The sequence below is a fragment of the Pseudomonas sp. Pse35 genome (assembly GCF_024519715.1).
GTDB lineage: Bacteria > Pseudomonadota > Gammaproteobacteria > Pseudomonadales > Pseudomonadaceae > Aquipseudomonas > Aquipseudomonas paracarnis.
On the sequence record NZ_JALJRP010000008.1, the window covers coordinates 1 to 54,683 of the forward strand.

At 54.9% G+C, this 54,683-nt stretch carries 66 protein-coding genes and 1 pseudogene (1 of these 67 running past the window's edge); 14 read left to right on the forward strand and 53 right to left on the reverse strand.

Annotated elements, in window-relative coordinates; all coding sequences use genetic code 11:
• Positions 1-309: 309 nt before the first annotated feature.
• Both OC445_RS09340 and OC445_RS09345 read right to left on the reverse strand, forming a co-directional pair.
• Positions 310-918, reverse strand: coding sequence for a LysE family translocator (locus OC445_RS09340; RefSeq protein WP_200583370.1), 609 nt, complete (start codon positions 916-918; stop codon positions 310-312).
• A gap of 122 nt (positions 919-1,040) precedes the next feature.
• On the reverse strand, positions 1,041-1,490 hold the full coding sequence (locus OC445_RS09345; RefSeq protein WP_034127533.1) for a winged helix-turn-helix transcriptional regulator: 450 nt from the start codon (positions 1,488-1,490) through the stop codon (positions 1,041-1,043).
• Positions 1,491-1,586: 96 nt separating this feature from the next.
• Here OC445_RS09345 and OC445_RS09350 point away from each other — a divergent pair, with 96 nt between their 5' ends.
• A complete protein-coding gene (locus OC445_RS09350; RefSeq protein ID WP_034127534.1) occupies positions 1,587-2,528 on the forward strand; it encodes an aromatic alcohol reductase in 942 nt (313 codons plus the stop codon).
• A 436-nt stretch (positions 2,529-2,964) separates the two neighbouring features.
• On the opposite strand, the gene OC445_RS09355 is transcribed toward OC445_RS09350, so the two are convergent.
• The 5 genes from OC445_RS09355 to OC445_RS09375 all read right to left on the reverse strand — a co-directional run bounded on the left by OC445_RS09355 (position 2,965) and on the right by OC445_RS09375 (position 7,862).
• Positions 2,965-3,684, reverse strand: a complete 720-nt coding sequence (locus OC445_RS09355; RefSeq protein WP_262020072.1) for an META and DUF4377 domain-containing protein — start codon at positions 3,682-3,684, stop codon at positions 2,965-2,967.
• Between the two features lie 677 nt (positions 3,685-4,361).
• Positions 4,362-6,215: an ATP-dependent nuclease gene (locus OC445_RS09360; RefSeq protein WP_262020073.1), complete on the reverse strand. Its 1,854-nt coding sequence runs from the start codon at positions 6,213-6,215 to the stop codon at positions 4,362-4,364.
• Positions 6,216-6,451: 236 nt separating this feature from the next.
• Positions 6,452-6,640 carry a hypothetical protein gene (locus OC445_RS09365; RefSeq protein WP_156149826.1) on the reverse strand — a complete coding sequence of 63 codons (189 nt, stop codon included), beginning with the start codon at positions 6,638-6,640 and terminating at the stop codon, positions 6,452-6,454.
• A gap of 15 nt (positions 6,641-6,655) precedes the next feature.
• A complete protein-coding gene (locus OC445_RS09370) occupies positions 6,656-7,480 on the reverse strand; it encodes an HNH endonuclease signature motif containing protein (RefSeq protein WP_262020074.1) in 825 nt (274 codons plus the stop codon).
• Entirely contained in the window at positions 7,473-7,862 is a 390-nt protein-coding gene (locus tag OC445_RS09375) for a (deoxy)nucleoside triphosphate pyrophosphohydrolase (RefSeq protein ID WP_262020075.1), read from the reverse strand. The genes OC445_RS09370 and OC445_RS09375 overlap by 8 nt, the downstream gene beginning before the upstream one ends.
• 199 nt (positions 7,863-8,061) lie before the next feature.
• Here OC445_RS09375 and OC445_RS09380 point away from each other — a divergent pair, with 199 nt between their 5' ends.
• Positions 8,062-8,271 (forward strand): hypothetical protein, encoded by a 210-nt coding sequence (locus tag OC445_RS09380; protein ID WP_042572353.1) that lies wholly within the window; start codon positions 8,062-8,064, stop codon positions 8,269-8,271.
• A gap of 29 nt (positions 8,272-8,300) precedes the next feature.
• On the opposite strand, the gene OC445_RS09385 is transcribed toward OC445_RS09380, so the two are convergent.
• The 41 genes and pseudogenes from OC445_RS09385 to OC445_RS09585 all read right to left on the reverse strand — a co-directional run bounded on the left by OC445_RS09385 (position 8,301) and on the right by OC445_RS09585 (position 44,086).
• Positions 8,301-9,326, reverse strand: a complete 1,026-nt coding sequence (locus OC445_RS09385; protein WP_262020076.1) for an HNH endonuclease — start codon at positions 9,324-9,326, stop codon at positions 8,301-8,303.
• The gene (locus tag OC445_RS09390; protein WP_262020077.1) at positions 9,326-9,697 is read right to left on the reverse strand and encodes a nucleotide pyrophosphohydrolase; all 372 of its coding nucleotides are present in this window, start codon (positions 9,695-9,697) and stop codon (positions 9,326-9,328) included. The genes OC445_RS09385 and OC445_RS09390 overlap by 1 nt, the downstream gene beginning before the upstream one ends.
• 39 nt (positions 9,698-9,736) lie before the next feature.
• On the reverse strand, positions 9,737-10,414 hold the full coding sequence (locus OC445_RS09395; protein WP_262020078.1) for a hypothetical protein: 678 nt from the start codon (positions 10,412-10,414) through the stop codon (positions 9,737-9,739).
• Positions 10,415-10,492: 78 nt separating this feature from the next.
• Positions 10,493-13,492, reverse strand: a complete 3,000-nt coding sequence (locus OC445_RS09400; RefSeq protein WP_262020079.1) for a hypothetical protein — start codon at positions 13,490-13,492, stop codon at positions 10,493-10,495.
• A 10-nt stretch (positions 13,493-13,502) separates the two neighbouring features.
• Entirely contained in the window at positions 13,503-15,050 is a 1,548-nt protein-coding gene (locus tag OC445_RS09405) for a hypothetical protein (RefSeq protein WP_262020080.1), read from the reverse strand.
• A gap of 807 nt (positions 15,051-15,857) precedes the next feature.
• Positions 15,858-16,106, reverse strand: coding sequence for a hypothetical protein (locus OC445_RS09410; RefSeq protein ID WP_262020081.1), 249 nt, complete (start codon positions 16,104-16,106; stop codon positions 15,858-15,860).
• Between the two features lie 3 nt (positions 16,107-16,109).
• The gene (locus OC445_RS09415; protein WP_262020082.1) at positions 16,110-16,526 is read right to left on the reverse strand and encodes a hypothetical protein; all 417 of its coding nucleotides are present in this window, start codon (positions 16,524-16,526) and stop codon (positions 16,110-16,112) included.
• A 2-nt stretch (positions 16,527-16,528) separates the two neighbouring features.
• On the reverse strand, positions 16,529-17,245 hold the full coding sequence (locus tag OC445_RS09420; RefSeq protein WP_262020083.1) for a hypothetical protein: 717 nt from the start codon (positions 17,243-17,245) through the stop codon (positions 16,529-16,531).
• Entirely contained in the window at positions 17,242-17,706 is a 465-nt protein-coding gene (locus OC445_RS09425) for a hypothetical protein (RefSeq protein WP_262020084.1), read from the reverse strand. Before OC445_RS09425 ends, OC445_RS09420 begins: the two co-directional genes overlap by 4 nt.
• Before the next feature lie 10 nt (positions 17,707-17,716).
• A complete protein-coding gene (locus OC445_RS09430) occupies positions 17,717-19,528 on the reverse strand; it encodes an SGNH/GDSL hydrolase family protein (RefSeq protein ID WP_262020085.1) in 1,812 nt (603 codons plus the stop codon).
• Positions 19,529-19,545: 17 nt separating this feature from the next.
• Positions 19,546-20,382 carry a hypothetical protein gene (locus tag OC445_RS09435; protein ID WP_262020086.1) on the reverse strand — a complete coding sequence of 279 codons (837 nt, stop codon included), beginning with the start codon at positions 20,380-20,382 and terminating at the stop codon, positions 19,546-19,548.
• On the reverse strand, positions 20,379-20,654 hold the full coding sequence (locus OC445_RS09440) for a hypothetical protein (RefSeq protein ID WP_262020087.1): 276 nt from the start codon (positions 20,652-20,654) through the stop codon (positions 20,379-20,381). The genes OC445_RS09435 and OC445_RS09440 overlap by 4 nt, the downstream gene beginning before the upstream one ends.
• On the reverse strand, positions 20,651-22,414 hold the full coding sequence (locus tag OC445_RS09445; protein WP_262020088.1) for a gp58-like family protein: 1,764 nt from the start codon (positions 22,412-22,414) through the stop codon (positions 20,651-20,653). The genes OC445_RS09440 and OC445_RS09445 overlap by 4 nt, the downstream gene beginning before the upstream one ends.
• The gene (locus OC445_RS09450; protein ID WP_262020089.1) at positions 22,414-24,030 is read right to left on the reverse strand and encodes a hypothetical protein; all 1,617 of its coding nucleotides are present in this window, start codon (positions 24,028-24,030) and stop codon (positions 22,414-22,416) included. Before OC445_RS09450 ends, OC445_RS09445 begins: the two co-directional genes overlap by 1 nt.
• A complete protein-coding gene (locus tag OC445_RS09455) occupies positions 24,027-24,572 on the reverse strand; it encodes a hypothetical protein (protein ID WP_262020090.1) in 546 nt (181 codons plus the stop codon). The genes OC445_RS09450 and OC445_RS09455 overlap by 4 nt, the downstream gene beginning before the upstream one ends.
• Positions 24,569-25,267: a DUF6682 family protein gene (locus tag OC445_RS09460; RefSeq protein WP_262020091.1), complete on the reverse strand. Its 699-nt coding sequence runs from the start codon at positions 25,265-25,267 to the stop codon at positions 24,569-24,571. The genes OC445_RS09455 and OC445_RS09460 overlap by 4 nt, the downstream gene beginning before the upstream one ends.
• Before the next feature lie 3 nt (positions 25,268-25,270).
• Positions 25,271-25,768 carry a hypothetical protein gene (locus tag OC445_RS09465; RefSeq protein ID WP_262020092.1) on the reverse strand — a complete coding sequence of 166 codons (498 nt, stop codon included), beginning with the start codon at positions 25,766-25,768 and terminating at the stop codon, positions 25,271-25,273.
• A gap of 60 nt (positions 25,769-25,828) precedes the next feature.
• Positions 25,829-26,767 (reverse strand): hypothetical protein, encoded by a 939-nt coding sequence (locus OC445_RS09470; protein WP_262020093.1) that lies wholly within the window; start codon positions 26,765-26,767, stop codon positions 25,829-25,831.
• 47 nt (positions 26,768-26,814) lie between these two features.
• Positions 26,815-27,786: a hypothetical protein gene (locus OC445_RS09475; RefSeq protein WP_262020094.1), complete on the reverse strand. Its 972-nt coding sequence runs from the start codon at positions 27,784-27,786 to the stop codon at positions 26,815-26,817.
• A gap of 192 nt (positions 27,787-27,978) precedes the next feature.
• Positions 27,979-30,324 (reverse strand): hypothetical protein, encoded by a 2,346-nt coding sequence (locus OC445_RS09480; RefSeq protein WP_262020095.1) that lies wholly within the window; start codon positions 30,322-30,324, stop codon positions 27,979-27,981.
• Positions 30,317-30,670: a hypothetical protein gene (locus tag OC445_RS09485; protein ID WP_262020096.1), complete on the reverse strand. Its 354-nt coding sequence runs from the start codon at positions 30,668-30,670 to the stop codon at positions 30,317-30,319. The genes OC445_RS09480 and OC445_RS09485 overlap by 8 nt, the downstream gene beginning before the upstream one ends.
• A complete protein-coding gene (locus tag OC445_RS09490; RefSeq protein WP_262020097.1) occupies positions 30,667-31,803 on the reverse strand; it encodes a hypothetical protein in 1,137 nt (378 codons plus the stop codon). The genes OC445_RS09485 and OC445_RS09490 overlap by 4 nt, the downstream gene beginning before the upstream one ends.
• Before the next feature lie 42 nt (positions 31,804-31,845).
• The gene (locus OC445_RS09495; protein ID WP_262020098.1) at positions 31,846-32,349 is read right to left on the reverse strand and encodes a hypothetical protein; all 504 of its coding nucleotides are present in this window, start codon (positions 32,347-32,349) and stop codon (positions 31,846-31,848) included.
• Positions 32,339-32,902: a hypothetical protein gene (locus tag OC445_RS09500; RefSeq protein ID WP_262020099.1), complete on the reverse strand. Its 564-nt coding sequence runs from the start codon at positions 32,900-32,902 to the stop codon at positions 32,339-32,341. The genes OC445_RS09495 and OC445_RS09500 overlap by 11 nt, the downstream gene beginning before the upstream one ends.
• Before the next feature lie 41 nt (positions 32,903-32,943).
• Positions 32,944-33,399, reverse strand: coding sequence for a lysis protein (locus tag OC445_RS09505; RefSeq protein ID WP_262020100.1), 456 nt, complete (start codon positions 33,397-33,399; stop codon positions 32,944-32,946).
• Complete coding sequence (locus OC445_RS09510) at positions 33,396-33,914, reverse strand: glycoside hydrolase family protein (RefSeq protein WP_262020101.1); 519 nt, start codon at positions 33,912-33,914, stop codon at positions 33,396-33,398. Before OC445_RS09510 ends, OC445_RS09505 begins: the two co-directional genes overlap by 4 nt.
• A complete protein-coding gene (locus tag OC445_RS09515; RefSeq protein WP_262020102.1) occupies positions 33,911-34,222 on the reverse strand; it encodes a holin in 312 nt (103 codons plus the stop codon). The genes OC445_RS09510 and OC445_RS09515 overlap by 4 nt, the downstream gene beginning before the upstream one ends.
• A 143-nt stretch (positions 34,223-34,365) precedes the next feature.
• Positions 34,366-34,581, reverse strand: coding sequence for a hypothetical protein (locus tag OC445_RS09520; protein ID WP_262020103.1), 216 nt, complete (start codon positions 34,579-34,581; stop codon positions 34,366-34,368).
• 245 nt (positions 34,582-34,826) lie between these two features.
• Positions 34,827-35,363 (reverse strand): hypothetical protein, encoded by a 537-nt coding sequence (locus OC445_RS09525; protein WP_122814632.1) that lies wholly within the window; start codon positions 35,361-35,363, stop codon positions 34,827-34,829.
• Positions 35,364-35,893: 530 nt separating this feature from the next.
• Positions 35,894-36,709: an META and DUF4377 domain-containing protein gene (locus OC445_RS09530; protein ID WP_262020104.1), complete on the reverse strand. Its 816-nt coding sequence runs from the start codon at positions 36,707-36,709 to the stop codon at positions 35,894-35,896.
• Positions 36,710-37,080: 371 nt separating this feature from the next.
• Positions 37,081-37,812, reverse strand: a complete 732-nt coding sequence (locus tag OC445_RS09535; RefSeq protein ID WP_262020105.1) for a hypothetical protein — start codon at positions 37,810-37,812, stop codon at positions 37,081-37,083.
• A gap of 180 nt (positions 37,813-37,992) precedes the next feature.
• On the reverse strand, positions 37,993-38,643 hold the full coding sequence (locus OC445_RS09540) for a hypothetical protein (RefSeq protein ID WP_262020106.1): 651 nt from the start codon (positions 38,641-38,643) through the stop codon (positions 37,993-37,995).
• A 198-nt stretch (positions 38,644-38,841) separates the two neighbouring features.
• Positions 38,842-39,777, reverse strand: coding sequence for a hypothetical protein (locus OC445_RS09545; protein ID WP_262020107.1), 936 nt, complete (start codon positions 39,775-39,777; stop codon positions 38,842-38,844).
• 260 nt (positions 39,778-40,037) lie between these two features.
• A complete protein-coding gene (locus tag OC445_RS09550; protein ID WP_262020108.1) occupies positions 40,038-40,427 on the reverse strand; it encodes an antiterminator Q family protein in 390 nt (129 codons plus the stop codon).
• Positions 40,424-41,026 carry a recombination protein NinG gene (locus tag OC445_RS09555; RefSeq protein ID WP_262020109.1) on the reverse strand — a complete coding sequence of 201 codons (603 nt, stop codon included), beginning with the start codon at positions 41,024-41,026 and terminating at the stop codon, positions 40,424-40,426. Before OC445_RS09555 ends, OC445_RS09550 begins: the two co-directional genes overlap by 4 nt.
• Positions 41,023-41,610, reverse strand: a complete 588-nt coding sequence (locus tag OC445_RS09560; RefSeq protein ID WP_090290932.1) for a DUF1367 family protein — start codon at positions 41,608-41,610, stop codon at positions 41,023-41,025. The genes OC445_RS09555 and OC445_RS09560 overlap by 4 nt, the downstream gene beginning before the upstream one ends.
• Positions 41,611-41,740: 130 nt before the next feature.
• Complete coding sequence (locus tag OC445_RS09565; protein ID WP_262020110.1) at positions 41,741-42,535, reverse strand: hypothetical protein; 795 nt, start codon at positions 42,533-42,535, stop codon at positions 41,741-41,743.
• Positions 42,522-43,436: a helix-turn-helix domain-containing protein gene (locus OC445_RS09570; protein ID WP_262020111.1), complete on the reverse strand. Its 915-nt coding sequence runs from the start codon at positions 43,434-43,436 to the stop codon at positions 42,522-42,524. Before OC445_RS09570 ends, OC445_RS09565 begins: the two co-directional genes overlap by 14 nt.
• A 47-nt stretch (positions 43,437-43,483) precedes the next feature.
• Positions 43,484-43,585, reverse strand: a pseudogene (locus tag OC445_RS09575) (phage replication protein); the annotation flags it as partial.
• A gap of 1 nt (position 43,586) precedes the next feature.
• A complete protein-coding gene (locus OC445_RS09580; protein WP_042572323.1) occupies positions 43,587-43,895 on the reverse strand; it encodes a CII family transcriptional regulator in 309 nt (102 codons plus the stop codon).
• A 2-nt stretch (positions 43,896-43,897) separates the two neighbouring features.
• Entirely contained in the window at positions 43,898-44,086 is a 189-nt protein-coding gene (locus tag OC445_RS09585; protein ID WP_262020112.1) for a Cro/CI family transcriptional regulator, read from the reverse strand.
• 89 nt (positions 44,087-44,175) lie between these two features.
• Here OC445_RS09585 and OC445_RS09590 point away from each other — a divergent pair, with 89 nt between their 5' ends.
• From OC445_RS09590 to OC445_RS09630, 9 genes are all read left to right on the forward strand, one after another.
• Entirely contained in the window at positions 44,176-44,892 is a 717-nt protein-coding gene (locus OC445_RS09590; RefSeq protein WP_042572321.1) for an XRE family transcriptional regulator, read from the forward strand.
• A gap of 448 nt (positions 44,893-45,340) precedes the next feature.
• Entirely contained in the window at positions 45,341-45,580 is a 240-nt protein-coding gene (locus OC445_RS09595) for a hypothetical protein (RefSeq protein ID WP_262020113.1), read from the forward strand.
• 138 nt (positions 45,581-45,718) lie between these two features.
• Positions 45,719-46,141: a hypothetical protein gene (locus tag OC445_RS09600; RefSeq protein ID WP_262020114.1), complete on the forward strand. Its 423-nt coding sequence runs from the start codon at positions 45,719-45,721 to the stop codon at positions 46,139-46,141.
• On the forward strand, positions 46,138-46,329 hold the full coding sequence (locus OC445_RS09605; protein ID WP_262020115.1) for a hypothetical protein: 192 nt from the start codon (positions 46,138-46,140) through the stop codon (positions 46,327-46,329). Before OC445_RS09600 ends, OC445_RS09605 begins: the two co-directional genes overlap by 4 nt.
• On the forward strand, positions 46,326-46,517 hold the full coding sequence (locus OC445_RS09610; protein ID WP_262020116.1) for a hypothetical protein: 192 nt from the start codon (positions 46,326-46,328) through the stop codon (positions 46,515-46,517). The genes OC445_RS09605 and OC445_RS09610 overlap by 4 nt, the downstream gene beginning before the upstream one ends.
• Before the next feature lie 129 nt (positions 46,518-46,646).
• A complete protein-coding gene (locus OC445_RS09615) occupies positions 46,647-47,384 on the forward strand; it encodes a hypothetical protein (protein WP_122814617.1) in 738 nt (245 codons plus the stop codon).
• Positions 47,381-47,944 carry a siphovirus Gp157 family protein gene (locus OC445_RS09620; protein ID WP_262020117.1) on the forward strand — a complete coding sequence of 188 codons (564 nt, stop codon included), beginning with the start codon at positions 47,381-47,383 and terminating at the stop codon, positions 47,942-47,944. Before OC445_RS09615 ends, OC445_RS09620 begins: the two co-directional genes overlap by 4 nt.
• 7 nt (positions 47,945-47,951) lie before the next feature.
• Positions 47,952-48,194 (forward strand): hypothetical protein, encoded by a 243-nt coding sequence (locus OC445_RS09625; RefSeq protein WP_262020118.1) that lies wholly within the window; start codon positions 47,952-47,954, stop codon positions 48,192-48,194.
• Positions 48,191-48,493, forward strand: a complete 303-nt coding sequence (locus tag OC445_RS09630) for a hypothetical protein (RefSeq protein ID WP_410055951.1) — start codon at positions 48,191-48,193, stop codon at positions 48,491-48,493. The genes OC445_RS09625 and OC445_RS09630 overlap by 4 nt, the downstream gene beginning before the upstream one ends.
• A 215-nt stretch (positions 48,494-48,708) precedes the next feature.
• On the opposite strand, the gene OC445_RS09635 is transcribed toward OC445_RS09630, so the two are convergent.
• Together OC445_RS09635 and OC445_RS09645 are read right to left on the reverse strand one after the other, a co-directional pair.
• Positions 48,709-49,761, reverse strand: a complete 1,053-nt coding sequence (locus OC445_RS09635) for a hypothetical protein (protein WP_262020119.1) — start codon at positions 49,759-49,761, stop codon at positions 48,709-48,711.
• A gap of 523 nt (positions 49,762-50,284) precedes the next feature.
• Positions 50,285-50,500: a hypothetical protein gene (locus tag OC445_RS09645; protein WP_262020145.1), complete on the reverse strand. Its 216-nt coding sequence runs from the start codon at positions 50,498-50,500 to the stop codon at positions 50,285-50,287.
• Between the two features lie 102 nt (positions 50,501-50,602).
• Here OC445_RS09645 and OC445_RS09650 point away from each other — a divergent pair, with 102 nt between their 5' ends.
• Positions 50,603-50,965 (forward strand): hypothetical protein, encoded by a 363-nt coding sequence (locus OC445_RS09650; protein WP_262020120.1) that lies wholly within the window; start codon positions 50,603-50,605, stop codon positions 50,963-50,965.
• 50 nt (positions 50,966-51,015) lie between these two features.
• Here the strand turns inward: OC445_RS09650 and OC445_RS09655 are convergent, their stop codons facing one another.
• Together OC445_RS09655 and OC445_RS09660 are read right to left on the reverse strand one after the other, a co-directional pair.
• Entirely contained in the window at positions 51,016-51,228 is a 213-nt protein-coding gene (locus OC445_RS09655) for a hypothetical protein (RefSeq protein WP_262020121.1), read from the reverse strand.
• Positions 51,229-51,605: 377 nt separating this feature from the next.
• Positions 51,606-52,205 (reverse strand): hypothetical protein, encoded by a 600-nt coding sequence (locus OC445_RS09660; protein WP_262020122.1) that lies wholly within the window; start codon positions 52,203-52,205, stop codon positions 51,606-51,608.
• Positions 52,206-52,322: 117 nt separating this feature from the next.
• Here OC445_RS09660 and OC445_RS09665 point away from each other — a divergent pair, with 117 nt between their 5' ends.
• Both OC445_RS09665 and OC445_RS09670 read left to right on the forward strand, forming a co-directional pair.
• Positions 52,323-52,559, forward strand: a complete 237-nt coding sequence (locus OC445_RS09665) for a DUF4224 domain-containing protein (RefSeq protein ID WP_262020123.1) — start codon at positions 52,323-52,325, stop codon at positions 52,557-52,559.
• Between the two features lie 3 nt (positions 52,560-52,562).
• On the forward strand, positions 52,563-53,627 hold the full coding sequence (locus OC445_RS09670; protein ID WP_262020124.1) for a tyrosine-type recombinase/integrase: 1,065 nt from the start codon (positions 52,563-52,565) through the stop codon (positions 53,625-53,627).
• 137 nt (positions 53,628-53,764) lie between these two features.
• Here OC445_RS09670 and OC445_RS09675 read toward each other — a convergent pair whose 3' ends face one another.
• Positions 53,765-54,683, reverse strand: the 3' end of a protein-coding gene (locus OC445_RS09675; RefSeq protein ID WP_262020125.1) for an SIR2 family protein. It continues 2,786 nt past the right edge of the window; only the last 919 of its 3,705 coding nucleotides appear in the window; the start codon falls outside the window, past its right edge; its stop codon occupies positions 53,765-53,767.

Below are 54,683 nucleotides of genomic sequence, written 5' to 3' on the forward strand. Positions count from 1 at the left end.
TCCCTGTCGAATTCCGGCCAGCGTGGTTTGACGGGGCGCCTAAGATCAAAAGCAGATCAAGAGCGACTCGCTTCGCATCGTGGTTACCGTCGGCTGCTACGGGTGCTTTGCAAAGCTGTGTAGATACCTATGGTCATCGCAGGCAAGCCAGCTCCCACATTGGATCGCGGCGCGTCAGTTATATCTGTGTCGGCTGCCAGGCCGTCGCGGGAGCAAGCTCCCTCGCCACAGATTTAACGTCGTGCCGAAGTTATGTAGATACCTATGCTGCGATGACGGCCTGACAATCAACGCGTTACCTACGCCACCTCAGCCCACAAACAGCATCGGATACAGCGACAGCACCAACAGCCCGGCCATGGACCAGTTGAACAACCGCAACCAGCGCGGCTTACGCAGCAAGTTGCGCAAGCCGCTGCCACACCCCACCCATACACACACGCTCGGCAAATTGACCACCGCAAACACCAGGGCGATCACCAGCACATTGGTGACATAACCCTCGGCCGGCGTGTAGGTAGTGATCGCCCCCAGCGCCATGATCCACGCCTTGGGGTTGACCCACTGGAAGGCCGCCGCACCGAGGAAGGTCATCGGCTTGCCATGTTCATCCGGGTTATCAGACATGCCGCCGGCATTGGCAATCTTCCACGCCAGATACAACAAATACGCGGCGCCGACATAACGCAACAGCGTGTAGGCCCACGGGAACAGCTTGAACACCTCGCCCAAGCCAAGCCCCACACAAATCACCAACAGCATGAAGCCGATGCTGATCCCCAGCGCATGGGGCATCGAACGGCGAAAGCCGAAATTCACGCCTGAGGCCAGCAACATGGTGTTGTTGGGCCCAGGGGTGATCGAAGAGACAAAAGCGAACAGCACGAAAGCTGATAACAGGCTGGTAGACATGATCATGGCGCGGCATCCAAGCGGGGGTGATGTGCCTGCGACAGTAGGGGGTTATGGCGCGCTGCGCCCCGTACAGCTAGGGATGGATCGAGGCATACACTTGCAAAGCCTTCATCGAGAAGTAGCGCTTACCGAGGCGCATCGGGAACCGGTGTGGGAACCTGCCATGCCGGTTTTTTGCCTTCCTGACTGTCGAAAATACGCCGAGCCTTGCGAAAGTCCTCCACGTTTTCCACCACCCAGGTCCAGATAGGCGACATGCGAATCAAAAGCTCCCTGCCCAGCGGCGTCAGCTCGTACTCGACGCGGGGAGGAATTTCACCGAACTCGCGCCGAACCAACAAACCATCGCGCTCCATGGCACGAAGCGTCTTGGTCAACATGCGCTGAGTCACACCCGTCATCTGTCGTTTTATCTCGGCATGACGCATTGCACCGTACACACCCAGGGCATGCAGGATGCCCAATGCCCAGCGGCTACCGGCATGAGCAAGGACTTCACGCCTGACGCCATCGTCCTCCTCCCTGAGCGACTGGCAGATAACTTCTGCCTGGCTGAGCGTTTCCTGATCGGTCATTTCTACCCCTGGTATCACACGTGTGCCTTCTTATGAGCGCTGCCGAATCGTGCCAGCATGGGCTCATCTTATCGCCAACAGGTCTGCGGAGAAATCATGCCTGAAATGACCCCACTTCCCCCTCAATCGATCCTCGTTCTAGGTGCCGGCGAACTCGGCCTGCCGGTTTTGCGCAACCTGGCGCGGGAGGCCAAACGCGCGCCCGGTTCCACCATCAGCGTATTACTCAGGGAATCGACCATCAACACTCAAGCGCCCGAGAAAAAGGCAGACATCGATGAGCTGCGCAGCCTGGGCATCCAGATGGTCGCCGCAGATCTGGTGAACGACTCAATCGATCAACTTGCCAAGGTCTTCGCACGCTTCGATACCGTGATCGGCTGCGCGGGCATGATCGCGGGCCGAGAAACCCCGATGAAGCTGGCAACCGCCGCACTCAAATCCGGCGTGAAGCGCTACTTCCCCTGGCAGTTTGGCGTGGATTTCGAAGTGATTGGCCGGGGCAGCCCCCAGGATCTGTTCGATGCCCAACTGGATGTGCGTGAGTTGCTGCGCGCCCAGGACAACACTGAATGGGTCATCATCTCGACAGGCATGTTCACCAGCTTCCTGTTCGAGCCGGTGTTCGAGGTCGTCGACTTCGACAACAACACAGTGAACGCCCTGGGCAGCCTCGAGAACAGCGTGACGCTCACGACACCGGACGACATCGGTACGCTGACAGCGCAAATCGTGTTCTTCGAACCGCGCATGCGCAATCAGATTGTCTATCTCGCCGGCGACACCGTCACGTATGGGCAGGTTGCGAGCATGCTGGAACGCGTTCTGGATCGCCCGTTCAAACGCAACGTGTGGACGGTTGACTATCTCATGCAGGCACTGGAAAAAGACCCCACGCACCACATCAAGAAGTACCGTGCTGTATTCGCACAAGGCAAAGGTGTGGCCTGGCCTAAGGCGGCCACGTTCAACGAGCAACAATCGATTCCTGTCACCACTGCTGAGCAGTGGGCTCGGGAAAACCTTGCAGTCCATTGAAAACCGGATGCTGAAGCCAGCCGTAAAGGCTGGCACGGGTGAAGGGACAGTCAGCGGCTCTGAGCTTCACGCTGCTGGCCAGAAACATGTTGTTTTTTTACATGCCTACGCGACTTTAGCTCGTATTGATGGTGAATAAACCAGGCGATCAACAATAACCCAGTGACGCCAAAAACCAAGACCAACAGCTCTAGTGCAGTACCTTCATGTGAAAACATTTTTCGTTCCTCGTCCTGAAGCCGTATGACCTAAAAAACAGTCACACCGAAATTGTTTGTAATAATTCAAACATTTTCAGGGTAGTCGGCAAATCCGCACGTGACAACCCCTGATCGACCCAGGACCCTTGATCTAGACGTGTCACTCGTCGAAAACACGCATAAATCACAGGCAATAAAAAACCCCGTAGACGCTGATCTACGGGGTTTGTGTTCGCTTACTTGCTGCCAGAAGCGTCCTGCTCGACCACCATATCCAACACGTAGACCGTCGAAGGCGCATCCGCTGGCGGATTCTTCCATTCGTACTGTTTGACCCGCAGCACAGTGCGCACGCCGTCATGATGCACAAAGCCTTCGATAGGCTGGTACAGCGGATGCCAGGTGTCTTGGGTCGCCAGTTGCAGGCCCGCGTCGTCATAGCGACGCTCGCGCACTTGCAGGCACTGATAATCTGGGATTAAAGGATGGCTGCACTTGACCGTCTTGGCCGCCACTTCCAGAAACTTCACCTCACCCTCGCTACCGTAGCGGGTCTGCGGGGTGGCCTCGCCTTGCAGCTTGAGCACCGTGCCATCCGCTGTCTTCAGTTGCAGCATCGGCGCCACGTTATCGCCGGTGATCACAGCGCGCAGATCACCCTTGAACAGCCGCCCTACCTGGGCATCAAGGTCCATCAGGCTCTTGTCACAGGCCATCAGCGTAGAGGCCAGTGGCTGAACCTTCAGAACTCCGTCCTGATAGTGAAAGCCGCCGAACTGACGATTGCAGCCACCGCTGATGCTCAGGTTCTTGTCACCGAAGGCAACGCGCAACTTGCGCTCGATGCCTTTGTTCATCGCCACAAGAGGCTTGCCCGACGCGTCCGTTGCCGAGACCAGGTTCCAGTCGTAAGCGGATAAGGTTGGCTGGGCTACAGCTGCTGAAGTAGTAGGCATTGAAGGTGATTCTTCATGGCTTTTGGAAGGGGCGGCACAGCCTTGGATGAGTGCAGCACACACGGCTACAAGAAGAATTTTTTGTTTCATGGGTCACTCTGTCAGCTTTGATGAGTGCGGACGTTATCCTGCGCTGGCAGGATAAGCGCGCGGCTAAACCGGCATGAGGAGGTCGCTTGAGGCTCTACTGAGCGTAGACCCAATGCGCGCTTGGCGGACCTCTTCCTTGGCCGATAGCAATCGGACATCATTTGCTTCGATCAGTTTCACGGAATCAGGGCGGTGGCGGTATTGCTGCATTTTTGGCATAAAAAAACCCCGTAGACGTTAATCTACGGGGTTTCCAAGAGTGGAGGCCGAGGTCGGAATCGAACCGGCGTAGGCGGATTTGCAATCCACGGTTTTTTCCTTATTTAACATATAGTTGACTAAACCTCAGTTCCGCACCGCGATGAACCTCAGAAGCCTGTAAGCCAGGCAGAGCAAGGGGTTCGATTTGGGTTGCGGAACTGATTTTCGCACCTGACCGCTTTCGGCCAGGAGCTGCCATTCATAACCGACAACCATCGGCCATTTTCCACACAGAGCGACTACTTTGCCAGCAGAAATTAGTTCTACTGGCTTTCTGCTTTACGCAGGCAACCCAGTGATAATACGTTGCAAGTATGGATGTGAGTTTAGCGCAATACAGCCTCTACAGTTTTGAGCACATCATCTCCGCGACTTATATATATAGGAAAGCCATCAACCTTAAGAATTTTACTGATCAATCGAATAACCAAGCTATCACCTTCAATGGATATATCGAAAACTCCAGATCTTTCTCTCAGTATGGTTTTTGAAAGCATTTTAATTTCTTGCGTGCTCGTACCAGAATTTAGTTTCGCCATGGCAGGGGCAGCTATCGAAAGTAATAAATCTCTTAATGACTCTGCCTCACTGATTTTGTCCGCGAGCGATGAAAATTTTATGCATCTAACCATTTCGGGGAAACTTGCGGAAATGTCTTCGCTGTCGAGACTATCTAGAAAAGAAATCTCATCAACAGCAGCGCTAGGCTTTCCTTCAGAGGTCAGCCGGTCTGAGTGCTTGTAATAAGACTCCACAGCACCCTTTCGCAAAATAAAGCAGCCTGCAACTTCTAGCAAGTTCAGTACAACTTCTATTCGTTGTCTTATTGCAACCCAATAAGTTCCAAACTTAAGAGCGCTCAATGTGCTTTCCTCGAGTTCGAACAAAGAGCAGAAGCACGCTCGTTTTTTTGCTTGGCTCTCAGCTAAGTCTTTCTTATTAATCCAGTAAGGATGCAACATTGCGTAAGCAGAAATGTCGTCCCAGTTGTTGATTGCTAGCTTGCAAAAGTCGTCGTACACGGTACTAGCTAACTGCTTGGCCGATTGAGCGCCCGATCCGATAGCTTTTCGGTCAGCGTCCTCACAATCGTTTAGAAAATAATTTGTAAGTTCTAGTCCGTCAGCAAATGCATCTGCATCTGCTAAAACAACTGGAGTTTTCCCTAAAAGCCTCATGAATTTCGAAACTACAGGCATCTGACCAGTGCCAATTACTGGTAAGATCTGAGAGCCAGCAGCCTCCAGGTGAAGTTCCAGCTTTTGAGAAAGAAAGCTGCAAAGGAGCATATCTGATGCCCCCTCAACAAGCAGTGGCCTACGACAGAATAGTGACAACTTATGTTCTTGGCCTAGGCGAGCAACTAAAGTTTGTAGTTTCTGATTTTTTAGCTCTCCGGCAGCAGGATCGACCTGAATGGGCGGCACATCTAAGTCATGGCAGAATACTAGTGATAACAGGTCATCACACTTCAATACTTTCAACATTTCAGTTGAGTGAGTGGCAATTAAAATGATCTTTTTAAATCCGCCTTCCGAAGGATGGCCAGATGCAGATATTATTTCATTTAGTAGAAAGGCTTGAAGTTGTGGGTGTAGTGAAACTTCAGGCTCATCCAGCAGCAGTGCTCCAACATCATCATCGTACAAAGCTGCCAAAATCCCAACCAGATGCAGTAGCCCGGATGCTTCTCTTCCAGATGAATATGGTAGATCTTCACTGTCTAGCCTTGCGAAAACTACTTTTAAAGTTCCGCCGTCCCATTCTATTATTAAGTCTCGCCTGAAAAGCTTACGAAGTCGCTCCTGTACTTTTATGTAAATATCTGCTCTCTCGGACAGAGTTTGAAAATCACCATTCAAGGTCTCCGTGTTATGTCGACGAATCACATCTGACTTAGAGCCGAAATTAGCGTCGTTGTAGGATGGACGACCGCCATGGTAGCCATTGAAGTCCGATCTAAACTGTTCAAGAGTTCCGATCCTTCCGGCGGAAAGAAATCTGACTTTTTTACCGTCGACATGTGGGGGTAAAGAGTTTTTCACGGCTCTTAGTAGATGTGTTTTTCCGCTACCGTTAGGGCCTATCAGCACAGTTAAACCGCTGCGCAGAGTAATGGATCGATCGTAGTTTCCATTGTGGCTTTCAACATTTACGTTTAGTTCGATAGGGAATTTCATTACTCGCCTTTGCTTTCAGTTGCCAAGAGTGGAAGACAGACGCCTATTTCATGGGGTGATGAGCCATGTTTCTTACTTTACCCGAAATTGACTTTAAAGCGCCGCTAAAAACGGTGTATTACGTAATGATATGGAGGACTGCTTTTGGCCGAGAGCAGCCACTCATGACGACCTATTGGTGGGTAAGAGGGTTCTGACCACTGCATAACGATGCTGGCTGTCTGTTATAAGACTGATCAACGTTTTTTCAAATGCAGTACAAACCCACGCAGATGAGTTAAGGCAGCCATTTCAGGATCTAGGCCACGCAGCGTGGTTCCCCTCTGGCTACCATCAGGTAGATAAACGATCAGCTCATCTCCGTGAACCGAGTATGTGCAGGTGTACATTGTCCCCTCATGCTCAAAACTGATTTCCTCGTCCACACACAGCTCCTTCAATTAGTGGGCGTTTACCCGTGCAACCAACAGCTTTTTGTCAGCCTGGTCGTCAAGCACATGCATTTTTCTATGGCAGTTGGGGCAGAGAGCAACCGTGTTTTCCACGGTGTCCGCTCCACCATGTACAAGCCACTCGATATGGTGTGTCTCGAGATATGGCGTTCCGTCCTTCCTGTTGAAAGGGGACGGTTCCTGGCACAAATCACATCGCCCCTTGGATCTACGCTTAGCATGCTCTGCCACCCATGGTGAGCGCTGGTGCTGCATGACTCTGGCGCTGCGCTTCCCAACATTGGTCCGTCCTTGACGCCGGGCTAACGCTTCTACCTCAGCATCACTCAATTTCCGAGCCTGTTTTTCCTTAACTCGATTGAGTTGCTGCAACGTGACATCAGAAATTGCCGGGGGAGTGCCCGCTTTCAAACGCAAGGGGAAAACCCAAACAAAGCGGTCCTGCCCTTCTACATCCGGCTGTCTCTCTTGGTACGGCTCATCAGCCAGCACTACCTCACCTATGTAGGTATAGGTCTTGGCTGTAAAGACTTCGAATAGGTGGACGGCCACCCCATTTATGCGCGACTCGTTCAGTGTTCTGTTTTGGTTGAACGCAAGAGACTGATCACCAACCTGACCCATGCCGGTGTAATGCAACACATCGTCCACCCAGCGATCGTCATAAATTGACGCTACGTGATTCGAAACAATGACAAGTGTGTTGGTCCGATTCGATCGACGCATCCCACCTTGAGGACTACATAAAAAATGAAGAATCAGATCGTCGTTTTTAAGGTTTGCGCCGGGGGCTGGGGGAGTGAAATTAGCCATATTTCCGGATGATCTCCTGGGCAATAGGGATGTCGGCAGGAGCTAAGTTGTATCGAAGGAGTTCTTGAGGTCGCACCCACTCGAATCGGTCATGGACCTGCAATGCAAACTGGGTGGATTGTAGCTCGACCGAAATGGCGATCAGTTCGATCTCTCCGCCGGGGTAGGCGTAAGTCGTGGTGGTGAGTATTTCGCCGGCGTCAGACTCAACGCCAAGCTCCTCACGTAACTCACGGGTTATGCACTCTTGGGGAGATTCTTCGTGTTCAAGTTTGCCGCCTGGAAACTCCCACAGGCCCGCGAGACTCTGCCCCGGCGCCCTACGAGTGATGAGAATTTTCCCATCGAGATGAACGACTGCAGCGGCCACCGGTTTTTTCATGTCGCGATTCCTTATCGCCGTGGCCAAAAGCACCATAGATACAAATGGCCATCATCATAGCCGATTTCTTCAGCCGCTTTGAATCTAGACCAAGGTCGATCAATCTAAATGCAATTAGTAGGAGCACTAGCACGTGACAGCCTAACTGCAGACTCTCGGTTCCCAAGTGCTACGCTCGTAACTCCACAGAGGAACATCGATGCCAAACTCAGACCTGCTCCCGACCCTGCTTTCAAAGCTGTACGAAAACCAACTTGCCCTCGAGGCGTCGATTATGGAGCTATCGAACTGGGTAGAACAGCGCGGCTCAGCTGATGTTGCAGAGAACATACGCGGCGCACTCCATACCATCGACGAGAACGAAGAATTCATCAAACTGACTCTGGCCGTACTCATGGCACCCGACTAGCCGCCGCGGTTACGGGACCTCTCGCATCCTCATGCCGTGACTGTCTGTGAAACCAACACCGGCGCGCCGGCACTGAACTTTTGCTTCAGCGCCTTCGTGTTCGGCGCCTTCTTAGATCCCCTAGGCAAGCTAATTTTCTTACCGTCGTGGATCCCATACGTCGAATCCTTGAGGTCGCCAGAAAGGTGAATTACCCCTTTCTCGTCAATCTTCAGCTTGCCCAGGTCGTAGAGGGTGTGAATGTCGGCCCTCAACAGTATTCCGTTCGTGACATGATTCGTTTTGTCGCCGGCGTAAGACTTGATATGCGCCGCCTCAAGGACAGCTTCAACCGTACAGCCTGTCACAGCACAACGCCCTTCATAGGCTTCCAAAAGCTCACTTCGGAACTTCGGCTGCCCTCTTCGCCTGACGATTGCCGCAAAGACCTTCTTACGCTCATCGATCACGCTATCGGGGTCAAAGGTGCCCTCTGATTCCGCATCTTGCTCAGCGACCAGTATCTCAATTGGGACTACCGGCCGCGGTATGCTTACCCCAAACACCCTTGCGACAAAGCTGTTGAGATCCCCGTAGTCATCATCAATCCGATCAAGGCGATCGCTCTTAATCTGAGTGAACCCTCGGTACCCGTTGTGCAGGTAATTGATTACAGGTTCAGATGCCACATGCATGTGGACGGGCTTAGGTTCACTGAGGATATACATGTACTCCCAGGTTTTCCCTTCTGCATCCAGTCCCCAGATACTCTCTGCAAGAGCCCGGTTATGCAGCTTGAACAAGACAGACGATACGTACTGGTAGTGGTTGTCATAGGCAGTCAGGACGATGTCCCCTTCGCTCATCTCCTCCCACGTCGGTATGTTCTTCTCGCCAGGAACGGCGCCCCACGCAAAGAACCCGTTACCCTCAGGTAACAAAGACTTTACGTACGCAGCTTCTTCAGGAGGAAGGGCAGCGTCCAGCTTAATAAACGAGACAGGGCTCGAGATTGAGTCGCTGATATGAGCTCGTGCAATAGCCATCCCAGCGGTAAATACAAACAGCTGATTCATTAGTACTCCGTGTACTTCTTGGATTGTCCTTTAACCAGCTCAGCTGGATATTTTTCTGCGTTTTGCTTCAGCTTTTCCTCGGCAGCGCTGATCAGGTCGATCCCCGTTACAGAGCAAAAGCGCAACAGATAGATGAAGATATCGGCTACCTCATGCTCAACAGCCGTCTTCTTTTCGGGGCTTAAGTCTGTGAAAGCCTCGTGAGGATCAAGCCATTGGAAGATCTCCATCAGCTCCGATGCTTCAACTGTCAAAGCCATCGACAGGTTTTTAGGCGTGTGAAACTTTTCCCAGTCTCTTGCCTTGGAGAAAGCATCCACTTTCTGCTTTAGCAGATGAAGCTTGTCTGTTTGATTAGCCAGTCCGCTCATGTCAATTCCGCTGAAAATCCATATTGCGAGAATCTAACATCATTCGGCCATATCGTGATGACCATGGTGCAGTTCTTGATGGAGGTTCGGGTCGGGCTGTTGTTGAACATGACGCCAACGCATAATTTTTCGATCCGTGGCCAGATCATATTCAGCGGCACTTAGCTTGTGTTGCGGAAAATCCTGTATTCCCTCCCATGCAGCAGGATCAACCCGTAGTACGTCACGGTGCATTGCATAGCGTAACTGATCAGCCATCATGGCTTGCACGGCGGCTGGCAGATCGTCAGGTGACGATTCGGGTGCAAACCCGATCAACTGCATGATTGCATCGAGCACGGCGGCCTTTGCCGTGAGGGGTGCCTGTAGGTCTTGCAAAGTCCGGCAGTTACCGACAGCTTGATCAACCATCGCCCGCAACGACAAGCAGTCAACCTGAGTACCTTTGAGGCGTTCGCGGTCATCGCTTAGGAGCCTGACCAGTGTGTCGTAAATATGAATCGAGGCCTTGCTGGGCTTTTTGGCAAACGTCGAGCCACAGGCCGGGCATGCGCCGCTCTGCCGCTGGTTTTCGGGCCCGAACCAGCCACAACCGCATGAACAGAGCTGCTGCCCGGCTCGCGGTAAAGGGTTGAGATTGTGGATCGGCTCAAGCTCGCCGGCTTGCAGCCGATCGGGATCTCGAAATAGAGGTTCGTCTGGAATCTGTGCAGGCATCTAATGTACCTAAGGGGTGGGGCCTCGCGGCCGGATGTAGAAAGTGACGGTCTCAGTATGTGCACACCGTCGTTTTATCTAACTCATAAGCTCTTCACGCTCCCGGGTCAACCTGGCCAGTTCTCGCGCTTTGCGCTCGGAGCTCAACCCACTCAATCGAACAGCAGCAATCTTGGCATTGAGCGCTTTCACCGTGGTTTGAGAACTGCCAGCGGCCAGAGGCTTGGCGGTGTCCCCCGTATTGAGCCACTCCTTGAACTCCGGCATTTTCATCTCCGTCACACTGCCGACGCTCCAGCCCTTATCAAAGTTCGACTTATACGCCTTCACTGCTGCAGCCTGGCTGGTATAGCCGAGCATGACCTTGTGCTCATCAAACTTGCCAGTGTCCTGGTCCTTTTGATCCACCACGAAAACACGCTGACTGTAGGGCTCGGGCCCCACATACACATCAAGCTGATCGCCGTCCGCGCCGGTGGTCCGCTTGATGTACCCGTAGTGGTCAGACATCGAGTGCGACCACTCCTTACCGGACTTGTCGACACCTTTACGGTCAGACCCACGAGGGTTCTCGATGGAAATATCCAGCCCTTGCAGCTTGATATGCCCTTTGCGGTAGTTGCCAGCGTCCTTTTGAGCCTGGGTCGGCTCAGGCAGGTCATTGTCAGGCGAGGTCGCTGCACTATGGGCGGCCAGATCCAGTGCCTCTGCCGGCGGCAGGCTCGCCCGGTCAGCCCTCGATGAGGGTAAGAGTTCGTTTCGACCAGGTACCTCTTCTGGCGCCGCCGGGGGTTTAGCTTCACCGGACGGCGCGCCTTTCGTTTCAATAAGCCGAGATCCTCCGTCAGGCTGGGGGCGCGCGACTGATTGAGGGGCGTCCTGAGCCTCATCATCCTGGCTGACCTGTAACCTGGGCGATGCTGCATGGTTTAACAGTGCGGGCTCAACCTGTGGGGCAGCCCCACCCAAGCTACTGGTCACAGTCCCTGGTGCAGCCAATTGCGCAGGCGCTGAAGATGGTGCACCGGGCAGCACGTCCCGAGCTTTAGCCGCGGCGTCGGGATTGATCAGGCGTTCGGCAAGCGCATCGTCCGAGCGGGCATGGAGCCGGTCACGGGCGCCTTTATAACCACCTGCCACCCCCTTGCCCGCAAGAGCAAGAAAACGCCCTGCCAGTAGATCGGCCATGGCCGTGCCGACCTTTTCAACAGAACCGCTTTCATCATCAGCTTCGGCTGTGCGTCGCGCAGTGGAGCTGTTGCCCGTCGCACGCTGACGGAGACCAGATGAGGCCACTTCCTGGTCAAGAAAGCTATTCCACTGGGTCCTGGCGGCATCGCTGGGCATCATGGCCCCGATCTTCTCTCGCAGGTTTTTGGAGTTCAGATCCCGTACCACATCCGCGTAGGAACTGGTCTTATCACCCATTTTGCCAATGACCGACGAGACAGCTCCCGTGGCAAAACCCTCGCGATCATCTTTCGAGAGACGCCCGAAAATATCAGCAAACTCTTCAGGGCTCATTTTTTGGCTGAAAACGAGGTTTCTGCCCTTCTCAATCGCATCTATGTAACTCGAATCATCAGACCAAACCTTACGGGCTTTGGCATAGGTTGGGCTGTACTCATCCATGATCCCCAACAGCTTATTTTTGATGGTGATGATGTCAGCGGCTTTGCCATTCTCACCTGAACGTAGAAACGCGCCGATCTGGTCGTCGAGATTCTTCTTCATGATATCCAGATCGCCCGTGCTGGGCACATCCCTCACGGTGAAGGTCCCATCATCAGCCAAATCAACAAACTTTCCGTAAAACGGACGCCCCTGGTTCCCGGCGCGAGTCTGAGCTTCGCGATAAGCTTTCTGCATTGCTGGACGGCTCATCAGGTCCTCCAGTTCATGCGTCCAGGGCACAGGTTCTGTATAGGCCTGCTCGTACAAAGGCTTGGCGGCTTTTGCCCGGGCTTCAACCGTTTCGTTGATCGATCGGTAAGCGCTCCGCGGTTGTTGCGGCGCGGCCGCTTGGGACAAATCATCTGCAGCTTTTCCGACAGTTTCGCCTTCGCGTACGCCGGCTGCCGGCGGTTGCCACGCTGTCAACTCCTGGCTCTCTGACGATGGGGCGGCTTTGCGCTCGCGACCTGCACCGGTCAATGAGTAAAGCTGCTCGGATACACGATCGGGCTGAGCTGCTTGGCGCTCGTTCAATGCCGGAATCACCTTTGTACGACCCGCGCCTGGCGTGTTGGCTACACGCTCCAGCAGCCCCGCAACGTTTTCCCCTCCGGCATCAACCGGCAGCGCCGCAGGGTTGCTTTCCCGCATCGACTGAACGCGCCGTTGCCACTCATCCAAACTGATACCGTCACGTTCCAGAGCGCGTTGTAACTGACGATTGGCGGAGGTTTCGGATGAGGTAAGCGCACGTTTAACCGCTCCAGCTCCGACAGCAACCACAGGCAGTACACCACCAACGGCACCGCCCAGCGCAGCCCCCTCTACTGCACTCGGCAACCGATCTATAAGATCACCCTGCCCCGATCCGAGACGATACATGCCTCCATAGGCGGCACCGGTGGCTGCTGAGCGCCCAATAACTTGAGCGGTAGTTGGCGCAGCTGCAGCGGTAGCGGTTCTCGCCAGGCCAGGTAGAGCAGACGTTCCGCCGGCTGCAATCATGGGCACGATCCCCCCGACCAAGCCACCGCCGATGTTGGCAACGGGGTGCTGGTCACGAGACGCTGCGTCAAGCGCACGCTCGCCCGCCACGTTCTGGTCGTAACGCTCCCGCCAGGTCTTGCCGGGGTTTCCGCTCCCGGTCAGCGGCTCAAGAGTCGCCGCGAGACCACCAGAAATCTCATCTGCAAATCCGAATGTCAGCGCATCATTGATCCCTCGCAGTCCTGCGCGGAAAGCGCCAACTTCTGGGAGCGAAGCTTTCTTTTGGGATTCGGGGGCTGGGGCGCTCATCTTCGCCATTTGCGCAAAGACTTCTTGGGCCTGCTCCGGCGTCGCCCCCTCGGGCATCTCAAAACGAGCAACGCGACCATCAGGCATTTCAAACTTGGCAATAGGCATAACTTGCTCCCTATTCGAAGCCGAGGAATTTAGCGCCATGCGGCAGTTCTGAGGTGGTCGACTTCGACGTGCTTGCCTGCTGACGAGTCGCGTTCTTCTCGCCAGGCACTTGCATCCCGCGCTGTTGATCTACCTGAGGAATCACCGTCCCAATATCCAGGGGCTCGGCCCGGGCATTGTGGCGTCGTTGCTGAATCATGTTGGTCTTCAGCTGCATGGCTCGCTCGTTGAGCGCCATGATTTCGGTGAGCCGCTGCTGAACTAGAGCGGGATCGTTCAGATTGGTGACAAGCTCATTCCAAGCACGCTGAGCATCGCCATCGGTTTGCACACCTGCGTTGAGACGAAGGCTGGCGTTCCTGAGCTGCTCAAGCGTCGCGTTCAAAGAACCATAGTTTCTAGACTCTTCGTTGCTCATTCCTGCCATATTTCGAACAGCGGATACCTTGTTATTGAGAGGCCCAAGGTTGAGCTTGCCGGTGGAAATTTGCTCTCCGATACGAGCGAGCTGATCATTCATGGTTGAAGCAGCGGCAATTGCCTCTAGGTCCCGGTCCTCGGCTTTTTGAACGGGCGCGGCGAGTGGTTTGCTCGCTGGGTCCGCAGGAGCAAGCCCCAATTGCCGGCCGTACTTCAGCGCCGCCTGCTTCATCTCTGGGGTGTTGAATGCGCCGCTCAGAAGCTTATAACCAGAGACCCGATCAGCGAGCTTTTCGATGGGAACTTCTAAGATGTCGTCATCGGCATCGTTCGCGGTACCACGATTTTTTGTCATCGGCGCGTTGTACTTTTTTCCATCCTCTCCAGTGACTTCAAGCTCAAAAACTACGGTACCTGGAGTACGCCCTGGCACCACTTGAACGACCCGCTTTTGACCGCCGCTTCCCTTCTGAATTTCAGGGCCAAAAACACGATTCACCGCAGCCAATGCTTCTGGGGAATTTGAGTTCAGATCGCCCGTAAATACGCGGCCTGCGGTGTCGACATCATCCTGCATCTGAGGAGAAAGAACATGCCGAGGGTCCATCCAAGGATTACGTTTGAACACCTCCAGGTCACCTTCATCTAGATCGCCACCGGCCGCGATCTTGGCATAGGCCGACTTTGCGACCAGCGTGTCCTGCTGTTGCTGGTGGGCTTTATCCTGCTGATCTATTTGGTGATTGACCTGCTTTTGCTGCAACTCGAATCGTTGATCCTCTCGCTGCATGCGCGCAGCAGCCTGCCGCTGCCCAGCCAATTGCAAAACGTAAGTGGCCTGGAACTGGCGATCCTGGCGGGCAGCATTATCGGCGTCACGTTGGCGTAGGTAAGAGCGCTGGTCCTGTGCGTCAGCGTAATTACGCTGATCCGTTTCCCGGCGATACGCTAAGTCGTCCTTCCGCAGGCCCATCTCTTGCTGTTGGATCTCGCGGCCATATTGACGGTCCTCGGCCTGCTGGGCGAGCTGAGCCTGCTGGAGTGCTCGCTGGTCCTTCTGTGCGAGGAGATTGCTTACCAGGCCAAAGCCCTGGGTGAAGCCATCCATTCCGCCACGGGTATCTAATCCGCCTGCCATTTGTTGTCTCCCGACAATAAAATGATTCAGGCCGTATTCTGATAAACGGCCCGATCAAAGTGTACTAAGAAATTGCTTAAAAAGAGCCGCAGCTGACTCGGCGTCCTGTTTTCGTTCCGCATCGACCAAAAGCAACTGTCGCTGTTTTCCAGTCGCAGCATCCCTCAACTTAAGCCAGTCATGGAATCGTGGGTCATCATTTATATATGCGTAATTCGGAACTTTCACTGCGAGTGCGCTATAGAAGTCTGACGAAGTTGATTTTGTAGAGCTCTCCGGTGCGACTCGAGCCTGGACATTTGCCCCCTTGGAATCAGACCACCCGAGATTTAGCATACACCCTCGGTAGATGTCGGCCCGCGCTTGAGAGGCTGCCCAGGCATTTCCAACTTGCACTCCTTGAGCGAAACCATTTCCAAAGTTGTCATTCGACAATGGTGTTACATAACTTGTCGCCCGGTAACTTGTGCTCGTTCCTCTATACGGGTCATATATCTGTCCGTATGTCTGAACAGTGTATGGAGTGGGTGAGGCTTGATACTGGCGAATCTCGGGCATCCCTACAGCTCCGAAAGATGCAGACTTGCAATAGCCATTATCAATATCGAACTGTCGATTCGCGGTATCTTCCGGGATATAGGGGTTGTGCCAAGTGGTGCAACTTGCAAGCAAGGGGCCAGTTAATGCGGCGAGCAAACCAACTTTCAACTTCCTATACATCACTGAATTCCCTTCGTGTGATTGCGACGGCGACGCCGCCCCAAGTGATAGCACTTTGAGTTTACTCGGCAACGCTCTGACGTCCAATCACATAAACGAACCCGCGATGTAGCCAACCCCCGCTCCGATGGCTGTACCAACAGGGCCAAAAGCCGAGCCCACCATGGCACCCGTGGTAGCCATCCCTACCTGGCTGGATTGTGTGTTTGCCTTGGCCTGCTGATTCATCTGGTCCTCAGCCAGCTTGGCCTGTTGCTGTTGCTGGGAAAGTTGCGAGAGGCCCTGCATCGCCTCTCCCTGCATTTCCTGTTTCAGTCCGATCAGTCCATATCCCATGATTTAACTCCCCGGTTTTAACCCGCTGAGACCCATTCCGCCGGCCATGATTTGCTCTTGCAGGTCACGCGCCGAAACACGGGCGTTGTTGCTCGCGTCGACGGTTGCTGAAGCTCGACCCAGCTGCATTTTTCTGTCCTGCGCCGCCTGCTGGGCAGGCGACAGCATCAGGCCCATGCCTTGCTGCTGCATCTGCAGGCCCTGGGCTGCGCTGTCGAAGGATTTGTTGACCGACTCCGAGGCAGTCGCAGCCTGCTCACCGGCAAAAGACTCGCTGGTTGCGATGTTGGCCAGCTTGTCGACATAGGGTTGGAATCGGGCTTTCCAGTCATCCCATTGGGAACGGCTCAACTGTCCCAGCACCGTGGAAGCACCCTGTTTTCCGGCGAACGCCGCGTTCGGATCGACGTAGTAGGGCATTCTTATTCACCTCCGAAGTTTGCTTTGTACTTGAATCCCTGCAGGCTATTCGGCGACATTCCGTAGCCACTGTTAAAGCTGGAAAAGCCAGAGTTTGTTGCACCTGTCGAGGCCGCAGCCGCTTTCTTCGCCTCGGCCATATTGTCGAGGCCATAAACTGCGCCCCGCGCGGCCGCCCCCATCGCCGCACCCGCGAGCTGTAGGTTGGCCGACTTACGGTTAAAGTTAGTGAAGGAGGCCACTTGAGCATCTTGAGCCGCCTGGTTGGCGACGGTGTTGAGCCCCGCCTGGGCCTGTGACGACTGCCCCTGGCCAATGGCTGCCACGCTGCTGAGGCCAGCGATTTTCTGCCCTTTCTGTTCGAACTGCGCGCGAGCCATGGTATCGCCGCCCGCCGCCCCCACGCTTGCGGCCAGATCGGCCTGGGCACCGACGGAGCGGCCGCTGTTTGGATTCAGGCCATACTGTTGCGCCATGCCCTGATCCACCTGTTTCAGGCCGGACGCCAAGGCTTGTTGGGTGCCTGCGTTCGATTTACCGCGCACATAGGCCATGCTGCTGGCCGAATCCATGTCATCAACGCGATTCATGTATGCGTTTTCAACCGGCGCCAGCCTTTCCTGGGCGTAGTTCCACTTTTCCGCCGCCACTTGAGCGGCGTACTTCTGCTCAGGCGTATCCTGTACCGAGTTATCCGCTTTACTTCCGCCGCCGCTCATCGTGCGACTCCTTTGATCAATTCCTGGTTGTAGGCAGAAAATGTCTCGTCATGGAAAAACCGACGAATGCCGGCGGAAACTTCTGCCATCCAGGCGCTTCCGCCGATGAGGTACGCGCATTGCACCACCAGGCCGGTGAGCTGATCGCGCAGGACAAAGGCCAGGCTTCGGCCGTGGTGGTCGCCGTCGCGCTCAAGGGTGACGCTATCGCGCCAGTCTTGGAGCGCCCCGGCCATGAGCGGGCGCACGAAGTGCTCGAAGTGCCGATAGAATGGATTGATCGGCAATTCGATCAACGCCAGCCAGAACGCCTGGTACACGTCATTGGTGGTGAGCGGCTTATCACCGTCCACGATGTCATCCAGGGTCTGCGAAATAGCGAAAAGCGTCTCGCAGAATGCGATGGCATCGAAATTACCCTGGAGCACCCTGGCGAGCATTTGCTCTTGTGTTTCACTCATTGATAAGCCCTCACGCGAAAATTCGTGCCAGATCCACCTGACGCAATTTGATGGTTGCATCCTGGCCGGTGCCGGATTTGAAGATGATGGAAAGTCTCACTTTCAGGCTTGTAGGTGCCTGGGCCAGCGTCAGGGGCTGGGTAACCAGCGTCCCATCGATACTGCCAATGGGTAGTGCGTGATTCAGTTCCTGGTTCTGCCCAATCTGGGCGATGGTGGTGCCATTGGAAGTCGCGGCCACAATTTGCAGGGCCACCTGCAAGACGCTGGTGTTAACGCTCACAAACTCCCAACCCGCCACCGCACGCAGTCTCTGGCCCACGGCGACCTTTGACACGTCCACCGACTGCTCCATGGTCAGGGTCGGCGTCGTTCCACTCGGCATTCCGGTGATTCGCAGCACCTGCTTGAACCCGAAATCTGCTGACTCCTTGGAGGCTGCAACAGTTAAGCCTGTGAGGTTTGAGCCGAGCAACGTGCAGGACGTAGCCAGTTGGCCCGTGGCATTACTCCCCGCGCCTAGCGTGCCGTTGGTACCGGTCAGCAGCGAGTTGGGAATCAGGCTGCCACCAGGTACCGCTGTCGAGTCATAGGCCACGCTGGAGGTCGGAAGTAATGCCGGGAAGGTAAACAGCCTTTTCAGGGCTTCCCCCACCTTGCGGCCGATGATCCGAGCGCCCATCGGAGTCGGGTGCAAGCCGTCGCCGGTCATGCCTTCCTTGGGCCAAAAGCTCGTGCCCGACGCTGGGTCGACCATCTCATCCCACGGATTAACCACGATCACACCCAAACTGGGCGCGACGTTCAGGTACCAGTTGTGCACAGCGAAGTGGTTCGCTGTCTGCTGGGCTGGTAATCCGACGTTGGCACCGATCACCGGCGTTTCCGCAATAGCGATAACCAATTTGCCCCGCTTGATCAGCGCTGCATACAGATACTCCAGATTACGAATAGTCTGCTCAAGGCTCATACCCTGAAGGCGATCGTTGCCTGTACCGAAATGCACCATCACGTCGAAGGCGGTGCTGTTGGCCATTACATCAGCTTGCAGTCGGGCGAGCATTTGCGACGTGGTGTTTCCATCGACCCCTTTGTTGAGGGCCATCGGAAACGCTGCAAGGCCACCCGTTTCGGAAACAGCCCAGTCGGCAAATCCTACATTGCCCTTGGTGCACTGAAACGCGCGGCTGTCCCCCAGCACCAGCACATCGGTGAGCAAAGGCCGGTAAAGCATCGCCTGGGCCTTTTGCACTGCACCATCAGCCTTGGTGCCCTGCTCAGCCGTGGCGGCACCGATATCCCCTGCAGTTACCGTCAACTTGCCTTGTGCGTCGGGCAAGGCGTCATTCAACTGCTTGACCGTGCCAGCTCCACCGCCGCCGCCCTGCCCGGCCATCGCGACCAGCTTGGCGGGGCACTCGGCCAACGTCACCGTGCCATAACGATCCGTGAGCGGGTATTTGCCATCCTTGTTCGGGCCGCCAGTGGCAGTGCCGGTGGTCCAATCCGCGAACTCAGCCAGGCTGACCTGACGGTCTTTCAAGAACTCTTCGATTTTCTCTAGCAGATCTCGGATGCCCTGGCTGGTGACGAAACGGAGCAACACATAGGGTGCGTTTGCTATAGCCCCGGCAGGTGCCGCGTCCAGCGTCACCCGAGTGTCGGTCTCCACAGTGACCAGCTCAAAGCACTGGCCGCTCGGCACCAACAGCACATCGCCGCGGACAGCGTTCGATAACCATGACGTGCCGGTTCCAGTCGCAATGAGTTCGCCCGCAGCAATAGAGACCGTGCCAGCGCGGTAGATATGGGTCGTAGCCATGATGGTTCCTGGAAGGTTTAAGCCGGGCCCGGTCCAGCAGGAAGGACGATGCCTTCTTCGACCGGCCTTCGGGTTTCAATGAACAGAAATGGCATGTGGATTAGCGTGCCAGAACGACCTGTCAGGATGAGCCGCTGCATGGGTTCGCCAATCACGCCTGGAACAATCAGCCGGCTGCCCGCTACCTCACCGTTGTAGCGCATGAAGTAGCCTGTCCCGATGGAGCTAACCAGCATCCATTCATTCCGTGCGCCGAAGGTATCGGAGCCATACCAAGCTTCCAGGTACTGATCACTGAGCACCTGGTCGCGGTGGCTGTAGTTCCACGCGCCGCTGGATCGCTTGTAACTCAGGGCGTTGTTACCAGAATCAAACACAACCGATGTTGAACCTGGCGCCCAGACTCGGACACCGTGGGTTTCACCGCTGATATAACCACCGGAGAAAACGACCAAAAACTCACACATGTAGGCCCGGAGCAGCGGGTACAGCTCCGCATGGTTCTGTGGGTTGCCGGGAAGATTGGTGATGGTGAAAGCGACCACCACCCCAGTCCACGCCCCTGGTGCGCCCTTTGCTGCGATATAGCCGATAACCGTGTTCACCTGGGAGGCGACATTCCGAGGTCTTGCGAATACAAGGGGCGGTGTCGGGCTGGTGGACATTCCGTAAAAGGTGTATTCGAAAAAGATGGCTACGGGCGGGATGCCATCCTTGTCTTTGTAGAGGCGAACGTCTGTCCAACCACCGTTATCGATATGCCCTGCGCTTTCACCGGCCGCAATGAAAATCGGATTGTTTTCATCGACAGCAAGGTTCCCCCAGTCATTGGTGACCCTGAAGCCGATGCTCATGAAGAAATTCCCAGTATCAGGAAGCACGACACAGGAGCAGCCGACCACGTCAACGTATTGCCGTTGATCACCACCAGGGGAACCGGTGACAGTCCTACGTTTTCTGCGGGCATCAGGCTTATATCTAGCTTGAGACCGTCATAGGAGGACATGTCAAGGCTGCCCCCTACGTTGTTTTGCGTTCGAATCGACTCCATTTTGCGAATGGTTCGGACTGTACTGTCGAACGTGACACGCTGGCTGGCATCACGGCAGCGAATAATCGACGTCATACCATCATCTCCCCGATTTCAATGCGCAGACCGCCGGCGGCGTCGTACCAGTGCTGGTACTGGTCCGTCATGACCATGCGCGTCCCGCCGACCAAACCATTCATGAAAATCCCGGCTTGGGGATCAATCACGAATCGTGGCAGCCCGCCCGCCCCAATTTGCGAACTGACTAGCTGCCCATACACCTGGCCAAAACCGATCGTGATGTTGGCCACGTCGATGGCTTCTGCGCGCAGCTGGCCACCCACAGTGGTAACCGGCGTAAACCCATCGTTTGCCGTCAGCTTGCCGATACTGATAGGGCCGATTTGCGCTTGCTGAATTGAAGCTTCTTTCACCAGCAGCGTGTTGATGTAGACCTTTTCGCCTTCCAACATGAAGGGATTCACGTAGTTCGGCCCTTGGGCACCGGGAGTGGCAACCCAGAAGCGGTTTGCCAGGATCGCGAAGTCCGCCACGGTGCCGTTGTTGTACGCGCCGACACCACTGATCAAACCGTTAACATCAAGCCGCAGGGTGTACTGAGCCGCCAATCCTTCCAGCGTGGTGGTGTGCGTGCTGAGGGTTTGTTGAATGGCTGCCGATTGCTCATTGAGGTTGCTTTGCAGCGTCGTGATAGAACGCGTAGTGGCTTCAAACTCGGTGGCAATGGTCTGCTGATCGCTAAGGTATTGGGCTGCCGTGGTGTCCATTCGCGACACCAAGCCCTCCATGTTTCGGGCTTGGCTTTCAAGGGCGCTCGCGAAAGTCTCGCTGTACTGCGTCAACACAGACTCAGCTTTCTCCAAGCGCGATGACATTCCATTCAAAGCCTGGGTAGCGGCCTCCTGCAGATTAATTCGTGCCGTACGCTCGGTGACGATATCGACCGAATGCTCACCAATGCTGGCCTGCATCAGGTCAATCTGGTGCGCGATGGCCTGCTGGTCGGAGGTGATGACCTCCTGCAACTGACTGATGGCCGCTTTGATGTCGCTGCCGGTCTGAACCCGCAGATCGGATATCTGCCGCCGGATGTGCACGTTCTCGTCGTCGCGCAGATAACGCTCGGCCGAGGTCATAAGCTTCGCCGCCTGGGCGGCCGCATCCAGCATCGCAATCTGCTGATTGAGGCCATCCAGGTCGATAGCTTTCGCCAAGGCCTTTGCCAACTCGCTCTGGTTCATCTCCTTGGTGATCAGGTCCAGCAGATAATCAATGCTGAGCATCGACTCAACGTGCGTACCGGCCGGGCTGTTGGGCGGCCCTTCGACACCCGAAGCGGATACCCAGGTGATCCAGTAGTAATAACTGATGCCCTTTTTCGGGTCGTTGGGGTCGACCACATCACCACGAATTGGATCACTGTAGATCATCCCCGTGGCGCGGCTGATCAGCACCGCGTGGCCAAAGTTGTCCGTTTCGCTGCGATAAATATTGGTCAGCGAGTGGTTGCGGTAGAGCTTGTAGGGGTTGTCCCAGGTCAGCGTGTTCATCCCAAACACCCCTACCGCCTGGAAGCCTACCGGCGCCGGCGGCACTGCCCGATCTGGAACGCCGGGAGACGGCACCAGTCCACCGGTACCGCCCGGTTTCCAGCCTGGGCGCAGAGTGAATGCCCCGCTCTCCAGCAATTCGCGATAGGTCAGCTTCTTGTCGAGTGGGTTCCCGCGGTTTCCCTCGCCCGTCTCGATGATCTCAGTCAGTGCACTGAAAAATGGGCGCAACTCCGCCGAAACCTTGCTGCTGGGAGCGGGAAGGCTTGAGCGTTTGGCAGTCATTAGGTCAACTCAGAGGGTGTATTCGCAATTTGGATGGAGAAAACTTCCGCAGTACCGGAGGCCTCGACTTGCCATTCACGGGCGTCAGCGTAACCAGCAGGTAGCCGGAACATGCCGGCACCGTTGACGGGTTCATCGAGTACCAGTGCCTGGTCCGCAAACACGCGGAACCGCACCGGATAAGTATCGGCCACCACCTTGCCGCAACTGAAGTTCGCCGAGCCCGGCGGGAATTCAAAGATCTTCGAACGCCACCGGTAAGTCATCGACGGGCCGCCGCGCCACTTGGAAATCGTACTGCCCTGGATCAGGTACAGCGACGACGCGGCAATGTCGTAATAGGAGTTCGCCGCGTGCACGTCGATGAACTCAATCCCCTCTCCCGGCGCCAAGGCAAAGCAGCCTCCATCGTAAAACCCCAGATAACGCCCTTCGTACCGACAGGCATGAATCGACGCAGGGTTGAGCGCCTGCCACTGCTCTGGCGTCAGGATGCCCTCAGTGATCAGCTGCGGCTCACCGCCAGAGACCGCCACCAGGCCCTCGGTAGAGGCATACACGACGTACTCCCCCATATCCACGACTGAGCCGCGGGACACACACACTCGATCAGCATCGGGGTCAGAGGCTGACATAGCCGCCGGCGTCGTGCCGGTGACCAACCGCGGACGCCCGGTGGTGGCCACCACCAGCCCGGCCGTGGTGACACCAAGGCCGACAATCTTGTCAGGAAACGAGATCTGATAGTCCACTGGCCAGGCATGTGGGTAATACGGCTCGCAAAAGCACAGCGTGTTGTCGAAGAAACCAGCAAAAATACCGTTCGGCATCTCCACCAACCCCACCATGGTGGGGTCCGGCATATCCCAGGTAAGGGACGGGCAAGCAATACCCAGTCCGTCGCTGTTCGTCTCGTCCAGCCAGCTGGTCTGGGCCACTGGAAAGTCGGCCAAGTAGAGGAACTCCCCGCCGCTCTCAGATCGGTACAGCCGCTTGGTGACAATGTTGTAGGGGCCAGTTGGCGCCGCAGGCAACTGGACATTGATCTTACCCACCAACTGATCTTCAGCACCGTCCCATCGCGTGATGATGTTCGACGCGGGGCTAGGCGGCCCTTCTTCGCCGTATGCCGAAACGTACGTCACAATGTACGTGGCGTTGACCTGAGTGGCAGGCGGTGTGCCGCTATTGCCCGCCTCTGTCACCAGCGGTGCGCTGACTGGGGCCGGGATGCCCAACCGATAGAAACCAGAAGGGTATGGTCCGGCGCCCTGGGTCGCAACGCCGATGGGCGCCATCTTGGGGAACCCGTCACCGGTCCAGTAGACCCGCGACCAGGCATCTTTCGCCAACGGGCTTTTGGCGGCATTGACCTGCTTGCCATCGCCCCAGGCAAACCAAAATCCCTGGCCGTCATTACCGAACGGATACCGGTAGATTGACGACGGGGTGATCACACCACCGATACCAGTAACCGGCAAAGGTGCATATTCGGCCCGGAGCGAACCTTTGCGTAGGTTCACATTGCGAGCGGCCTGGGCATTGGTGGGTTGCAACAGGCGCGGGGTGAGCGCCGGTAGCTCGCCACGGAAAGACGTAATCGCAATGGATGTCATGCAAACCTCGGTGTCTTCATCCTGATGCTGCCGTACTGGTGGCCGGCGAGCGCCTCAGATCGAGCATTTGTACAGAGCGCATAAAACCCGGTCTGATCTATCAAGGCACGCTGCATGTCTGACCACGGTTTTTCAGGCATCTTGCGCAGCCAATACTGGGCGCCAAGCATCAGCGCCTCACAATAGCGGTCCAGCAGCCAATCCGGCGGCGCCGCAGCGCTGGAGCCAAAAGTCGGTCGCACAACTACGTCTGCGGTGAGCCTCGAAGGTCCATCGGTGACAATGACTGTGTCCGGCGAAGGCTGGAACACCTGGCAGTAAGCAGGCTGTCCATCCTGGTACAGCGCCTGGATACGGATAGGTTCTAGGCCCGGCCCGGCGGCTATCTGCTGCTCACCATCGACCAATTGGATTCTGACCTTCCAGGCCGGCACCTCGGTGCACAGCTCGCGAAGCGCCCAGGCCACACCGTCACGAATCGAGGCGATAACCGCCCCAGGGACGTTCGGCAGGATCTGGTCAACCAACTGGTTCACGTTCATTGCTGTATTACCTGTTGCTGGGACGGAGCCGCGACCGGCAGAGGGCCAAGCATGCGATCCGTCTGCACCTTCATACCCAGCGCGGCCTGGAACATCTGAAAATGCATAGTCGCCCGGTTGAGGTTGGCCGCATGCTCGGCATCTTTCGCATAAGCCCTGGAGAGGAGGTAATCCAGCAGCACCGGTGCGAACGAATCGTCCAGGCGGATTTTCTCGCTGGCATCATCTTTGGCCATCACTTGTTCGTGCGGGCTGGGCACCGACGAATAAATAATCTCCAGCTTGCTGGTGGCCAGCGCCGGCGGGTAGACGTAAAACTGACGCGGCGCCGCTTCATCGAAGATGTACTGCTCGATCTCTTCCACGGGCTGCTCCGCGTGCCACCGGCGCCGGGTAGAGTCGATGGCGCCCCTGGTCGTGAGAATCACACTCAGGCCACCGCCGTCGGCGGTGATGTTGCGCACCACCTCCAGCAGCCGTAAACCACCCTCTGGGATCGATTGCCGAGTGCCTGGAGCGCAAGTAATTTCAGCCGTGACGGAGCTGGCATTGGGTTTGATGTTGCAAACTGCTGCGTACCCTTCGTTCAGCCAATCCAAAAGCTCAGTGTTTGCCCACCGCGTGCCGTTTGAGGTGACTTCCTGCAGGATCTTCTTAGCGCGGGTCAGGATGTTGCCAACAGTCGTCACCGGCATGACTTACACCTCGATCATGTGCGAGAGCTTGGCAAGCTCGACGGTCCATACGAATTCGGCGCCGGTGTTGGCGTTGCGAAGCAGGCGATTCACCGGGCGACCTTGCACCGCGGCCGGGGCATGCTCTTCATCAAGGTCCGGAGGTGCGAGGTCGGAGGCAATAGCCTCGCTTGTAACGTCCGCGGTAACGCCATGCAGAACTTGGTCGCCGGGCAGCGAGTTATCGATAAGAGCGTGCCCTTCTTCAGCGCCGAGTGCGGACGTAATGTCCTGCTCGCCAGCCTGCGTACCAATGTTGCCGGGCAAACCGGTGATTTCTGCTACACCACCGGCAACATCCCGTTCTTCATCGGTCAGCGCCTGCTGCAACCCCGCCAGCGTTTCCGAGCGCAATGTGTCTTCGCTTTTACGCTGGTCGGCCTTAACACCCAGCTCATCCAGGATCTGGATCAGCCCAGTTTTATCAGCTGTTTTGGCCTTCTCAATCAGTTCGCGAATCATGGAGTTTCTCCGTAGGAACAGAAAGCGGCCCGAAGGCCGCCCATTAGGTGGAGGGCCAAGTCAGCGGCTGCAGTACAGATTGCCGACGGCCTTGGGATCAATGACCTTGGAACCGAACACGTTCAAACCACGAACGAGCTTGCCGAAGTCATTCGGGTTTGGGAGGGTTTCCATCTGGGTCATCTGGCTTGCAAAGGTGATGGCCTTCTTGTGACCGAACATCACGTTGCTGGCCTTCTTGGCAGCGGTGAGGTCATCCACTGCGGTGGTGTTGTTGCTGATATACACCGTGAAGCGGTCGAGCATGCCGACCTTGCCGTTGCGGAAGACCGAAGTGGCATCGCCCATAATGCTGGCATCACGCAGATCCGATTTTTTCAGCATGCCGTTCATCCACGCCGGCAACACCACCCAGCGCCCTTGCTCGGGGATGTTCTGTTCATCCAGGACGGTGCCGCAATCCACCAACACATCCAGGATGTTTTCCTTGGTGATTTTTACCGGCGCGCCGGCCTTTCCCAAGTTGATATCGCCCGACAGCGCACCCGCGGTATCGCCACGGTTAGTGGCGGCCGCATCGGCATAGTGACGATTGAGTAACTGGGTATCGATCGCCACCTTCATCTGCTCGCCACCGTCAGTGCTGAACTCATCCATCAGCTTGATATCGGCCTGGTAAGCATCAACGTCGTTCACTTCGAACGCGAAGTACTTAGCTTGGTCGATTTGCAGTTGGACCTTCTCGCTGGTGGGTTTTTCGTAGGTCACCCCGCCGCCGATCTTGTAGTCCTTGATGACAATCGACGGGACGGTGCGGATGTTGATCGTGTCGCCTTGGTTTTTGATTTCGCCCTCGTAGTCGGTGTTGGCGATCTCACCGAAAACGGTTGCTGCGTAAAGCTTCTGAACCAGCTTGCCCGACCAGAGTGCCGGGATAAAACCCGATGCACTGGTCGAGCTGTAGTCAGGCTGCCCTTGGGCACGTGTTGGACCTGCCATCGTGATACTCCTGTCTCATGACGCCTCGCGGCGTTACAGAGCGCGTGCTATCGCGTGATGCGACCGTTCGCTACCGCGTCTGAAATGTCTTGTTCAATCGCAGCCGCTTCGGCTTTGGTGTACCGCTTACCGAGCGCCACGTCCTTGTAAAACTGATTGATTTCTTCGTTGCTCCACCACTTCCCTTCAGCCGGAGGCTGAGCATTGGTGCGGGTAGAACGCGGTTGAATCTCTTCCTCGGGGATTACATTGGCGGGCTTCGCTGGTACCGGTACGGGCACCGGAGCAGATGCTCCGGCATCCGAAGCGGGTTGCGAGTCTTTGAAGGCCTGGAACAGCGCAGCGGCGCGGTAAGCGTCGTTGGCTGTCTGGGCCTCGATCAGAAGTTGCTGCCGCTCTTTGCCGCTGAATGCGTCCATGTGGCTCAACCACTCATGGAAAGCCGGCAAAGCGTTGACCTCAATCGCATCAGGTACACGCTGGATAAGCTGACGGAAGAACTCTTCCTGCGCCTGCACAGCCTTTTCCTGATCCGTCTGCTGGGTTTTCTGCTTCAGCCCCTCAAGTTCACTTTTGATCGTTTCCAGTTCTGCGGGATTGGCAGCTACCTGGCCACCAGCCACTCGTTGGATGAGCGCCACGAGGTCCGGCCCGTAGTTCTCGATCTCCTCGGGGGTCAGATCTGACACGGCGCGCTGCACGGCATTGCCTGCGGGCTGTTTCGCCTTGTCCAGTTCTGCAGTCAAACGGGAAACGTCCTGCTGAAGCGCCGGGATTTCAGCGTTGTATTTCCCTTGAATGACCTTGAAGCGTTGCTCCCAATAGTCAGCGTCGGCATTACGGGCGGCCGGGGCCGGGTCCGTTTTGACGGGCTGTTGGATATCTGAGATCAGAGGCTCAGTTGGTTCTGCTGCCGGAGCCGCTTCGGGAACGGGATTCTCGGCCGGCGCGTTCAGCGACTGCTGAATGGCCTCTGCTTCGTCAATTTGAGCCTGTACGTTGCGGGGTAGCGTGTTCATCTAATCGTTTTCTCCGTGGTAGAGCCGGCAGGTCCGGGCTTCTGGTCGTGGTACTGGTTCGGGTCATCTGGCCGCATGACCGGAGAGTGGCCACAAAAAAGCCGCCTCAAGGTGGGCGGCTTTTTCTGTAGCTACTGGCGGTTTCGCGAGGCGTTGATTCGGTCAAGCGCCTCGCGGGATTTATCGAATGTTTCAAGTAATTCCCTGATCTGGGTCGCCCGGCCCTGGGCCCGAAATATCCCCTCCAGGTTGCTGCCCGTCTCCAGGTTCTGCTGGGCCTCCATCAGGCAACTGCTCAGCAGCTCCCTCAGGTGCTTCCAGTCCGGGCTGTGGCTCAGATTGACCAGGGCCCGCCATTGGTGGTCGCTGGGTTTCATTGGCTCCCCCGGATGCGTGTTGAAGTTGAGCGACCGTTGCCCCGTTTTCCATGCCGAGGCGCTGGGCCTCGATACGGATCTTGTCGGCACGTGCGGTCAGTTCCTCGGTTTGAGCAGCAACCTTTCCGGTTTCGGCTTCCATTTGCTGGCCCGCCAGCTTGGCTTGCTCCTGTTGCTGTTGAGCCACCTGCTGTTGCTGCTGATCCTCCCGTGCCTTCATCTCGTCCTTGGTCGGGATCAACCCAGGCATATCGAGGCTTTCTGCGACCTTGCGGAGAATGGCGGCGCGCCCTTCCAGGCCGAGAATCTGCATATCGACCGGGTTGTTGGTGAAGCCGAGGAACTGCGTGCGCGCCTGCAACGTTTGTTCGCGCTGAAGCATCGCATTTGCACCTCGCGCCACCACCTTGCAGTCGCCCTTGATCGCGTTGTCATCCGAATAACGCATGTTGAACAACCACAGCGCCTCAATGACACGGCGAACAACACCACGATCGATATGCCGTATCGCGTCCTTGATGCCCTTGTTGGCAGACTCCATAAGCATCGACAAACCACTGGCCGTGTTGCCGGCGCCGCCGACCTTTTCCGCGCCGTAGATGTAGCGAGGGATATTCGTTGCGTCGTCAGCACGCTTTTCCCAGGAGTCATAAACAGCCATCAGTTCGCCGGCCAGGCTCTGCGGCTGATAAAAGCGCAGCACGGGAGCGGTAGCCCCACCAGCAAGCCCCTGCGTCTGCCCGCTTTTCACCCTCCAGCGCTTCATGGGAAACATCTCGTTTGGATTTTCGCCTGGTTGTAGGCGGTCCTCATCCACCTCAACCTGTGGCCCACTGGCGAACGCCATGTTGTTGGCCTGAGCTCGTGCCGTTGCGCCACACATATCCTGTACATCGTCCATCAGCTCAGGGATCGACATGCCCCAAAATGAACCAGGGACAATCTGGAACGAGGCCTTGTGATAAGGCCGACCACCCAGTGGATTGCGGTTGATCACGCAGCGAATGACGTGTGTACCGATCAGGATGGCGTCGACTTCGTATTCACCCAGCACATCGGGCACCTGCCCGGGATCTACGCCCCATTGCAGCAGCATTAAGCCTTGGGCACCGCCCCAGTAATGCACACCCTCGATGGTTTCACCGTTGTTGACCATCCAGTCGCCGGCCTTGTCCTCCAGCTTGGCGCGTTGCGCATCGGTGGTCAGCCATTCACGTAACCCGCCCTGCCCGTGATCAGTCAGCACGGCACGAATGGCCGTATCGCTATAACCTGGCACGCCGAGAAGAGCATTGAGCCGCGACCGGGTGTAGCGCTCGCGCTCGATCATGAAGGCGCCGTCATCGGTGTTCGTTGAATCCGGCGACGGGTACATATCGAACGGAGAAACCCGGAAGAACAACGGTTGGATTTCGTCGGTTTCAATCATCTGCCAGCCCTGCCCCCACGCAATCTGAGGCACGCGCTGAAGCATCGGCCCCTTGATAAAGGCCGCCGGGTAGATGGTGAAGTCGTCTATGAACTCTTCCAGGGCGGTTTCCCAGCCGCCCTCGGCCAGTTGGTCAGCGATCAGCAGTTCGTGAGCCTCGCACGCCTCCTTAGCTTTTTCCTGGATCAGCTCGCGCAACTTGGTCTCAACCTGCGCAGGATCAGGCATTTCAAAGCCCTGCCCCTGCCCCTGCTGCTCTGCGCCTGTGCCCTGACTTAGCTGTTGCCCAGTCTGTTGAGTTTGCTGCATTTGCTGAGCCAGTTTTTGCTGGAACGCGGCTAGGAACTCCGGCGGAATGTCGGCGACAGGCGTTGGATCAAGTCCCCACGGGTGCCCCACCGCCGGCATCAAAATGTCCCTGATCCACGACGCGCCCGCGCGGCACTTGGTTGTAGTCAGTTTGGGGTAAGCCTCACTGCCGCCGTTCTCGCGAATGGCCTGCAGCTTCGTTTCTTCGTGCTTTCCCTTTTGCCGGCGCGCGCAATCCAGCAGACGCTCGTCAATATCGCGCTTCGCCTGCTTGGCGGATTCGTAACAGCGGCGAATATGCGCCGCCAGCGAGGTTTCCACTTGTTGGGCACGTCGGTTCTGCTGAGCAGCAGCCTCGGCGGCCTGATCATCAGCTTGCAGGTCGGCCGCGCTCCTGACTTGCAGCAAACCAAAACTACCCATGGGTTATTGCCTCATAAACGACATTGATTTCAGCTTGGCGCCCGGCCCGGCGTAACTTCGCGCTGTGTTCCATATCGCGCAAATGCAGCAGCATTCCCTGCATGTACGGGACAGGATCTGCGGTGAACTCGGCCAGCTTGATGTTCAGCGTCACGCCCAGCGCCTCAGCCATCTCAAACTGCACCCTGATAGCTGGATAAGCGCCGTCCGGCTCTTTGATCTCCACGGCATCTACCTGCACCAGGCCTATATCGCGGCGCAGTTGCAGGCTCTGTACGGCCATGGGGGCGACCAGGCGAGCGATCACGTCAGCGATTTGTTTCCAACCAATGGTCATAGAGGTCATGTGTGTGCGCTCCAGTTGCGGCGGCCGCGGTCGGTGTTTGCTGAGCTTTGAGTGCCAGGGATCCTGCCAGTGGTGAACTCGAAAACACCGCACCTGGCCAAGGTCTCGAAAGCCTTAGCCCCGTGGCTGGCCCAGTCATGGCGGGGCTGATCCCGGTATACGCCCAAGCGCTGATCCCACTCTTTGCGGTAGTTGTCTATGCAGTCGATCAGCCTGGATACGCCGGCAGTTCTCGGCCTACCGTTATCTGGCTCATCCGTAGCCGCACGTTTGTCCTGCTCATCCTCTGCGAACCAGCACAGCGGTAAGAAGTTACGCACCGCCTGCACGCCTTCGCTATTACGGGAAACCCGCGGGACAATCTGGAAGGTGATGCCGTACTGCTTCGCTACGTCGATCCGCGATTTCCCGGTTCCAATCTCACGCACCACGATGTCGTGCGGCGCGTAGTGGGCACCGTAGGAGTAGCCCAGCTTTTTGAGCAGCTCGCCGTAATACTCCATGCCTTCGCCGGAGTGCTCGATGTAGTCGATGATGTGAACCTGGCGGCCCACTACCTGGAATAGAACGATGGACATCGCGTCCCCCATGCCCAAGTCCCAGGCGGTAAACACAGGCAGCGTTGGGTTGCGGCTGACAGATTTCGTAATCCGCCCCTGCTGCCTGAGGAACCGCATCTGCGTCAGGTAGTAGGCGCCTTTGATGCCCTGGTCGAACGCTTCATCCGGTGTCGCCGGATACTCGCGCTTCATGTCGTCATGCAACGACTCCGCCTTCTTGGCGTACCACGCTTGCTGTGCGCGGTCCAGGCGGATGCCCTGCTTGGACGCTAACTCTGCGAAGTACTCCTGCATCCAAAGCGGCACCACCACCTGGTCGCACGCTTCCAGCCGGTATGTTGGATCGCGGAACCACGGAAAGAAGTGGAACTGCCAGTCCATCACCGTCGGCGGGCGCCTGCTGTCCTTAGTTTTTCTAGCCGACTCGCAATAGTCGAAGAAGTAGCCTTCTCGGCCCTCTGCGGTGCTTTCGATCGTGACGCGATTACCCAGCGCAACGGCCTCGAACGCACCGGTTACAATCTCCTGGGCCTTGTCGGGACTGAGCTTGCAGATCTTGCCGAACTCGGACACGTGCAGGCGCTGAAGCGTGCCTCCCCGGAACGACGTGGAGACCTAGATACTTGAACCGTTGTCGAAGATGTAGCCTTGGTCTTTATCGCTGCGGGGTACCGGCAGGCGCAGGCCGATCAACTTAAAAATCGCCGACCACGCCGGGTCGCCCGAAAGCTTCTCGTAGGCGAACCGAATTTTGTTGCGGTAGATCTCTTTAGCATCCGGCAGCGTGTGGCAGATGCAGCCGGCACTGTAGTTTCTGGTGAACAGGCAATCGTCCAGCGCGTCGATCATCTCAAAGGTGGTAAACCCGAGCTGCCGGGCTTTGAGGATGAGGTCGCGGTTGTGCTCATCGAGGAACCGCTGACGTTGCTGGTCGTTTGGCTTGAAGCGCCGGACCTTGCCGTCTTTATCCTTGATTTTGTACAGGGCGTTGAGCCGGTACCATTTGTTGCCCAAGGCTTTGAGCAGCAGCGTCTTACCTTTCAGCTGCTTCGCATAATGCAGCGCGATGAACTCATCACCTTCGCGCACCAAGCGCTGGCGATCGGTTTCATTCGCCATCACCGGCAGCCTCAGCAAGGAGTTCTTCCAGGGACTTGCCAGCGCTTTCCCGGTCTTTGTCTGTGTCGAGACCATGGGCCTGACGCTCGAGTCTGATCAGGCGCTCAATGGACTGAGTGGCATGGCCCAGGCTTTTGCCTACGTAATCCAGGGGGATGTCGATCTCAACGGGCAACCCTTTCGGCGTCATAACAATGATCTTGCCGTTGGCGACTTGCTCGGAAATACGTTCGACGTACTGCTGAGTAATGCCTCGAGTACGCGCAATCAACACTTGGTGCCCGTGTATCAGCTGGGCGCCCGCTTCCGCAGCCTGCTCGACGATCTCGGCGTCGTTAGTCGCAGCTGTGATGGCTGCAGCGGCGGCACGGCCGGTCTTCTCCCGCACACGCTGACGGATCATCTCGGACAGATCTTTCTGCCACTCTTCCTTTGCCGCGCGGTTCCGAATAGAGCCCTCGGATATGTTATGCCGGCGGCCCAGCTCACGGTTGGTGTAGCAGCCCGTCCGGTAGTCTCTCTCGACGGCTGCCCAATCACATTTAGCAGCCATAGGAGCGCTTCCTTTGCATGTAGGTTGGGTTCTGTTCGGTATTAAGGTGTGACGCCAAGACACTTGGCGCTGACCCACTCTTGCAGAGCTGTCAGGGCGATGATTGCTTCATCACCGTCATTTGCGATGGCGAGAATTCGTTGAGCAGCCGCTGGGTCAAGTTCGGCTCTCTCTTTTGCATCATCCAAGCCGGTGGGGACTGATCCGACTCGCACGATTGGGCAGCGGGCTGGGACTGACAAGCGCTGAGCGCCAGTGCCGACACGAGCAAGCAAAGCCTTGTTCTGAGTTTGAGCATCGATGAGAACCTTCGTTTTTTCGGTGTCGATCTGAGTCAGCAGCTTTTGGGTTTTGCGCCGCGACTCGACGGCCTTGTTCAACGTGCTGATCTGATCTGTCGCGGCAGCCAGATCCCTGGCCTGGGATTCGATGCACTGCCATCCGCCGTAAATGAGGATCAAGCAAACGATCAGTGCCGCGATCAGATAGCGGATCATGATTGTACCTCCATGCACTGCTCGTAGCGCTTCAACTGGCGGCTCCAAACGCCCCAGCACCGCTTGTTGCCAGGAGTGGAACAATCGAACCGGGCCGCATAGCGATACTTGAGCAGCGACTTACAGGCCTGGATGTAGTTGCCCGCAAGCAGCTCACGCCGCATGGAGGACTGACGCCAGGTGCCGATGCCATACTGGCCAACGAAGTCCATGTACACATCAAACTCCTCCTGGTGCAGTTTCACTCCCGGGAGCGAGACCGCGAATCGTTGTTCGTCCTGGGTCATCAGGTTGCGGGCCAGCAGCTCGGCACGTTGAGCTGTGATCTGATCGCCCATCTTCACTGGTCTGCCATCCTCGTATCGAGTTGAGCCATGGCCGATGGTGAGCACATCGCCTTCGGTGGGGATGACTGCATGGTCGGTGTAGCCTTCACTCACCTTCCAGGCAGAGAAGCCCGCCGCACTTACAGCCAGCAGGCTGACCGCGATACGTTGGCGCAGCTGAGCGTTCATATGTCGCACTTATCCAGCAAGGCTTTGATCCGCGCGGCACTCTCCGCGTCTTCCCTGCGAGCAGTGGCGGCAATTGCTTCAGCTTCACGACGGTCTTTACGAATCTGGAAGTACAGATTGATCAGCAAACCCAACACCGCAATGCCAACACCAGAAAGGCCAATCCAGTTGACCTGGGACAGCCAGCCAACAACCCCTGTGGCCGCACCAACCAGTAAGCCTTTGTTGGCGGCGGGAACGATAACGGCCTCAACGATGCCTTCCGGTGTCGGGTTTGCCATAGATGAACTCCTGTCCGGGGCTTTCATGCTGGCCTCCAGAAATGCAAAAGCCCGCACTTGGCGGGCTCACATGAATAGGTGCCAGGGCGAACCCCGGCGGTTTGTGCTGGTGTGTCGTCGTCTCGACGATACGGCACGCGGTTGCAACGCCTCCCGGCGTGGCGGTGAAACTATCCCTGCTCGGGGCTCTTTGGCTGAGCAATCGCAGGGGCTGAGGTGACAGTCACCTGGCCCTGGTACAGCGTCTTCAACTCAGCGACGTAAACAGCTTGCTGTGGCGCCTGCTCGATCATAGATTGAGCGCGGGCATTCGCCTCGTCCTCAGTGTCGAACTGCGTTTGCAGTGGCGACTTCGGGAAAGGTTGTGGGATCACGATGTAGGGCATGGTGAGTACCTGTGTTGGTAATTGCGCAGTGTGCGCAAAGAAGTGTATTTCCTGCGCAACGTGCGTAACGTCAACCTACGTCGAGGACGCCGGAAGCCAGACAGAGTGCGCTTCTATGCACAATACGCAGGTGCGTAAAAAGCTAAGCGCTCGGCTTCGAGCTGCTCCCGAGCTTCAGGAAGGGTTGTCGTCGAGCTGGAAACGAAAAAGCCCCGCACGATGGCGGGGCTATGTGTATAAAAGAATTACGCTAACAGGTCGTGACTATCAAGAACCCCCTGTCTCCTGTATCTGCAGGAAGTCAAATCTATTTGCCTATCACGCAGCCCAAACAAAACAGTGGTCAACACGGCTCTCTCGACACCAACACCAGGATTTGCAAGGTGGAAGTGCTTCGCGGCAGGAGGCGAATTCAACACGCCCACCAAACTGTTTGCGCTTGATTCATCCGAAACCCCGAAAACCCAACAATCTTCGTCTGGCGCCGCCACCTCCCAGCTTCCGCCAACACTCTGTAAGGAATATTTCGGAGGGACGTAAGCTGTTATGTCCAACGACTCAGGACGTACGTGAACATCCAGTACCACGAACGCCGCTCTGTTAGGAAAGTGCTCTTCTAAGGCTTGAGCAATATCTGCACCGGATTTATAGAACTCAGCGCTCAAAGGCACCTGAATCTCTAATCTGCTCGTCGCTGGATCCGAATCGTCTACAGCGTCTGCGACAATATTAAAGATCTCGCTGTATTCAGGTCTGATCTGTTCCTTCAGCTCTCTATCCATAACGAACGCTCCTGATATATGAGCGTAAAGAATGATCCAAGGGCTTCGGAAACGCAAAACCTTGGAAATAAAGAGGTCCTGATGAGGTGCTTTCGTTCTTCCGGGCGGTCCACAAAAGCTCTTCTCAGCGTCGACGTCTCAATGCATCGATCTCGCGGCTCCTGTCTCGCACCACTCCACAAGCTTGTGAGGTCAGAGCGCACGAGCAGCCGGTGCTGATTCCGTACGTCGCACTATCCGGCTATCCGCGCTCTGGCCTTCCCGAGGGCTGTCCTGGATACAGATGAAATCATTTGTCGCGCGCATAAAAAAGCTCGACTGAGTGGCCGGGCTCTCTATGGGTGTCGCGCTGAAACAGCTGAACACCGTGTCATGAAATCAGGTGTTTATCCGCGTGGAAAGGCTTTTCACGCAATCTGGTGAAAAACCTCCAAAGCGTAATCTGACTACTCAGCGCCGGCATCTCGAGTACTTGGGACAGGTCGGTATGCACCGGTTACGAGTGGATACCGGCCTGCTTTGCGTCTCGCTTACTTATTCGCCTCAGAAGCGTCCTGTTCGACGACCAGATCTAACACATAGACCTTCGAGGGGGCGTCCGTAGGCGGATTCTTCCATTCGTATTCCTTTACCCTCAGCACGGTGCGTACGCCGTCATGATGTTCGATTCCTTCGATAGACTGATACAGCGGATGCCATGTGTCTTGGGTCGGAAGCTGCAAGCCGGCTTCGTCAAATCGGCGCTCGCGCACTTGTAAACATTGAAAGTTAGGGATCATTGGATGGCTGCACTTGACCGTCTTGGGAGCCACCTCCAGGAACTTGATCTCACCCTTGCTACCGTAGCGCGTCTCAGGAGTAGCCTCGCCTTGTAGCTTGAGCACTGATCCGTCCGCTGTAGTCAGTTGCAGCGTAGGCTCCGTGCTATCGCCGATGATGACTGCACGCAGGCCCTCCTTGAACAGTCGACCCACCTGGGCGTCAAGGTCCATTAGGCTCTTGTCGCAGGCCATAAGCGTAGAGGCCAGTGGCTGCACCTTCAAAATCCCGTCCTGGAAGTGGTATCCACCGTGCTGGCCATTGCAACCACCGCTGATGTTCAGGTTCTTGTCACCGAATGAAACGCGCAGCTTGCGATCGATACCTTTGTTCAGAGCAGCGAGCGGTTTGCCCGAAGCATCAGTCGCCGAAACCAGGCTCCAGTAGTAAGCGGGTAATGCTAGCTGGGCTAAAGCAGCGGAAGTAGTAATGGCCATGGAAGGTGATTCTTCATGGCCATTGGAGGTGGCGGCACAGCCCTGGATCAGTGCAGCGCAAACGGCTACAAGAAGAGTATTTTGTTTCATGGTGCACTCTGTCAGCTTTGATTAGTAAGGGCGTTGTACTGCGCTGGCGAGATAGACGCACGGCTAAAACGGCATTTTTAGGTCGTGCGAGGTTTTTACTCAGTGTAGGCCCAATGCCCGCCCGGGCGACCTCATCCTTTACCGATAGCCATCGGACATCATCTGCTTAGTTCGGTTACTGAGTAAGAGCAATGGAAATATTGCAAAGTATTAAATAGGACATAAGCCTAATTTTCGAGCATCGTATTCATGATCGTCAAAACGTGACCTAAGATTGTTTTACGAGACAATGGTGGAAATCGAACAATACCCGCTATTCAACGTGTCGATGACACACGAGGCGACTCACTTCTGCGTGAGAGTAACCCTCTTCAGGCAGGCTTTTCTTCATCCTTAAACATCCCATGAATCCCCATGAATTGGATATTCAGAAAATGATCATTCCGAATCAATACGGTGATCTGATCCTTTTTGAACATCACCTGCCGAGCATTAATCGACCCATCCCACGTCTGAAACAAAAAGGTTTCTGCGACTTCATATCCAACACCCCACCAATGTACAAATATATTCAAGAACGAGGTCATCACCTGGAGCGCAGCCTTAGCATCTTCATGGGTATAGAGCTCAGGGTCATCACCCAGTAGCTTTGGCTTAAGATCCTTACCTTTCCGGGGCTCTGGCTGTACAATGGAGTGTTTTATGATGCCATCATTACCAACTTCAGTCTCGACTGAAATCGACCTAGTTGTAACTTTCGGATGAACCATGGAGTTTCGGTTCTTGATAAGATTCTTCACCGCCTGAACATCAGAATCCCCAGCACTTAGGTGGTGATCCGTATGCCACTGTAGTACAAAGTCAAACTTATCCAATGTAGAAAATTTATCAATCTTTTCTTGCATGACTTTAGTCATCTTTATCGATTGAAGGAATGAATTTGCTGCTGCTTCGATCGCGTAGTTTACAGACAAAACTGCGGACTTGGCCAGCACACTGTTGAGATCTGCATTCACGCACTCTTCCGCTGCCTCATAGAGGCGAACAGCGTCCGAGAAAATCAACAAGAAATTGTTTTCCCACACGGTAACTTCACGAATCATTTTATCCTCCTGCGCATATCATGCTTGTCTATATGGCGTTCTTTAGCCGTAGCATAGCTACCATGCTATTTCGTGAAGATAGTTTGCGCCGAAACTCCTAACAAGAACATCCAAGCTTTGAAATAAGCGTTAAAAAAGGGGCAGGCCACGCTTGAGCAACAGCGACACCGAAACCAACTTTTAAATTATACCAGCTTCCTTTTGCAATCTTCCAATATAATCATTTAAGGAGCTACAAAAAATAGGAATAATCTCACTTATAACGTCCCAATTAAAAGTCAACAAGGCGCTGCTCCAGCCCACGCCATAAACAATCCCGTCTTCTTTGGGTTTCTTATCGCCATGTGTCATGGTAAAACTTTCCTGATCGAAGTGAGCGCCATGCTTGTCACGGTATCTTCTGGCATCTTCTACAAATTCATTGAATTTCATTTTAAGATCGCCAGAAAAAGCACCCAAAAATATCTCATTGAGAATTGGCTGCCAAAATGATTTTTTGTTGTCGGCAATAACCCCAGCTCTTCCATAGCCACCATTAAAAATAGTGCAAAATTTAATAATTATCTCTTCAGCTATTAGCTCATCAATAAGATGAATATCATGAATATCAGGAAACAAAGAGCCATGCTTCTCCTCAAAGCTTTTTAACGCCTCATCTTCTAGAGGCAGACTAGTTTTCAACCTTCTGCGCTCACCGTCATACAACTCAGTAACATGCAGGGGTCTTCCAGTATTGCAAAAGCGATCAACGCGCTGCTTAAGGGCAAGAAGATCAATAATCCTATTGAGGGCTACTTGCCATAAATATAGCCTGCCAAGGGTTTCTTTCATAATTAAAAACAACCTTTATTCAGCACACATTAATAAATGCCAACAACTTAGTCTGACCATGCACAAGAATCAAAAAAAGAATAAATTTACAGGCGCAACCACCCATACTTTATCTGCCGTAAAAGCTCCGAATGCTAGGCAAGTTTAGACACCCCCTACTTATGTCAGTAGGGGCTATTTCAGGCATACTCGTTTTTGTTAGTCTACTAAAGGGGCTTTCGGATGCCTGTAGAGGCTGTCGCCGATGAAATCTCCTGTCCCCCAGTTGTAGAACGCATCCAGATGTTCAAACAATGGATGGCGCGCAACTGCTTCTGGTTCGTTCAGAGGAGAGTACAGTTCTTCCTCCGTACGATTTTTGAAATGATGGTGTAGACTATTTGCCAGGACGTCTGCCGCCAGCACCAACCCATCACTATCATCGATAGGTTTGATGCTCAGACTGCGAATTACCGGTGGGATTTCCATCTCAGCTGGATACTGGACACTGATAGTCATTTGACCATGTACGACTTTTTTTTCCAGAGTGTCATACCCAGTAGTTTGGATAACTTGGGGATCCGTCTCAAGTAGCTCGGTAGCTACTTCTTCAAACTTCTTATTAAGAGGGCTATCTACTTGATCTGTTCGAATTTCTAAGTCTACATTAGTAAGCCCACGCTCAAGGAGAAACGCTACAATGTGAGCATGGAGACCCGCAAAAAGCTGCACATGCATCGATGGTAGCTCTTCACGAACGCTACCGGTCTTGACGCGAGCAGGACTGATTCTCTGCGCTTCCACGGCCGCCCGACTCGTGCGAAGCAACTCGTTCTGCTGAGTGTAATAATCATTCAAACCAGCAACATGGATGGCATACCAGAAGCAAGGAAGGCCTGCTGCTTGGATCTCGTCGAAGAGTGCCTGCCTTAAGGCCCCCTTTTGCTCATCGGGCAAATCGGCTATATGCAGCTTGCCTTCTGCCGGCTTGAATTGTAGAGCAATGGTATCAAACTTTTCAGAGAGGTCAGCATGAAGCTGCTCGGGAACCAATATTCCAGCAAAGACGCCAATTTCGCCAGGAAAGGCCTCTTTTTGGTCCGCATACCCTTTTGCCCCGGATTCGTCACAATAAAAAAAGACGCGCTCTGACATTTCATCCCTCCATTGAAAAAATTTAGGCTAGCATTCTGCCATTAAATGATCGAGTGAGCCTCAATGTTGGAAGAATAAAATGGATTGACTATGGCTTCATAAAGCAAAAGGCAGCGTTTGTTCGACTTTAGCCATTCATTGATACTACACGCATCGGCCAGGTCGGATGCAAATGGGGCGTGAAACCCACTAGGTTACACATTCTAGTGTGAATGCTAAGCGCCCTACTGTGAAAGTACTGTCCGAAAGATCAGAGCTATTTACGCAGCGACACGGAACACCTCAAGGGCGCAGTCAACCCAAGCGACACCGGCTTTGATGACCTCTCTGACCTTCGCCTCCCCGATGCCACCCGTCCTTGCAATTCGAAGTGCTGGCCACTTCGCCCCGAAATACAGCCAGATGAAATTGCCCATTTGCTCATCGCGAATGGAGAGCCTGGCCACGGCCCTATCAATCGCCAAAGCTACTTCATCTGTGACGCTGTAATGCTTGATGCCACCCGTGCTGGCGTTGTTGTCTCGGATCAGGGCATAGAGCGGTGACACGTAGTGAGGCACGCCCATCCCATCCATTCGCCACCAGCCCCACTGCTCCAGTAGATACTCGGTATCGCCCAGTGGCTTGTTGACGTAAGTACGCTTCTTCACGCTGCTCTCCTCTTCAGTTCCCTTATCTTTGCTCGGTATTCAGCCTTGATGGCCTTGATCTGTTCCACATCGTACTTACGGGGCGCATGAGGCCCTTCTAGCCAGGCAACTTTGTCCGCGCCGATCCGCAGGACTAGGCGGATGCGGTACTCCACGGAATTGCCGGATAGATTGCGGTTGCACTTCACGCATTGACGATGGATGTTCAGCGGCTCAAAACGAAGCTCCGGGCAGGCTCCGACGGATCGATAATGCCCGGCATCCCAGCGGCTGCCCGTCATGAGGTCGTTGTCGTTCGGCGTAGAGTCGCAGCTGATGCACGGCAGATGAGCGTCACGCAGCCGAACGTACCCGTTCACCGCCGCCTGGGCTTCACGTAGGTGATCCGCCCTGCCCTTCAGCTTCTCCTTACGATCCTTGATTTCCCGGCGTTCAACCTTCGCCAGTTCTTTGCGTTTTTTCTCCTGCTTGGCCCTGGCGATTACTACAGCGCAATCCGGAGAACACCAGGTTTGGAAGCTCACTCGTGGGATGAATGAGGCCCTGCAACTTGGAACACGGCACTTCTTCGGGCGAGGCTGATTGGGGGAAAGGCTCACGCATAGCTCCCAATCATCTCCGCGGCGGCCAGGGCCTGCTCTTCGCTCTCAAAATGAGCAGACAGCACCAACCTCCAGCAGGCGTTGAATACGTCGCGATAGAGAGGTTCGAACTCCGTCTCGTCCATACTCGCCCAACTGATCGACTTGGCTTTCTTTCGAATTCCCTCGGGCGTTTGGATCAGGTGGAAATGTCCCGCTTCGATGGTCACCCACTCACGAAACGCCTCACGGCTCTTTTCCACCGCTGGGAACCGAGCGGCGCGGGCTTCCTGTAGACCGGAGATATATGCCTCCACGGCGTGGGACAGCTGCCCAGGCTTACCGCTCTGCGCTTCGAAGTACTTGGCAAGACCCAGGATGCCGCGCATTTCCTGGCGAGGGATAAGCCCTCCCACCGGCTCCCAATACTCCCAGGCTAGATCGAGCATGGAGAAGAATTTGCCGTGGAACTTGCCATTGCGCATGCGCGTGAACTTGCCGTGAATCACCTGGCCAGCTTTCCACTTCTGGACAGCTTCACGATCAGCCTCGGTAGCCGGCACGAGGCCTTGGGCAGTACGGATCAATGCGAGCTCAGCCATGGCCTTCCCCCCTCTTGATCATGATTTTTGGCTTTAATAAAATCCATCGAACCAGCCTCCACCGCCCGTAGGCCTTGCGGAAGTCTGTACGCGAGCGAGAGGCTGGATTCCCCTTTGCAGTTCGGCCCCATCACACGCCCTCCCTGCTTAGCATCATCGCGATAGCAGCCCGAGCCTTGCGCTTTCGTAGGTAGGTATCAACCCGATCGGCCTGAGCCTTTTTGCGTCGTTCATGCTCCTGCCGGGCCTTCGCGGCATCAACGATCTGGCGCACCTCAGCAAGCTTCTCTCGCACGCGAGGAGACGGCTCAACAACATCGCCTGATAGCAATCCGGCAATGGCCCGACCATCATCCGTGATCGGTGCAATACGCAATTCAGCAAGGTACTGAGCGCCCTGCTTTTGCGGGATAAGCTTCATCCGCACAGCAGATTCAATGGCAGCGATGCGGCGAACAGGATCAAAGCCCAGGGATACACTCCAGGACACCGGGGAAGCCTCTGTACGGGCCTGTGTGACGAGGCGCTCGTAAGCACTGATGAACGCCATACGGGCTCCGACTTTGTCCCCTAGACGCAAGATGGGGGCTGCTGCGTTCATGGCCTGCTGGATCTCAGCGGTCAACACCACGGTTTCGCTTTCGTCACTCGCTGTGAGTGCAATAGACCAGGCCTCATCCTTGCCCGGGCGTCCATCCGAGAGCTGCACGCGTGACAGGATGTCCGCCATTGCAAGACGCCCTTTCACCTCGTTTCGGCAAGCCCTCAAGGCTGCTCGCACAACCGACACCGGGTATACCGCAAGATCCTCGGCCATGAGTGCTGCTGTGCTGGGGCTTATTTCCTGCCCCATCGCCTCGGCCGTGCCGCAGATGGCGGCAGCCAAACCCGCAACCTGGGTAGCGTTCATCTCAGAGGTATTCATTGCGCCCTCCTGCTTGACGGTTGGCGAGGACCAACTGAGCGGCCTGCTCCGCTGCGGACAAGTTGGCTTCGGTACGTTCCATTTGGCGGGCCGTGGTGCCATTCACCCGCTGACCGGTTACCCATTGGGTGTGGTAACTCTCGGCATTCGCCAGCAGCTCGTTGATGCTGTGGCACTTGCGAAGAACCGCGGCATCGCTGGTTTTCAGGAAGTGAGCCGCGACGTGGTGGGCGACTTCGGCGCCGAGCCTGTCCACGAGTAGGGCCATCTGCTTCCCCGTCTTGGCGTTCCAAACGGGCCAGGCGCCGTAACGCTTCCGGTAGGCCATGGCGTAGTTCGCCCAAATCTTGAATGTCTTACAGGCATGATCCTTGGGGCCAGGCATGTCTGCGGGTATCTCCACCCGCGGCTGCTGGGGAGCGAATGGCACGACCTCACCCGTCACGACCTTGGCGGGAGCCTGGGGCGTAATTGGTTCAATGACCGGTTCATTGACTGGTTCAAGAGAGTAACTGGTTCTGGGTGCAGCTCCTGCACTACCCCCTGGTGCAGGAGATTCACTAGGGGGTGAACCTGCTGCACTACCCTGGTGAATCTGCTGCACTACCGCTGGTGCAGGAGATGCACCACCACCGTCGAGAGTTAGGAAGTAGACATTCGAAGAGTTGCCCTTTGGGCCACCCTTTCTGATTTCTTTTCGAAGCAACCCTGACGCGCACAACGCGGCGATATGGTTCATGACAGAACGCTTGCTGATCTCACACTGGTCCGCGATGTGCTGGTAAGACGGCCAGCACTCACCCATATCGCTTGCATTGTCTGCCAGTTTTATCAGCACCAGCTTGCGCAGTGGATTACCGACGCGAATCTTCATCGCGGCGACCATCAGGCCCATGCTCATACTGCACCTCCGGCGAAGACGCGGAAATCAATCGTCTGCATGCCTTTCCAGCTAGGGCACTCAAATACGAAAGCGGATAGCAGCGCTTGCCGGGAGTTCAAGCCCAACTCCTGCGCCTTCGTTTGGTTGATGGTGACAGTGAATTGCATGTCAGCCCTCCTCCAACTGATCGACATTTTGGACGTGCTCCATCCAACGTTTTGCCTGATGGAAAATCGCCTCGATGTCTCGCTGGTTGAAGCAGCGCATTTCACTGGGAACGATCTTCAAATCAAGAACAGCCAGGATCTGTGCAAACTGTTCGAATTTTTCCGGTTTCATCCGGCTGATCGTTGCTTCATCGCAACCCACTGCATGCGCGACGGGTGCGTTGCCAATCGATGCAAGTCGCTGCATGAGAACGGTGTAGTTCTTGCGCGCTCTTACGGACTGCTCTTGGCTTAATGGGCTCGTAGACATGATCAGGCCACTGACCGAGAGCGGGTCTCTCGACCTGCTTTCAGCACTCCATCGGTGAGTTTTTCCAGTTGGTACTGGCGCAACTCGGGGACTTCATCCCCCCACTGCCGAACTGCCTCATAAGTAATTTTGAGAGCTCGTGCAAGCTTGGGGATGGAGCCGTAATACTCAATCGCTGTTTGGCGTTTCATAGACACCTCCAATGCACTCACGCCAAATTCAAGCATGCTTGCATTTAATAAGCAAGCATGCTTGGCAAGCCAACTTGTAAATTGAGCAAATGAACATCACTGATCGAATGACAAAACTCGTGCTTGCGCGGAAACCCGAAACCGGCGTGCGAGGCGTTAAGCGACTGATATCCACTACGTGTGGTGTCAGCTATGAAGCCGTGCGCCAATGGTTTGCGGGAGATACCAGCAATATAAAGAATGACAATCTGCTAGCACTCGCTCGCGGCTTAGATACAACTGTCGATTGGCTGCTTGATGGTGTTAGCGAACCACCGAGGCGACGTGCAATGGATAACGTTGTGACAGGCGACTTCAGGCACCATCAAAAGGAAGATGAGCTTGTGATCCCTCAGTACGATGTTGTGGGATCGATGGGCCCAGGTAAGGTCTTGCCAAAAGAGTATATCGAGACGGTACGGAACATCACTGTTCGTACTGAATACCTACGGGAACAGGGGATCACATACACAAACGGAGATAACCTGTCCGTTATTACCGGGTTCGGCGAAAGCATGGCCGGAACATTTTCAAGCGGTGATCCTTTGATCGTTGACCAGGGAGTTAACGAAGTCATAGTGGACGGTATTTATGTATTTACGCTTGATGGCATGCTGTACATCAAACGCTTGCAACGCCTACCCAAGATGCTCCGTATGATCTCAGACAATGAGTCGTTCCCGCCCTACGACATCAAAGGCGCAGAGTTGGAGAGCCTGGTTATCCACGCTCGTGTGCTTCTTGCCTGGAACGCACGCAAACTTTGAGCAAGCAGATTCGGCTCATCAGCATTTGAGATGCTCCTGACTGACAGAGATATGTCAGGCGAAATCTAGACACACTCAGCTAAAACCCGCCGTAGTAGAGAGCCCGCCATGTGCGGGCTTTTTTTCGTCCATCAAAAAAAACGCAAGAAAACTTGCACATTAAACACAAGCATGCTTTTATTAATACAAGCTTGCTTGCATTTGTAGGCAGCAGCGAAAGCAACCGCCCTTCATTTCACCGTTTCACTTTGCCGGATCACCACCGGCCCAGATTCAAAGGCAGCGATGAACCGGCCTCAACGGTTCAGAGGGTTGGCAACTGACCCAGGCGTGCAGCGTAAAGCGCCAAGACCAGTTTTCCGGCGGACACAGAGTCGCGGCCGGAGGAACAATTTGAATCGATCTGTACCGCTCCAGTAGAGCCGAACGATCAAGGACCTTTTCACTGATGCACCTGGTTACCCGGGTGCATTGGGAAAACAACCTGGAGAAGGAAATGAAACCGCGAAATATTCGACCTCGCGCGATATTGGTAACGACGATTTCGGCTTCGCTCGCACTTATGGTCCTGAAGATAACAGGCGTTGTCGGCTGGTCTTGGTGGCTGATAACGGCACCGCTTTGGGTCACCTATCTTGCAGGATTCATCTGGCTGATCGCCATCCTGGTTATAGCCGGCCGCCGTTGATTCACCTACCCAAACAAACAGCATCTCAACTCTACCAACACAACCCGCATGCACTCCCCTCCACGCCCAACGGCAACCAGCGGAGCAGACGAGTGCAGCCGAATTTTGTTGGACCGTTACCCACCTATGGAGGCGATCATGAGCTCAGCATTGAAGATTTGTCAGGAGCGTTACGACGCTCAGTTGCCGCCTCCAGTGAGCGAGACGGCTTTGGAGTTTGCTCGCAAGGAGTGGATCGACAACGCTGTGGAAACGCTGGTTGACCGCCGCAGCGATGTGCAATTCAAGCGACGGCTACATGCCCCCCAGGGCGTGACATTCAAATCGTTCGCCTCCGAGGTCGAGCAGTTCGCAATCAACAGTGACAGTAAAAGTCCCTGTGCAATTGGCGAAATGGTAATCGCCGGACTGCTGGGTGATCGGTTCCTGGCCCGAGACGGCGCCGAGGACCTGATGGCGGTAGCCGAACCTATAGAACAGCTCAGGATGATCGCTCAACGCCTCGTTGAGCCTTTGGCTGACGACGCCCTGATCGCCCAGGCAGAGGACGATGATCTATGAGCCCATACGTTGAAATCGACAAGGCGCTACTGGCACTTGAGGACCCGGATAAACCCCAGATCGAAGAAGCCCTCACCGAAGGCTTAATTGTTCGGCACTACACCTCGGGCGCCATCAACGCGGAAGAATTCCATTGGTACAGCGCACGGCTTCTGGACGTCTGCCGGCGGCGCAAGGAGATGAAATGACTACCTCACCGGTTAAATCACTCATCGATGAAGAGCTCGAAGATATCAGCGCTCACAACCTACGTGAAGCTTACAAACTGGCCGAGCGCCGCGGCTACTTCGGGGCGCCGATTGAGCAGTACGCAGAACCCAGCTATGGAGGTCGAGTACTCCAGATCCTTCGCTATCGGGTACAGCAACAGAGCTGACCAGCCTTCTCTTTTGACCTGCTCTTCGCATTGCCCCCACGCGTTGAGTCGCGAATTTGATATGCGGATCAAGTCGATCCAGCCCCTATCCTTCTCTCAATGCTGCGTCTAACGCGGCAAGGATTTCTCATGACCACAAATATGCGGATCTGGGACCAGGTCGATACCACTGACCCAAGCGCAACAAAGAACTTCACGGGCATGGGCGGTTTTAAAGGCACCGCCATCAAGCCCACTTACCTGATGCGTAAGGCCACTGAAGTATTCGGCCCATGCGGCGAGGGTTGGGGCTGGACGGTCCTTGAAGACCGGTTCGATGAAGGCGCCCCTCTCCAGGCACCAACCAAAGAATGGCCCGATGCTCCGCGGATCAACGCGAAGCTACACACGCTCAAAATTGAGCTCTGGTATCTGGGTAAAGACGGCCAGAAATGCACCGTCCAGCACTACGGGCACACCCCCTTCGTATTCCTGCAGCAGGGGAAAATTCTGACCGATTGGGAGGCGGCCAAAAAGTCCCTCACAGATGCCATCGGCAAGTGCTTGCAACCTCTAGGTTTCTCGGCTGACATCCACATGGGCCTGTTCGACGATGCAGCCTATGTCGACGCCGTACGAGATGAGGTGGCTATCTCCAAGGCAGAAGACCGTGTTGCTGAAGAAGAAAGGCAGCAGCAAGAACGCCTGGACTACATCAGGTCAGTCATTGAAACCATGAAAGGTGCTCAGTCGGCGCAGGAGCTCAAAAAGATCCACGACCACGCGGTACGTCGACTTACAGCGCGCAATGACGACAACGCCGTTAAGCGAATCGCCAAGGAGCTAAAAGACCTCTCCCCCAATTTTGCGCAGGAGTCAGCAGCATGACCGAGCTCTACACACTGACTAGCCAACTGACTGAGTTGGCAGGCATGTCTGATACCGACGACGAAAGTCTAATCCAAGCTATCCAGGACACCATGGACGGCATCATCGGTGAGTTTGAGGTTAAGGCTGAAAACGTTGTCATGCTTGCACGCAACATTGGCGGCGATATCGACGCGATTGAAAAAGAAGTCGACCGGCTGAATGAACTCAAACGCATCAAGAAAAATACCGTAGGCAAGCTCAACGATTATTTGCGCAGGAACATGGAGGCTGCCGACATCAAGTCGATCAAGCGCCCCCTGTTCACCATCACGCTTGCACTGGCACCTGAGAAGGTAATCGTCGACAAGGAAGACGAACTTCCCGACGACCTTACCGTGGTTAAGACGGACATCGTCGCAGACAAAAAGGCCATTGCCGCCAAGCTCAAAGAAATTCGTGATCACAATGAAGCGGTGCGCAAGCGCATAGCCGTCGGCGAGGATGCGGAGCACGAAATTATTCCCGAACCGAACTGGGCTCACCTTGAGCGCGGCGACAGTTCGATTCGCATCAGGTGAAGCCAGCATGATCAGCAATCACCTCAGCCTGATCGAGCAGCAACGCCAACACGCAGAATCAATATCGGAAGGTGTTGCTCAGTTTCTTGTAGCCGGCGGGACGATCTATCAGGGCGAACGCCCAGCCATCAACCTGCAACCTCCGAAGCGCACCGCAAAGATCGATCCCGAAACAATCCTCAGGCGCCATAAACCTTCGATAACAAGGGCCGAGCGTAAAGCGCTGCGCAAACTCGCGGAGGCGCTATGAGCAGGAAGCGCAAGCCTCACAACCTCAAGGCCCGTATTGATCGTTCGTGCCGCGCTCTTCCAGCCACCATCGACGTCGCGGTTGCGAACATTGACCCAAGCGGCCGCCAGTGCATGGTCAATTACAGGTCGTTGAAGAACATCGCACCGGGGAAGATTGGCCTGGCTGTCTGTGGGGTACCCCAGTGCTGGACGATCTACCTGAGCGCGTTTTACATCAGCGCCCGCGGCGACCGCTACAGCAAGTCAGTGGAGCTGGCGCCCGATGGCGTTACCTCTCCGACCACCTGGAGGAGGTGATCGAGCATTGCTACAAGACGCTGCGCGACGAGGCCAATCAAAGCCGGATGGGGTGGCTTCCGACTGGATCGTATACCCAACACCCTGTCTCTGGACGAAGAACACGCCGCGCGGATCTTCGAAGCCGTCGGTGCCAGGATCCAGAGTCAGATAGCTGCTTGAGACGCTTTAGAACCCAACACCGCATAGGTCTAGCTTAAATCCGTACGCCATCATTACCAATCGCCGCCAACATGCTTAAGCAAATTGGTTTTTGGATCGAGCTCTAGTACAACCACATCCGTTACACTATCCTTTGCTACCCACGCCCCTTTGGGGATAATTAGAATACCTTTAACCATCTTCCGCTCACGGGCAGAAGCGATCATCGCGGCGTACTTATGTATAAGCTTAGAGAGAATTAATTGAGCTTTAATGATTCCAGAGCCAGTGACAACATTCTTAATTTCCACCACATAATCAACAGACTGCGTCTTCAACAATGCATCCACTTCAAAATTAAGTCCTGGAGCAGAAAACCTCACCTGCGCAAGTAGCTTTGCCCCTTCTAGCGCTGAAGTATATCTTTGTAACGCAGAAAACGCGTCACTTTGAAATTTCATTATACTCCTTGCACGATCTTTAACTAGCTTTTCAGAAATATCATGCACCAGCATTGTTTCGGGAGGATCATTTACATCTTGAGAGAGATAAGAGGCGTTAGGTGGGGCATTTTGCTCTCCCGCGGAGGTGGTAGCGGGTTTGACAAATGGAGCTTTTGATTCACTCGACCTATCAGATTTAGGTGATAAGTCTTCTGGCTTTTTACCACGCTTTTCGGCTTCTTCTGCTTCGACAGCTTCGACAGCTTCAAGAATTGCTTTTTGTTTAGACTGCTCAGGAGTGGCCTGCTGTGCTAGAAAATCCCAATACTTATCACGATTAGTAAACATAGCGGCAAGCTTTTCTAGAAACTGCAACTCAGTAACTAACGTCGCAACAATAAATATAGACAACCCGTAAGTCCAAACATTATTAGCAGCAAAAGCAAGAGACAGAACAAGTCCACTGCCTATCAGCTTAACTTTGGAAGTATCGGCGGATAAAATCGAGTAAATCACCATCCATGCCAGGCCGGCTATACCGAAAACCTGAGCCATTATCGGAGCGGCATGCTTTATGTCTGCATAAAATTCGGAGTTCGAGATATTTATATAAGAATGGTACCCATATAAAAGGACGCCCAGCACTAACACTCCAGCAACAAACCCTCTTAGAATTCCTTTCATTATTCTTCCTCTGTTTTTTTGAATCCATCCGCCCTATCACATCAGGTTTGAAATGGGCGGGTATCAAACACTATTTGAAGCCAAATTGCCACCATCGGTAACGGAGGGCAGCGAATGAATGGAGATAATCCATGAGCCACAACTGCACAAACGTACAGCAGCACTATAAGGTACCCGCCGAGATCGTGCGCCGCGTCCTTGCCCACGGCGAGCCGGGCGTGATCCTAAGGCCACTACATCGGTGTGGTGCTGTACAGCAACACCAAGAAGCAGATCAGTAACTACCACCCGACTCACGAAATTCAATACGGCGAAATGGCCGAGAAGGTACCGCTGAAGGAGTGGGAGGTTATCCCGCACCGGTGCAATAAGGGCAAAGTGGATCTGTATATCGGCGATGCCACCACTGGACGCAGCCGGTTTGGGCAACAACTCGCAGCTAGGCCAAATACAAGGCCTGGAAGGAGCTGCAGGACAACTGCTATGAAGGAAAATCAATGTGATGATTCATGGCGCAGCGCGCCTAAGCAGTCCGGGTGTACTGGAAGGAAATTATCGATTCCTTTAATGCTTCAATTCCAGCCAGTGCCTTTGCTTCGTCTTTGCATGCGTACGGGCCGCCTTCCTGCAAACCTTTGATCACTCTTCTCTGGACCTCGTCAAGGTCCACGCCCATGTGCTCCAGTTCGGCAACTACCGCGCCGAGCGCTTGCCAATACGGGTTGTCTCGCAAATCCATAGCCTTTTCCTTCTAGGTTTTCGCATTTCCAGAATGTAACCAATACCTCATGTCAACGAATCACGCCAGCCGACGAGGCAGGCGCACGTTTAGAGATAACCCATGAGCAAACGAGGCAAAGTCGTCCAGAAGTGGGAATGCGGTGCCTGCAATGAGCTATACGACTGGAAGGACGATGCTAAGCAGTGCTGCCAGCCAGAGGTGTCTGAATGCTGGATGTGCCCAGCTTGTGAGCAGGCCCACAGCGACAAGAAAGACGCCGAGCATTGTTGCCCGGATGCCGAGCTAGCCATCACCTGCCCGTCATGCCTCAGGGACTATGATCTGGATGAACTGAGCTTTCACGCCGTTCGGATTGCGGGGCACTGTACTGAATGCAACCTGATGTTCACTGTCGAGCAGCAGATGAAAATCCAAGACTTTCACTACCTGGCCACCGGCAAGAGTCAAAACCTTTTCAGCTGACCCGCCCTCACCTACTGCGCTAAATGAAAAGGGCGGAGCCAACATCTCACCTACTTGACGCTTTGAAGCAAAGCATCGACAGCTTCGCAAGCCGCAACTTTCCGCTCTGGACTACCGACGTAGGTGTACATATTGTTGCCCATAATGCCTGCCTTCGCTGCGGTTGCCAGGTGTTCTAGATTAACACCGGCAGCCTTCGCCTCGGATAATAGAGCGACAATCGCCTGTTCGATGGCCACCAGACTGTTTTCTATATCACTCATTTCAGCTCCTTTATCCGGCTCCATGCCGGATCTGAATCTATAGATCACATAAACCAATCACGCCACCCTGGCGAGGGCGGAGGCTGAACAGCCGGACCTATGCCCCCCCATAAGTTCATCAGAAAGCGGGGCAACATTCATCTTCAGAAAGAGGGAACGCTCTCGGGCATCTGCATGATCATCGCCGACGAAGCGCTAGTACTCTACAAGCAAAAGCAGACCTCCCAGAGGGCGCCTTCAATGAGTTCCTGGCTTATGCCCGCAAGCGCGCAAAAGAAATGGCTGTCAGGACTAAGAAATCAGGCCGACCTCTCTACGCCACCGCCCGGGCATGACCGAGAAAAGAATATCCATGTCTATAGAACTGCACCGATTAATTATTGAGCATCAGTAGTGAGATACTCCAATAGCCAGGAATGTCTTTGCTCCATCCTAGCAAAAAGTGGCGCCTGAGTTTTTCTCAGCTCGCGATAGTAATCAAGGCATCGCAGGGGCCGCTCTCCGGCCATGGCCGAATTGATTCCGTCAACCAGTGTCAGCGTTGAACCTAAGTAAATTGCCTTTTGAGCACTACCTACAAGCTCAAGCTGGTCATAATTGGTTTGAAGTGCGCACACCTTAAATGCCTCCGCAGTCAGCGCCCTCTCGCGTGCGCTCATGCGAGATCCATTGACCTCAAGATGAATGAGCAAGCTTACAAAGTCGTCCTGCGCCGCTATCTCCTTGGAGTTAACTGCGTGACTCGAAGTAAAAACGTCTAAAACAGAAAATATCGTCAGAGCTGCTCCGAGAATAGGAGCCAGCCAAAACATCGGATCGATATAAGACTCCCATAAAATTACTGTGGCAGAGCCAGCAACGCCGGCCACCAAAAAGCCGCATGCCCCCCAGAAGCGGCCCTCCAGCCCAGCGAAAACTGCCAGTACTAGCCCTGTAAGAAAGAAAGCAAGACCCATCGCTAAACGTATTCGCCACATAGGAGACTCTAGGTATTAGGTTTTCCGAATTTTCTATACATCATAAATTGTTTTGTTTTTGCAACAACGTCCCCTTCCCCTTTCAAAGTCAGCCGCTATGGCGGCAAGGACCACCTCATGGAAATACAAAGCGAAACCCTCGCCGAGGAAGAGCTGGCAGCTATCACTGGCTACATGCTCCCCTCAAAACAAATCCAGTGGCTGACTGACAACCGCTGGGAGTTCGTTCTAACCGGTGCCCGACGCCCGATAGTGGGCCGGGTATACGCTCGACTAAAACTTGCAGGCGTTAAGCCCTCGGCGTCTAACGCAGTCGCCGAAGCCTGGACGCTGGACCTTTCGAATGTGAGCTGACCCATGCGCCAGAAAAGCACCACCAATCGAGATCTACCGCCCCGGATGATACGGCGCATCCGCAAGGGTAAGAGTGGAAAAACCTGGACATCGTATTACTACGACGGCAGAACTACGGACGGAAAGCGAAAGGAAATTCCGTTGGGCACCGATCTGGACCAAGCGAAGGTCGAATGGGCCAGGCTCGAGCGCAAGGCACCACCGAAACCCAATCACCTGATGGGCTATCTGTTTGACCGGTATGAAAAAGAAATCATCCCAGGCAAGTCAATTCGCACCCAGTCCGATAACCGCAAAGAGCTCAAGCAACTTAGAAGAGCGTTTGAGAGTGCTCCCATTGAGTCGATAACGCCGCAGGTGATTGCCCAGTACCGCGATGCAAGAACAGCTAAGGTGAGGGCCAACCGTGAGATCGCCCTGCTCTCCCATGCCTTTACCATTGCACGCGAATGGGGGCTGACTGACAAAGCAAACCCTTGCTTTGGCGTTCGACGCAACAAGGAAAAGCCACGGGACTACTATGCAGGTGAAACCGTATGGAACGCGGTTTACGCGGAGGCAGTACAGGAGCTCAAGGACGCGATGGATTTGGCCTACCTTACCGGCCAACGTCCCGCCGATGTGCTCAAGATCGCAGCCACCGATTTGAACAACGGTTTCTTGCTGATTGGCCAGGGCAAAACCGAAAAACGCCTACGCCTTCGCTTGGAGGATGCAGGCGTTCAGTCCGGGCTGAGCGCCTTTATCGAAGACCTGCAGGAACGTAGAGCAATCAACGGCATTCGGACCTCAACATTGATCACCAATGCGTCAGGGCTTCGAATGAGCCAGCAGATGTTGCGCAATCGGTGGGACGACGCACGGGAGAAGGCGGCGATCAAAGCCGCGGTTGATGGTGATCCGACACTAGCCACCAGCATTCGGCAGTTCCAGTTCAAGGACATCCGGCCGAAAGCTGCTAGCGAGATAGAGCTGACGCACGCGAGCCGCCTACTAGGTCATTCCACAGAGGAAATGACCAAGAAGGTCTATCGGCGAGTCGGTGAAATTGTGAAGCCTACGAAATGACTCGTTGCTACCAGTACGATAGGCAGAAAAAGGCCAAGAGCGGACGCTCCACTAGAGCTAATACGGTCAAAAACAGTCGTTGGGCACCCTGGCAGTCCGAGGAAAGTCGCTGACTTTTCGACTTGAAAGACCAAGGTTTAGCTTCGTTCAACAAGATCCACAAGGCGTAAATAACGGGAGTCCGATTTCAGATCAGGCTGGGTTTCCGCGATCAGAGTTAGCACCTTCGGCAACTCGTATGGAGGACGTGTAAGAATCTGGGGTGTAACTCTATTCATCAAATCCAACGTTGTTTCCGGGAATAGAACGGTAATCGGCTTTTCATCGCTTAACTCTCGAGTGAAACGGTAGAACGGATGATCATTTGTCTCCACCGCCACCAAGAATTTCTTCACCGACTCATAGACCTCGGGAAAGCTATCGCCGGTGTCACCAAGCATGCCTATCCAGGCTCTCATCGATGCTGAGGTCCTGTATCGGCGTTCTCTGGGCCAGTCCTTGTTGATTAAAGGAATGACGTGTTTGGCCCAACCGCCCTCGTTTTTCTGTCCAACCTGGCCCAGCCAGGAGATAAACCGATTTCGAGTGTCATCAGACATTGCTCGAAGGACAGAACGCATTTCGCCTTGTGAAAAACCGCCAGGCTCATTCGGGTGAAATACGCACATGTATCCTAGCCATTCGGCGGCTCCTATTGAAAGGTCACGATCCCATGAAAATCCTTCGACCCATGGAAATAGGTGAAGCAGGAGCGGTTTGATGATTTCTCGCAACGCCCGTCGAGGCACTTGGTCACTATAAAGAAATCCGTTCCACGCTGGCTCCGAAGCTGGATGTTCGAACGCCAACATGGGCACAAGTCGTTCCGTGGCCCAGGAGGGATCTACGAACATGAGCCAGTTCAGCCTCCTACTTGCTATTGATACCGCATGATCTGAGCCCTCACCAGGTACAGCTAAGAGGCGCTCGACACGAGACTTGATATGGTCTGGAATTAGTGAGCAGGCGGCCTCCTGCTTATCTCTGGGCACTGCGTTGAAAAGGGCCTCGGTACAC

Excerpts from the sequence above, each read along its gene's own strand:
- OC445_RS09590 (WP_042572321.1), top strand. The coding sequence starts at position 44,176 with ATGAACATCACTGATCGAATGACAAAACTCGTGCTTGCGCGGAAACCC.
- OC445_RS09355 (WP_262020072.1), bottom strand. The coding sequence starts at position 3,684 with ATGCCTACTACTTCAGCAGCTGTAGCCCAGCCAACCTTATCCGCTTAC.
- OC445_RS09460 (WP_262020091.1), bottom strand. The coding sequence starts at position 25,267 with ATGCCGGTGACGACTGTTGGCAACATCCTGACCCGCGCTAAGAAGATC.
- OC445_RS09650 (WP_262020120.1), top strand. The coding sequence starts at position 50,603 with ATGAGCAAACGAGGCAAAGTCGTCCAGAAGTGGGAATGCGGTGCCTGC.
- OC445_RS09580 (WP_042572323.1), bottom strand. The coding sequence starts at position 43,895 with ATGTCTACGAGCCCATTAAGCCAAGAGCAGTCCGTAAGAGCGCGCAAG.
- OC445_RS09535 (WP_262020105.1), bottom strand. The coding sequence starts at position 37,812 with ATGATTCGTGAAGTTACCGTGTGGGAAAACAATTTCTTGTTGATTTTC.
- OC445_RS09340 (WP_200583370.1), bottom strand. The coding sequence starts at position 918 with ATGATCATGTCTACCAGCCTGTTATCAGCTTTCGTGCTGTTCGCTTTT.
- OC445_RS09485 (WP_262020096.1), bottom strand. The coding sequence starts at position 30,670 with ATGACCTCTATGACCATTGGTTGGAAACAAATCGCTGACGTGATCGCT.
- OC445_RS09560 (WP_090290932.1), bottom strand. The coding sequence starts at position 41,610 with ATGGCTGAGCTCGCATTGATCCGTACTGCCCAAGGCCTCGTGCCGGCT.
- OC445_RS09565 (WP_262020110.1), bottom strand. The coding sequence starts at position 42,535 with ATGAATACCTCTGAGATGAACGCTACCCAGGTTGCGGGTTTGGCTGCC.
- OC445_RS09395 (WP_262020078.1), bottom strand. The coding sequence starts at position 10,414 with ATGCCTGCACAGATTCCAGACGAACCTCTATTTCGAGATCCCGATCGG.
- OC445_RS09380 (WP_042572353.1), top strand. The coding sequence starts at position 8,062 with ATGCCAAACTCAGACCTGCTCCCGACCCTGCTTTCAAAGCTGTACGAA.
- OC445_RS09620 (WP_262020117.1), top strand. The coding sequence starts at position 47,381 with ATGACCGAGCTCTACACACTGACTAGCCAACTGACTGAGTTGGCAGGC.
- OC445_RS09470 (WP_262020093.1), bottom strand. The coding sequence starts at position 26,767 with ATGGCAGGTCCAACACGTGCCCAAGGGCAGCCTGACTACAGCTCGACC.
- OC445_RS09410 (WP_262020081.1), bottom strand. The coding sequence starts at position 16,106 with ATGGGATATGGACTGATCGGACTGAAACAGGAAATGCAGGGAGAGGCG.
- OC445_RS09605 (WP_262020115.1), top strand. The coding sequence starts at position 46,138 with ATGAGCCCATACGTTGAAATCGACAAGGCGCTACTGGCACTTGAGGAC.
- OC445_RS09510 (WP_262020101.1), bottom strand. The coding sequence starts at position 33,914 with ATGAACGCTCAGCTGCGCCAACGTATCGCGGTCAGCCTGCTGGCTGTA.
- OC445_RS09645 (WP_262020145.1), bottom strand. The coding sequence starts at position 50,500 with ATGGATTTGCGAGACAACCCGTATTGGCAAGCGCTCGGCGCGGTAGTT.
- OC445_RS09350 (WP_034127534.1), top strand. The coding sequence starts at position 1,587 with ATGCCTGAAATGACCCCACTTCCCCCTCAATCGATCCTCGTTCTAGGT.
- OC445_RS09615 (WP_122814617.1), top strand. The coding sequence starts at position 46,647 with ATGACCACAAATATGCGGATCTGGGACCAGGTCGATACCACTGACCCA.
- OC445_RS09480 (WP_262020095.1), bottom strand. The coding sequence starts at position 30,324 with ATGGGTAGTTTTGGTTTGCTGCAAGTCAGGAGCGCGGCCGACCTGCAA.
- OC445_RS09595 (WP_262020113.1), top strand. The coding sequence starts at position 45,341 with ATGCACCTGGTTACCCGGGTGCATTGGGAAAACAACCTGGAGAAGGAA.
- OC445_RS09660 (WP_262020122.1), bottom strand. The coding sequence starts at position 52,205 with ATGTGGCGAATACGTTTAGCGATGGGTCTTGCTTTCTTTCTTACAGGG.
- OC445_RS09405 (WP_262020080.1), bottom strand. The coding sequence starts at position 15,050 with ATGGCAGGCGGATTAGATACCCGTGGCGGAATGGATGGCTTCACCCAG.
- OC445_RS09385 (WP_262020076.1), bottom strand. The coding sequence starts at position 9,326 with ATGAATCAGCTGTTTGTATTTACCGCTGGGATGGCTATTGCACGAGCT.
- OC445_RS09635 (WP_262020119.1), bottom strand. The coding sequence starts at position 49,761 with ATGAAAGGAATTCTAAGAGGGTTTGTTGCTGGAGTGTTAGTGCTGGGC.
- OC445_RS09425 (WP_262020084.1), bottom strand. The coding sequence starts at position 17,706 with ATGAGTGAAACACAAGAGCAAATGCTCGCCAGGGTGCTCCAGGGTAAT.
- OC445_RS09370 (WP_262020074.1), bottom strand. The coding sequence starts at position 7,480 with ATGGCTAATTTCACTCCCCCAGCCCCCGGCGCAAACCTTAAAAACGAC.
- OC445_RS09500 (WP_262020099.1), bottom strand. The coding sequence starts at position 32,902 with ATGGCTGCTAAATGTGATTGGGCAGCCGTCGAGAGAGACTACCGGACG.
- OC445_RS09540 (WP_262020106.1), bottom strand. The coding sequence starts at position 38,643 with ATGAAAGAAACCCTTGGCAGGCTATATTTATGGCAAGTAGCCCTCAAT.
- OC445_RS09670 (WP_262020124.1), top strand. The coding sequence starts at position 52,563 with ATGCGCCAGAAAAGCACCACCAATCGAGATCTACCGCCCCGGATGATA.
- OC445_RS09625 (WP_262020118.1), top strand. The coding sequence starts at position 47,952 with ATGATCAGCAATCACCTCAGCCTGATCGAGCAGCAACGCCAACACGCA.
- OC445_RS09495 (WP_262020098.1), bottom strand. The coding sequence starts at position 32,349 with ATGGCGAATGAAACCGATCGCCAGCGCTTGGTGCGCGAAGGTGATGAG.
- OC445_RS09420 (WP_262020083.1), bottom strand. The coding sequence starts at position 17,245 with ATGAGCGGCGGCGGAAGTAAAGCGGATAACTCGGTACAGGATACGCCT.
- OC445_RS09430 (WP_262020085.1), bottom strand. The coding sequence starts at position 19,528 with ATGGCTACGACCCATATCTACCGCGCTGGCACGGTCTCTATTGCTGCG.
- OC445_RS09455 (WP_262020090.1), bottom strand. The coding sequence starts at position 24,572 with ATGAACGTGAACCAGTTGGTTGACCAGATCCTGCCGAACGTCCCTGGG.
- OC445_RS09360 (WP_262020073.1), bottom strand. The coding sequence starts at position 6,215 with ATGAAATTCCCTATCGAACTAAACGTAAATGTTGAAAGCCACAATGGA.
- OC445_RS09445 (WP_262020088.1), bottom strand. The coding sequence starts at position 22,414 with ATGACTGCCAAACGCTCAAGCCTTCCCGCTCCCAGCAGCAAGGTTTCG.
- OC445_RS09585 (WP_262020112.1), bottom strand. The coding sequence starts at position 44,086 with ATGAAACGCCAAACAGCGATTGAGTATTACGGCTCCATCCCCAAGCTT.
- OC445_RS09440 (WP_262020087.1), bottom strand. The coding sequence starts at position 20,654 with ATGACGTCGATTATTCGCTGCCGTGATGCCAGCCAGCGTGTCACGTTC.
- OC445_RS09390 (WP_262020077.1), bottom strand. The coding sequence starts at position 9,697 with ATGAGCGGACTGGCTAATCAAACAGACAAGCTTCATCTGCTAAAGCAG.
- OC445_RS09525 (WP_122814632.1), bottom strand. The coding sequence starts at position 35,363 with ATGGATAGAGAGCTGAAGGAACAGATCAGACCTGAATACAGCGAGATC.
- OC445_RS09610 (WP_262020116.1), top strand. The coding sequence starts at position 46,326 with ATGACTACCTCACCGGTTAAATCACTCATCGATGAAGAGCTCGAAGAT.
- OC445_RS09665 (WP_262020123.1), top strand. The coding sequence starts at position 52,323 with ATGGAAATACAAAGCGAAACCCTCGCCGAGGAAGAGCTGGCAGCTATC.
- OC445_RS09515 (WP_262020102.1), bottom strand. The coding sequence starts at position 34,222 with ATGAAAGCCCCGGACAGGAGTTCATCTATGGCAAACCCGACACCGGAA.
- OC445_RS09655 (WP_262020121.1), bottom strand. The coding sequence starts at position 51,228 with ATGAGTGATATAGAAAACAGTCTGGTGGCCATCGAACAGGCGATTGTC.
- OC445_RS09530 (WP_262020104.1), bottom strand. The coding sequence starts at position 36,709 with ATGAAACAAAATACTCTTCTTGTAGCCGTTTGCGCTGCACTGATCCAG.
- OC445_RS09475 (WP_262020094.1), bottom strand. The coding sequence starts at position 27,786 with ATGAACACGCTACCCCGCAACGTACAGGCTCAAATTGACGAAGCAGAG.
- OC445_RS09630 (WP_410055951.1), top strand. The coding sequence starts at position 48,191 with ATGAGCAGGAAGCGCAAGCCTCACAACCTCAAGGCCCGTATTGATCGT.
- OC445_RS09520 (WP_262020103.1), bottom strand. The coding sequence starts at position 34,581 with ATGCCCTACATCGTGATCCCACAACCTTTCCCGAAGTCGCCACTGCAA.
- OC445_RS09400 (WP_262020079.1), bottom strand. The coding sequence starts at position 13,492 with ATGCCTATTGCCAAGTTTGAAATGCCTGATGGTCGCGTTGCTCGTTTT.
- OC445_RS09465 (WP_262020092.1), bottom strand. The coding sequence starts at position 25,768 with ATGATTCGCGAACTGATTGAGAAGGCCAAAACAGCTGATAAAACTGGG.
- OC445_RS09505 (WP_262020100.1), bottom strand. The coding sequence starts at position 33,399 with ATGATCCGCTATCTGATCGCGGCACTGATCGTTTGCTTGATCCTCATT.
- OC445_RS09600 (WP_262020114.1), top strand. The coding sequence starts at position 45,719 with ATGAGCTCAGCATTGAAGATTTGTCAGGAGCGTTACGACGCTCAGTTG.
- OC445_RS09450 (WP_262020089.1), bottom strand. The coding sequence starts at position 24,030 with ATGACATCCATTGCGATTACGTCTTTCCGTGGCGAGCTACCGGCGCTC.
- OC445_RS09570 (WP_262020111.1), bottom strand. The coding sequence starts at position 43,436 with ATGAGCATGGGCCTGATGGTCGCCGCGATGAAGATTCGCGTCGGTAAT.
- OC445_RS09435 (WP_262020086.1), bottom strand. The coding sequence starts at position 20,382 with ATGAGCATCGGCTTCAGGGTCACCAATGACTGGGGGAACCTTGCTGTC.
- OC445_RS09415 (WP_262020082.1), bottom strand. The coding sequence starts at position 16,526 with ATGCCCTACTACGTCGATCCGAACGCGGCGTTCGCCGGAAAACAGGGT.
- OC445_RS09345 (WP_034127533.1), bottom strand. The coding sequence starts at position 1,490 with ATGACCGATCAGGAAACGCTCAGCCAGGCAGAAGTTATCTGCCAGTCG.
- OC445_RS09375 (WP_262020075.1), bottom strand. The coding sequence starts at position 7,862 with ATGAAAAAACCGGTGGCCGCTGCAGTCGTTCATCTCGATGGGAAAATT.
- OC445_RS09545 (WP_262020107.1), bottom strand. The coding sequence starts at position 39,777 with ATGTCAGAGCGCGTCTTTTTTTATTGTGACGAATCCGGGGCAAAAGGG.